Annotated in this window: 49 protein-coding genes, 1 tRNA gene and 1 riboswitch (1 of these 51 only partly in view); of the genes, 13 read left to right on the forward strand and 37 right to left on the reverse strand. The window is 72.3% G+C overall.

All coding sequences use genetic code 11. The features are described from left to right. Window positions 1-184 precede the first annotated feature (184 nt). Entirely contained in the window at window positions 185-1,171 is a 987-nt protein-coding gene (locus ACFVDM_RS32715; protein ID WP_383649164.1) for an RNA polymerase sigma factor SigF, read from the forward strand. Window positions 1,172-1,236: 65 nt separating this feature from the next. On the opposite strand, the gene hutI is transcribed toward ACFVDM_RS32715, so the two are convergent. From hutI to hutU, 4 genes are all read right to left on the reverse strand, one after another. Continuing rightward, a complete protein-coding gene (hutI, locus tag ACFVDM_RS32720) occupies window positions 1,237-2,424 on the reverse strand; it encodes an imidazolonepropionase (protein ID WP_383648962.1) in 1,188 nt (395 codons plus the stop codon). A 47-nt stretch (window positions 2,425-2,471) separates the two neighbouring features. Continuing rightward, window positions 2,472-3,857, reverse strand: coding sequence for a formimidoylglutamate deiminase (locus tag ACFVDM_RS32725; RefSeq protein ID WP_383648964.1), 1,386 nt, complete (start codon window positions 3,855-3,857; stop codon window positions 2,472-2,474). Further along, entirely contained in the window at window positions 3,848-5,062 is a 1,215-nt protein-coding gene (locus tag ACFVDM_RS32730) for an allantoate amidohydrolase (protein WP_383649168.1), read from the reverse strand. The genes ACFVDM_RS32725 and ACFVDM_RS32730 overlap by 10 nt, the downstream gene beginning before the upstream one ends. A 65-nt stretch (window positions 5,063-5,127) precedes the next feature. Continuing rightward, entirely contained in the window at window positions 5,128-6,810 is a 1,683-nt protein-coding gene (gene hutU, locus ACFVDM_RS32735) for a urocanate hydratase (protein WP_383648966.1), read from the reverse strand. A gap of 231 nt (window positions 6,811-7,041) precedes the next feature. Between hutU and ACFVDM_RS32740 the strand changes: the two genes are divergently transcribed. The 4 genes from ACFVDM_RS32740 to ACFVDM_RS32755 all read left to right on the forward strand — a co-directional run bounded on the left by ACFVDM_RS32740 (window position 7,042) and on the right by ACFVDM_RS32755 (window position 9,240). Continuing rightward, window positions 7,042-7,488: a hypothetical protein gene (locus tag ACFVDM_RS32740; protein WP_383648968.1), complete on the forward strand. Its 447-nt coding sequence runs from the start codon at window positions 7,042-7,044 to the stop codon at window positions 7,486-7,488. A 38-nt stretch (window positions 7,489-7,526) separates the two neighbouring features. Then, a complete protein-coding gene (locus tag ACFVDM_RS32745) occupies window positions 7,527-8,264 on the forward strand; it encodes a transcriptional regulator (RefSeq protein WP_383649172.1) in 738 nt (245 codons plus the stop codon). 38 nt (window positions 8,265-8,302) lie between these two features. Beyond that, entirely contained in the window at window positions 8,303-8,779 is a 477-nt protein-coding gene (locus ACFVDM_RS32750) for a roadblock/LC7 domain-containing protein (protein ID WP_383648971.1), read from the forward strand. Window positions 8,780-8,865: 86 nt separating this feature from the next. Continuing rightward, window positions 8,866-9,240, forward strand: coding sequence for a hypothetical protein (locus ACFVDM_RS32755; protein ID WP_383648974.1), 375 nt, complete (start codon window positions 8,866-8,868; stop codon window positions 9,238-9,240). Between the two features lie 7 nt (window positions 9,241-9,247). On the opposite strand, the gene ACFVDM_RS32760 is transcribed toward ACFVDM_RS32755, so the two are convergent. Then, window positions 9,248-9,784: a hypothetical protein gene (locus ACFVDM_RS32760; protein WP_383649175.1), complete on the reverse strand. Its 537-nt coding sequence runs from the start codon at window positions 9,782-9,784 to the stop codon at window positions 9,248-9,250. 140 nt (window positions 9,785-9,924) lie between these two features. Then, window positions 9,925-10,779, reverse strand: coding sequence for a MurR/RpiR family transcriptional regulator (locus tag ACFVDM_RS32765; RefSeq protein WP_383648977.1), 855 nt, complete (start codon window positions 10,777-10,779; stop codon window positions 9,925-9,927). A 183-nt stretch (window positions 10,780-10,962) separates the two neighbouring features. On the opposite strand from ACFVDM_RS32765, the gene ACFVDM_RS32770 reads away from it, so the two are divergent. Then, entirely contained in the window at window positions 10,963-11,388 is a 426-nt protein-coding gene (locus tag ACFVDM_RS32770) for a hypothetical protein (protein WP_383648980.1), read from the forward strand. Window positions 11,389-11,846: 458 nt separating this feature from the next. Here the strand turns inward: ACFVDM_RS32770 and ACFVDM_RS32775 are convergent, their stop codons facing one another. After that, complete coding sequence (locus ACFVDM_RS32775) at window positions 11,847-13,253, reverse strand: cystathionine beta-synthase (RefSeq protein WP_383648983.1); 1,407 nt, start codon at window positions 13,251-13,253, stop codon at window positions 11,847-11,849. A 156-nt stretch (window positions 13,254-13,409) separates the two neighbouring features. On the opposite strand from ACFVDM_RS32775, the gene ACFVDM_RS32780 reads away from it, so the two are divergent. From ACFVDM_RS32780 to ACFVDM_RS32790, 3 genes are all read left to right on the forward strand, one after another. Further along, window positions 13,410-14,471, forward strand: a complete 1,062-nt coding sequence (locus ACFVDM_RS32780; protein ID WP_383649178.1) for an SGNH/GDSL hydrolase family protein — start codon at window positions 13,410-13,412, stop codon at window positions 14,469-14,471. Between the two features lie 198 nt (window positions 14,472-14,669). Beyond that, the gene (locus tag ACFVDM_RS32785) at window positions 14,670-15,890 is read left to right on the forward strand and encodes an acetyl-CoA C-acetyltransferase (RefSeq protein WP_383648985.1); all 1,221 of its coding nucleotides are present in this window, start codon (window positions 14,670-14,672) and stop codon (window positions 15,888-15,890) included. Window positions 15,891-16,144: 254 nt separating this feature from the next. Next, the gene (locus ACFVDM_RS32790) at window positions 16,145-17,020 is read left to right on the forward strand and encodes a hypothetical protein (protein ID WP_383648987.1); all 876 of its coding nucleotides are present in this window, start codon (window positions 16,145-16,147) and stop codon (window positions 17,018-17,020) included. A gap of 150 nt (window positions 17,021-17,170) precedes the next feature. Here ACFVDM_RS32790 and ACFVDM_RS32795 read toward each other — a convergent pair whose 3' ends face one another. From ACFVDM_RS32795 to ACFVDM_RS32840, 10 genes are all read right to left on the reverse strand, one after another. Beyond that, a complete protein-coding gene (locus ACFVDM_RS32795) occupies window positions 17,171-17,488 on the reverse strand; it encodes a hypothetical protein (RefSeq protein WP_383648990.1) in 318 nt (105 codons plus the stop codon). 147 nt (window positions 17,489-17,635) lie between these two features. Further along, window positions 17,636-18,508: a Bax inhibitor-1/YccA family protein gene (locus tag ACFVDM_RS32800; protein ID WP_383648993.1), complete on the reverse strand. Its 873-nt coding sequence runs from the start codon at window positions 18,506-18,508 to the stop codon at window positions 17,636-17,638. 87 nt (window positions 18,509-18,595) lie between these two features. After that, window positions 18,596-18,964: a DUF4259 domain-containing protein gene (locus ACFVDM_RS32805; RefSeq protein WP_383648996.1), complete on the reverse strand. Its 369-nt coding sequence runs from the start codon at window positions 18,962-18,964 to the stop codon at window positions 18,596-18,598. Window positions 18,965-19,048: 84 nt separating this feature from the next. Further along, complete coding sequence (locus ACFVDM_RS32810; protein WP_383648998.1) at window positions 19,049-19,462, reverse strand: DUF3592 domain-containing protein; 414 nt, start codon at window positions 19,460-19,462, stop codon at window positions 19,049-19,051. Between the two features lie 10 nt (window positions 19,463-19,472). Then, window positions 19,473-19,931 (reverse strand): hypothetical protein, encoded by a 459-nt coding sequence (locus tag ACFVDM_RS32815; protein ID WP_383649000.1) that lies wholly within the window; start codon window positions 19,929-19,931, stop codon window positions 19,473-19,475. Window positions 19,932-19,967: 36 nt separating this feature from the next. Next, a complete protein-coding gene (locus ACFVDM_RS32820) occupies window positions 19,968-20,558 on the reverse strand; it encodes a hypothetical protein (protein WP_383649002.1) in 591 nt (196 codons plus the stop codon). A gap of 25 nt (window positions 20,559-20,583) precedes the next feature. Further along, window positions 20,584-22,143 carry a Flp family type IVb pilin gene (locus tag ACFVDM_RS32825; RefSeq protein WP_383649004.1) on the reverse strand — a complete coding sequence of 520 codons (1,560 nt, stop codon included), beginning with the start codon at window positions 22,141-22,143 and terminating at the stop codon, window positions 20,584-20,586. Window positions 22,144-22,343: 200 nt separating this feature from the next. Continuing rightward, window positions 22,344-23,477 carry a PP2C family protein-serine/threonine phosphatase gene (locus ACFVDM_RS32830; RefSeq protein WP_383649006.1) on the reverse strand — a complete coding sequence of 378 codons (1,134 nt, stop codon included), beginning with the start codon at window positions 23,475-23,477 and terminating at the stop codon, window positions 22,344-22,346. Between the two features lie 202 nt (window positions 23,478-23,679). Then, a complete protein-coding gene (locus tag ACFVDM_RS32835; protein ID WP_383649008.1) occupies window positions 23,680-27,069 on the reverse strand; it encodes a S8 family serine peptidase in 3,390 nt (1,129 codons plus the stop codon). 256 nt (window positions 27,070-27,325) lie between these two features. After that, a complete protein-coding gene (locus tag ACFVDM_RS32840) occupies window positions 27,326-28,351 on the reverse strand; it encodes a helix-turn-helix domain-containing protein (RefSeq protein ID WP_383649010.1) in 1,026 nt (341 codons plus the stop codon). A 320-nt stretch (window positions 28,352-28,671) separates the two neighbouring features. Here ACFVDM_RS32840 and ACFVDM_RS32845 point away from each other — a divergent pair, with 320 nt between their 5' ends. Next, window positions 28,672-29,151 (forward strand): hypothetical protein, encoded by a 480-nt coding sequence (locus ACFVDM_RS32845; protein WP_383649012.1) that lies wholly within the window; start codon window positions 28,672-28,674, stop codon window positions 29,149-29,151. A 288-nt stretch (window positions 29,152-29,439) separates the two neighbouring features. On the opposite strand, the gene ACFVDM_RS32850 is transcribed toward ACFVDM_RS32845, so the two are convergent. From ACFVDM_RS32850 to ACFVDM_RS32880, 7 genes are all read right to left on the reverse strand, one after another. Beyond that, window positions 29,440-29,525, reverse strand: a tRNA-Leu gene (locus ACFVDM_RS32850). Window positions 29,526-29,782: 257 nt separating this feature from the next. Continuing rightward, window positions 29,783-32,200: a glycoside hydrolase family 2 protein gene (locus ACFVDM_RS32855; protein ID WP_383649014.1), complete on the reverse strand. Its 2,418-nt coding sequence runs from the start codon at window positions 32,198-32,200 to the stop codon at window positions 29,783-29,785. Next, window positions 32,197-33,105 carry an ATP-binding cassette domain-containing protein gene (locus ACFVDM_RS32860; protein ID WP_383649016.1) on the reverse strand — a complete coding sequence of 303 codons (909 nt, stop codon included), beginning with the start codon at window positions 33,103-33,105 and terminating at the stop codon, window positions 32,197-32,199. The genes ACFVDM_RS32855 and ACFVDM_RS32860 overlap by 4 nt, the downstream gene beginning before the upstream one ends. Further along, window positions 33,090-34,031, reverse strand: coding sequence for an ABC transporter ATP-binding protein (locus ACFVDM_RS32865; protein WP_383649018.1), 942 nt, complete (start codon window positions 34,029-34,031; stop codon window positions 33,090-33,092). Before ACFVDM_RS32865 ends, ACFVDM_RS32860 begins: the two co-directional genes overlap by 16 nt. 80 nt (window positions 34,032-34,111) lie before the next feature. Next, window positions 34,112-35,017: an ABC transporter permease gene (locus tag ACFVDM_RS32870; RefSeq protein WP_383649020.1), complete on the reverse strand. Its 906-nt coding sequence runs from the start codon at window positions 35,015-35,017 to the stop codon at window positions 34,112-34,114. Beyond that, window positions 35,014-36,009: an ABC transporter permease gene (locus ACFVDM_RS32875; RefSeq protein ID WP_383649022.1), complete on the reverse strand. Its 996-nt coding sequence runs from the start codon at window positions 36,007-36,009 to the stop codon at window positions 35,014-35,016. The genes ACFVDM_RS32870 and ACFVDM_RS32875 overlap by 4 nt, the downstream gene beginning before the upstream one ends. A 204-nt stretch (window positions 36,010-36,213) precedes the next feature. Beyond that, window positions 36,214-37,950, reverse strand: coding sequence for an ABC transporter substrate-binding protein (locus ACFVDM_RS32880; RefSeq protein ID WP_383649024.1), 1,737 nt, complete (start codon window positions 37,948-37,950; stop codon window positions 36,214-36,216). A gap of 222 nt (window positions 37,951-38,172) precedes the next feature. Here ACFVDM_RS32880 and ACFVDM_RS32885 point away from each other — a divergent pair, with 222 nt between their 5' ends. From ACFVDM_RS32885 to ACFVDM_RS32895, 3 genes are all read left to right on the forward strand, one after another. Further along, window positions 38,173-39,192 (forward strand): LacI family DNA-binding transcriptional regulator, encoded by a 1,020-nt coding sequence (locus ACFVDM_RS32885; protein ID WP_383649026.1) that lies wholly within the window; start codon window positions 38,173-38,175, stop codon window positions 39,190-39,192. A 277-nt stretch (window positions 39,193-39,469) separates the two neighbouring features. Then, a complete protein-coding gene (locus ACFVDM_RS32890) occupies window positions 39,470-40,240 on the forward strand; it encodes an ABC transporter ATP-binding protein (protein ID WP_383649028.1) in 771 nt (256 codons plus the stop codon). Between the two features lie 95 nt (window positions 40,241-40,335). After that, window positions 40,336-42,867, forward strand: coding sequence for an ABC transporter permease (locus tag ACFVDM_RS32895; RefSeq protein ID WP_383649030.1), 2,532 nt, complete (start codon window positions 40,336-40,338; stop codon window positions 42,865-42,867). Window positions 42,868-42,932: 65 nt separating this feature from the next. On the opposite strand, the gene ACFVDM_RS32900 is transcribed toward ACFVDM_RS32895, so the two are convergent. From ACFVDM_RS32900 to ACFVDM_RS32960, 13 genes are all read right to left on the reverse strand, one after another. Then, window positions 42,933-44,237, reverse strand: a complete 1,305-nt coding sequence (locus ACFVDM_RS32900; protein WP_383649032.1) for a class I SAM-dependent methyltransferase — start codon at window positions 44,235-44,237, stop codon at window positions 42,933-42,935. 318 nt (window positions 44,238-44,555) lie between these two features. After that, window positions 44,556-45,941: an NAD(P)/FAD-dependent oxidoreductase gene (locus ACFVDM_RS32905; RefSeq protein WP_383649034.1), complete on the reverse strand. Its 1,386-nt coding sequence runs from the start codon at window positions 45,939-45,941 to the stop codon at window positions 44,556-44,558. 493 nt (window positions 45,942-46,434) lie between these two features. Continuing rightward, window positions 46,435-47,379 carry an exopolyphosphatase gene (locus ACFVDM_RS32910; protein WP_383649036.1) on the reverse strand — a complete coding sequence of 315 codons (945 nt, stop codon included), beginning with the start codon at window positions 47,377-47,379 and terminating at the stop codon, window positions 46,435-46,437. Window positions 47,380-47,414: 35 nt separating this feature from the next. Beyond that, entirely contained in the window at window positions 47,415-47,960 is a 546-nt protein-coding gene (locus ACFVDM_RS32915; protein WP_383649038.1) for a DUF501 domain-containing protein, read from the reverse strand. Between the two features lie 66 nt (window positions 47,961-48,026). Next, on the reverse strand, window positions 48,027-48,497 hold the full coding sequence (locus tag ACFVDM_RS32920) for a septum formation initiator family protein (RefSeq protein ID WP_383649040.1): 471 nt from the start codon (window positions 48,495-48,497) through the stop codon (window positions 48,027-48,029). A 95-nt stretch (window positions 48,498-48,592) separates the two neighbouring features. Continuing rightward, the gene (eno, locus tag ACFVDM_RS32925) at window positions 48,593-49,873 is read right to left on the reverse strand and encodes a phosphopyruvate hydratase (RefSeq protein ID WP_266418369.1); all 1,281 of its coding nucleotides are present in this window, start codon (window positions 49,871-49,873) and stop codon (window positions 48,593-48,595) included. A gap of 287 nt (window positions 49,874-50,160) precedes the next feature. Beyond that, on the reverse strand, window positions 50,161-50,904 hold the full coding sequence (locus ACFVDM_RS32930) for a transglycosylase family protein (RefSeq protein WP_383649042.1): 744 nt from the start codon (window positions 50,902-50,904) through the stop codon (window positions 50,161-50,163). Window positions 50,905-50,908: 4 nt separating this feature from the next. Continuing rightward, window positions 50,909-51,078: riboswitch (cyclic di-AMP (ydaO/yuaA leader) on the reverse strand. Window positions 51,079-51,379: 301 nt separating this feature from the next. After that, entirely contained in the window at window positions 51,380-52,375 is a 996-nt protein-coding gene (locus ACFVDM_RS32935) for a transglycosylase family protein (protein ID WP_383649044.1), read from the reverse strand. Between the two features lie 113 nt (window positions 52,376-52,488). Further along, window positions 52,489-53,799 (reverse strand): cytochrome P450, encoded by a 1,311-nt coding sequence (locus ACFVDM_RS32940; protein ID WP_383649046.1) that lies wholly within the window; start codon window positions 53,797-53,799, stop codon window positions 52,489-52,491. Window positions 53,800-53,851: 52 nt separating this feature from the next. After that, window positions 53,852-54,868: a nucleoside triphosphate pyrophosphohydrolase gene (locus ACFVDM_RS32945; protein ID WP_383649048.1), complete on the reverse strand. Its 1,017-nt coding sequence runs from the start codon at window positions 54,866-54,868 to the stop codon at window positions 53,852-53,854. Between the two features lie 33 nt (window positions 54,869-54,901). Beyond that, a complete protein-coding gene (locus tag ACFVDM_RS32950) occupies window positions 54,902-55,558 on the reverse strand; it encodes a SurA N-terminal domain-containing protein (protein ID WP_383649050.1) in 657 nt (218 codons plus the stop codon). Window positions 55,559-55,694: 136 nt separating this feature from the next. Next, on the reverse strand, window positions 55,695-56,099 hold the full coding sequence (locus ACFVDM_RS32955) for a GtrA family protein (protein WP_383649052.1): 405 nt from the start codon (window positions 56,097-56,099) through the stop codon (window positions 55,695-55,697). Then, a protein-coding gene (locus ACFVDM_RS32960) for a glycosyltransferase family 2 protein (protein WP_383649054.1) crosses the window boundary here: on the reverse strand, window positions 56,096-56,614 show its 3' portion. It continues 450 nt past the right edge of the window; 519 of the gene's 969 nt are visible here — the last part of the coding sequence; the start codon falls outside the window, past its right edge; it ends in the stop codon at window positions 56,096-56,098. The genes ACFVDM_RS32955 and ACFVDM_RS32960 overlap by 4 nt, the downstream gene beginning before the upstream one ends.

Consider the following 56,614-nt stretch of genomic DNA (forward strand, 5'->3'; position numbering starts at 1 on the left):
CCACGCGGTAGCGGAAGACCTCAACAAACCGGACATTTAGCGTCAATTGGTGGTTGTGAGGGGCCGCAAGGACCGGGTAAGGGTAGAGGGACACCCACAACACGGCCGGCTTCGGAGGCGCCGCTTCACCGCAGGAACACGTATGGGCATCGGCAGCCATATGCCGAGAACGATGGAGGAGACCATGTCACCCCGGCTCGACGGACCGCGTACCCACGACGCGACGTCGGCATGTCCTCAGGGACTGACCGCATCAGACTCCCCTGCCGCGACCGTCCAGGACGCCGCGCGCACCCGCACCACCCGTCACGACCGTGACGCCGACCACGCCGGCACCCCCCACGACGCCGGCACCGCGACCGACGGTCTCGAAGGACTTCCCGAGATACCGCCCTACACCGAGGTGGGGCCGCTGGACGCCAGGGCGTTGTCGAAGACGCTCTTCGCCCGGCTCGAATCCCTCGAAGAGGGCACGCACGAGTACTCGTACGTACGCAACACGCTCGTCGAACTGAACCTCGCGCTGGTCAAGTTCGCCGCCTCCCGGTTCCGCTCGCGCAGCGAGCCGATGGAGGACATCATCCAGGTCGGCACGATCGGCCTGATCAAGGCGATCGACCGCTTCGAGCTGAGCCGGGGCGTCGAGTTCCCGACCTTCGCGATGCCGACCATCATCGGCGAGATCAAGCGCTTCTTCCGCGACACCAGCTGGTCCGTGCGCGTCCCGCGCCGCCTGCAGGAGCTGCGGCTGGACCTGGCCAAGGCGGGCGACGAGCTCGCCCAGCAGCTGGACCGCTCGCCCACCGTGGGCGAGCTCGCCGACCGCCTCGGCCTCACCCACGACGAGGTCGTCGAGGGCATGGCCGCGAGCAACGCGTACACCGCGAGTTCGCTGGACGCCAAGCCCGAGGAGGACGAGACCGAGGGCGCGCTGGCCGACCGGCTCGGCTACGAGGACCACGGACTCGAAGGCATCGAGTACGTCGAGTCCCTGAAGCCGCTGATCGCCTCGCTGCCCGGCCGCGACCGCCGGATCCTCTCGCTCCGCTTCGTCGCCAACATGACGCAGTCGGAGATCGGCGAGGAGCTCGGCATCTCGCAGATGCATGTGTCACGGCTGCTCTCCCGCACGCTGGTCAGGCTCCGCAAGGGGCTGACCCTGGAGGAGTGAGCGCGCTCCCCCGACGGACCGAGGACCTGCCCCGCCGGGCGGGTCCTCGCCGCGTTTCCGGCTCCTCAGCCCCCGTACGGCGCGACCACGCGCTTCCCGCCGCGCCAGACCTCGTGGACGAGCGGCACCCCCGGCCGGTAGGCGAGGTGGACGGGGCTCGGCGCGTCGAGCACCACCAGGTCGGCGCGGGCGCCGGGGGCGATCCGCCCGATGTCCTCGCGGCGCAGCGCCGCCGCGCCGCCCGCGGTGGCGGACCAGAGCGCCTCGTCGGGGGTCATGCCCATGTCGCGGACGGCGAGGGCGATGCAGAAGGGCAGCGAGGAGGTGAACGAGGAGCCGGGGTTGCAGTCGGTGGAGAGCGCGACGGTGGCCCCGGCGTCCAGCAGCCGGCGGGCGTCGGGCCAGGCGGCCCGGGTGGAGAACTCGGCCCCCGGCAGCAGCGTGGCGACGGTCGACGACTGGGCGAGGGCGTCCACGTCGGCGTCCGTGAGGTGCGTGCAGTGGTCGGCGGATGCGGCGTCGAGCTCCACGGCGAGCTGCACGCCGGGCCCGTGGCCGAGCTGGTTGGCGTGCACCCGGGGGTGGAGCCCCCGGGCCCGGCCCGCGGTCAGGATCTCCCGGGCCTGGTCGCCGTCGAACGCGCCCCTCTCGCAGAAGACGTCGATCCACCGGGCGTACGGGGCGCAGGCGTCGAGCATCGGGCCGGTGACCAGGGCGACGTACCCGGCCGGGTCGTCCGCGTGGTCCGGGGGCACGATGTGCGCGCCGAGGAAGGTGACCTCGTCGGTGTGGCGGGCCGCGATGCGCAGCGCGCGGGCCTCGTCCTCGACGGTGAGCCCGTAGCCGGACTTGGTCTCGAACGTGGTGGTGCCCTGGCGCAGCGCCTCGGCGAGATAGCGGGTGACGTTGGCGTCGAGCGCCTCGTCGGTGGCGGCGCGGGTGGCGGCGACGGTGGTCCTGATCCCGCCCGCGCTGTAGGGGCGGCCGGACATCCGGGCGTGGAACTCCTGGGTCCGGTCGCCCGCGAAGACCAGGTGGGAGTGGGAGTCGACGAAGCCGGGGATCACGGCCCGGCCGCCCGCGTCGACGGCGTTGTCGGTGGCGGGTGCTTTGCTTGACTCACCGGTCCAGACGACGCGGTCGCCCTCGATGACGACGGCCGCGTCCCGGATCGGTGCCAGGGGGGAATCACCGCCGAGGGAGGGGTCGTTGGTGATGAGTTCGGAGATGTGGGTGAAGGCGGTCGTCGTCATCGGGGTGCTGCTCTCCTTGCTGACGGTCGGCGGGGCCGGGCGGCTGCTCAGCGGTGCAGGGCCGCGACGGCCTCCGCGAGTGCGCGGGGGACGTCCGGGACCAGCGTGTGCCGTCCGTCGCGCACGAGGTGGCGCCCTGCGACCACGGTGTGGCGCACATCGGCCGCGGAGGCGGCGAATACGGCCGCTTCGGCTGCCAGCCGGGGCACCGGTCCCGCCGTTCTGACGGAGTCCATGGCCACGGTGACCAGATCGGCGGGGGCGCCCGGTTCGAGGACGCCCGCGTCGGGCCGGCCGAGGGCGGCGTGGCCGTCGGCGGTGGCGGCGCGCAGCAGGGCGGCGGCGGTCCAGTGGCCGCGGGCCCGGGTGCGCAGGCGCTCGTTCAGCTCCATCGCGCGGGCCTCCTCGAAGAGGTCGATCACGGCGTGGCTGTCGCTGCCCAGCGAGAGCGGGGAGCCCGCGTCCTGGAGGGCGGCGGCGGGGCCGATGCCGTCGGCGAGGTCCCGTTCGGTCGTGGGGCACATGCAGGTGCCGGTGCCGTGGGAGCCGACGAGCGCGATGTCCTCGGGGGTGAGATGCGTGTTGTGGACGCCGGTGGTGCGCGGTCCGAGAACCCCGTGGTCGGCGAGGAGCCGGGCGGGGGTGCGGCCGTGGACGGCGAGGCAGGCCTCGTTCTCCGCGGTCTGCTCGGAGAGGTGGACGTGGAGCGGGGCCTGCCGTTCCTCCGCCCAGGCGGCGACGGTGGCGAGCTGGTCGGCGGGGACGGCCCGCACGGAGTGCACGGCGGCGCCGATCAGCGTGTGGTCGTCGCCCTTGAGCAGCGAGGCGCGCTCCGCCCAGGCCTCGGCGGTTCCGTCGGAGAAGCGCCGCTGGTGCGGGTCGGGTTCGAGCGGGGCGGAGGGCCGGGGGCCGAAGCCGGCGGAGAGATAGGCGGTGTCGAGCAGGGTGATGCGGATGCCGGCCGCGCGGGCGGCGGCGATCAGCGCCTCGCCCATGGCGTTCGGGTTGTCGTAGGGGGTGCCGCCCGGCGCGTGGTGCAGATAGTGGAATTCGCCGACGGCGGTGATGCCCGCCAGCGCCATCTCCGCGTACACCGCGCGGGCCAGGTCGTAGTACGTGTCGGGGGTGAGCCGGGACGCGATCCGGTACATGGTCTCGCGCCAGGTCCAGAAGGTTCCGGAGCCGACCTGGACGGTGGAGCGCAGGGCGCGGTGGAAGGCGTGCGAGTGGGTGTTGGCGAGGCCCGGCAGGGTGAGGCCGCGCAGCGCGGTGGCGCCGGGCGGCGGTGTGGTGACCCCGGTGCGCACGCCGGCGATCCGTCCGCCGGCCACCTCCAGGAGGACGTCCGGTTCGGCGTGGGTGCCGAGCCAGGCCTGGGAGAGCCAGTACGTCTCGGTGACGGGTCCTGCCGTCGGGTGGGTCGTCAGCGGCACGCGAGACCTTCCAGTACGTCGGCGAGTGCGGTGACCCCGGCGGCGCAGTCGTCCTCGTCGGCGTGCTCGGCCGGCGAGTGCGAGATTCCGGTGGGGTTCCGTACGAACAGCATGGCGGTGGGGACCGAGGCGGACAAAATACCCGCGTCGTGTCCGGCGCCGGTGCCGAGGACGGGGATGTCGTGCCCGGTGTCCCGGTCGGCGGAGCCCTTGAGGAGGGCGCCGATCTCGTCCCGCAGCGCGTGCCCGAAGGCGATCTCGGGCGTGAAGGACTCGCGTACGACGTCGAGGTCGACGCCGGTCCGCGCGGCGTGCTCCCGGGCGGCCTGCTCGATCCCGGCGACGACGGTGTCCAAGGTGTCCCGGTCGGCGGCGCGGGAGTCGAGCCAGCCGCGCACGAGGGAGGGGATGGCGTTGACGCCGTTGGGTTCGACGGCGACCTTGCCGAAGGTGGCGACGGCCCCGGCCAGCTCGGCCTCCCGGCGGGCGGCGAGCACGGTCTCGGCGTACGTGAGCATGGGGTCGCGGCGGTCGGCCAGACGGGTGGTGCCCGCGTGGTTGGCCTCGCCCCGGAAGTCGAACCGCCAGCGTCCGTGGGGCCAGATCGCCGAGGCGATGCCGACCGGGTCGCCGGTGAGGTCGAGGGCGCGCCCCTGCTCGACGTGGAGTTCGACGAACGCGCCGATGCGGGCGAGCCGTTCGGGGTCCGGGCCGAGGGCGCCGGGGTCGTGTCCGGCGGCCTCCATGGCCTGCGGCAGGGTGATGCCGTCGGCGTCGCGCAGCCGGTGGGCGGCCTCGACAGTCAGCTGCCCGGCGGCCAGCCGGGACCCGACGCAGGCGAGACCGAAGCGGGCCCCCTCCTCGTCGCCGAAGTTGGTGATGGCCAGCGGCCGGACGAACTCCGCTCCCCTGCGGCGGAGTTCGTCCAGCGCGGCGAAGGAGGACACCACGCCGAGCGGTCCGTCGAAGGCACCGCCGTCGGGCACGGAGTCCAGATGCGAGCCGGTGACGACGGCGCCGGCGGCCAGCGGGTCGCCGAGCCAGGCCCACTGGTTGCCGTTGCGGTCGGTCTCCACGGCGAGTCCGCGGGCCTCGGCCTGCGCCCGGAACCACGCCCGGCAGTCGGTGTCGGCGGCGGTCCAGGCGTAGCGCCGGTAGCCGCCGCTGTCCTCGTTCCGGCCGAGGGGGGCCAGCTCCCGCCACATCTCCTGGAAGGAGGCGGGGGCGTACGGGGCGGGCGGCGCCCCGCCGTCCGCCCGTTCGGTGCGCGTCACGCCGTGCCCTCCGCCGTCCGGTCCCCGTCCTCCGTCATGGGGACGCGGACGCCCCGGTCGGCGGCGACGGACTCCGCGATGTCGTAGCCGGCGTCGACGTGCCGGATGACGCCCATGCCGGGGTCGTTGGTCAGGACCCGGCGGATCTTCTCGCCGGCGAGCTCGGTGCCGTCGGCGACCGTCACCTGTCCGGCGTGGATCGAGCGGCCCATGCCGACGCCGCCGCCGTGGTGGAGGGAGACCCAGGAGGCGCCGGAGGCGACGTTGACCATGGCGTTGAGCAGCGGCCAGTCGGCGATCGCGTCGGAGCCGTCGAGCATGGCCTCGGTCTCGCGGTACGGGGAGGCGACGGAGCCGCAGTCCAGGTGGTCGCGGCCGATCGCCAGCGGGGCGGCCAGTTCGCCGCTCGCCACCATGTCGTTGAAGCGCTCGCCGGCCCGGTCGCGTTCGCCGTAGCCGAGCCAGCAGATGCGGGCGGGCAGGCCCTGGAAGTGGACGCGCTCGCCGGCCATCCGGATCCAGCGGTGCAGGGACTCGTTCTCCGGGAAGAGGTCGAGGATCGCCTTGTCCGTCCTGTGGATGTCCGAGGCCTCGCCGGACAGGGCGGCCCAGCGGAAGGGGCCCTTGCCCTCGCAGAACAGGGGCCGGATGTAGGCGGGCACGAAGCCGGGGAAGTCGAAGGCGCGCGCGTAGCCGGCGAGCCGCGCCTCGCCGCGGATGGAGTTGCCGTAGTCGAAGACCTCGGCGCCGGCGTCCATGAAGCCGACCATCGCCTCGACGTGCCGGGCCATGGACTCGCGGGCGCGCTGGGTGAAGTCGGCGGGCTTCTCGGCCGCGTAGGAGGCCATGTCGTCGAAGTCGACGCCGACGGGGAGGTAGGCCAGCGGGTCGTGGGCGCTGGTCTGGTCGGTGACGATGTCGACCGGGGCGCCCTCGGCGAGCATCCGGGGCAGCAGATCGGCCGCGTTGCCGAGCAGGCCGATGGAGAGGGGGCGGCGGGCGTCGCGGGCCTCGACGGCGAGCTGGAGGGCGTGTTCGAGGCTGTCGGCCTTCACGTCCAGGTAGCGGTGCTCGATGCGGCGGTCGATGGCGCGCGGGTCGCAGTCGATGCAGAGGGCGACGCCGTCGTTCATCGTCACGGCGAGCGGCTGGGCGCCGCCCATGCCGCCGAGCCCGGCGGTGAGCGTGATGGTGCCGGCCAGGGTGCCGCCGAACTTCTTCGCGGCGACGGCGGCGAAGGTCTCGTAGGTGCCCTGGAGGATGCCCTGGGTCCCGATGTAGATCCAGGAACCGGCGGTCATCTGGCCGTACATGGTGAGGCCGAGCGCCTCCAGGCGGCGGAACTCCTCCCAGTTCGCCCAGTCGCCGACCAGGTTGGAGTTGGCGATGAGCACCCGGGGCGCCCACTCGTGGGTCTGCATGACGCCGACGGGCCGGCCGGACTGCACGAGCATCGTCTCGTCCTGCTTGAGCGTGCGCAGCGTGCGGACCATGGCGTCGAAGGAGCGCCAGTCGCGGGCGGCCTTGCCCGTGCCGCCGTAGACGACGAGCTTGTCGGGGTGTTCGGCGACCTCGGGGTCGAGGTTGTTCTGCAGCATCCGCAGCGCGGCTTCCTGCTGCCATCCCAGGGCGCTCAGTTCCGTACCGCGCGGTGCCCGTACGGGGCGGGGTCCTGACATGGCGGTGCCTCCTCGCGACTGTGAATTCCGTATTCACATCTTGAGTGGATGAATAGATCCAGTCAACAGGGCGGGGCGGACGGTCTCGCGCGCGCTGCCGGCGGCACAGGGTGGGGCATTCTCCCCGAGCTCGCGCATGTACCGATGGAAAATGCCAGAAGCCCCACCAGGAGTGAGCACGTTGCGTAACCTCGGGCTCACAGCCGCACGCAGCGTCGGAGGGGAGTCGGCGTGCCCGGAATCGACGAGTGCCTGCTCGATGTCATGAGACTGCCCGGTGCCCGTGGCGCCGCCGTGGTCGACTGGACGAGCGGTCTCGCCCTCGGCACCATCGGTGAGGCGCCCAACGGCGATCACGAGGCCACCGCCGCGGAGACCGCGGAGGTGGCGCGGATGGCGGCCGAGCAGCCCGCCTTCGCCCTCGGCTCGTCCGACACGGCGGACCGCGGTTCATCCGGCACGGCGGACGCCCCGCAGGACACGGCGGCCCCGCACGCGGCCCCTCCCGTCGAGGACGTCATCGTCACCGCCCGGTCCGGCTACCACATCCTCCGTTTCGTCGAGACGGACTTCGACAGCAGCGTCTTCCTCCACCTCTGGCTGGACCGCGCGGAAGGCAATCTGGCCCTCGCCCGCATCCGGCTCGGCGAGATGGCCGAGCGGCTGGTCCTGGCGTGAGAGCGACCTCCCCCGCCCCGGCCGGTGTCCTCTCGCCGATGCTCCAGCGCCTCGCCGCCGAACGCGCCACCGGCGCCCTGATGCGCGACCGCGGCACCCTCTATCTGGCCGAGGGCCAGGTCGTGCACGCCGAGTCCCCGGCCACCCCCGGCATCGACGTCCTGCTCACCCGCGGCGGCGCGCTGCGCCGCGAGGGCTGGTGGGACGCGGTCGCCGAGGCCGGTGCCGGACAGCGGGTCGGCCGCCATCTCGTGGACAGCGGCCGGGTGCCGGGCGGCGCGCTGGAACTGTGCCATCTGGGCGCGCTGTACGACGCGGCGTTCTTCGCCCTCGCCCCGACCAGGACCCCGGCCCGCTTCCGCTACGGGGTCGCCCACTGGATCGGGCCGGTGCGCCCCGTCCCCGTGGAGGCCGTGCAGCGCGAGACGCTCCGGCGGCGGGAGCTGCTGGAGCGCATCTGGCCGGAGGCGGTCACCGACAGCGCCCCGCTGACCCGGACGGGGCTGCCGGCCGACGCCCCCGTGCCGCCCCGTCAGCGCCGGGTCCTGGAGCGCGTGGACGGCGTGCGCACGGCGACGGACATCGCCCAGGAGCTGGGCAGGTCCGCGTTCCACATCCTGGTGGACCTGCGCCGGCTCGCGGCGGCCGGGCTCGTCGCCGCCGTACCGGAGCCCGCCGGCCCGTACGCCTCCGGCCGGGTCGCGCTCCCCGAGGTCACGGCCGACCCCGACATCGCTCTGCTGCGCCGGCTCCGAGACGCATTGGAGGCCCTGTGATACGCGCGCTCAGACAGCGTGCCGGGAGGAGACAGCTGATGGTGCCCGAGGCCGAAGTGCAGGACGTACTGGCCGAACTCCAGCGGTTACGGGCCCGCGTCCCGCTCCTCTCCGGCGCCCTGGCGGCCAGTGCCGACGGTCTCGTGCTGGCGCACGACACCCCGGGCGTGGAGGCGGAGGGCGTCGCCGCGCTCACCGCGGCCGCGCTCGGCGTCGCGGTCCGGATGACGGACGCGACCGGCCGCGGCGGCTTCCGCGAACTGCTCGTCCGCGGCGAGTCCGGCTACATCGCGACGTACGCGGCGGGTTCCCAGGCCGTCCTGACCCTGCTCGCCGAGGACCGCATCAACGTCGGCCGGCTCCATCTGGAGGGCCGCAGATCGGGTGTCCGGATCGGCGCCCTCGTCGACGCCGCGCTGGACGGCCCCCCGCGGCCCGCCGCCGGGCCGCGCGCCCCGCTGCCGCCCCGTACCGCCCCCCAGCAGCCCGGCGTCCTGCCGCACCGGCCGACATGACCCCCGCACACCCCCCGCAGCCCTCCGGCACGCCCCAGAAACGGAACCGGTCCTCCCGACCGGTCAGGGAAAGGAAACGAGCAAGCATGGCGAACACCGAAGCGTCATTGAAGGAAGCGATGTCGTCCATCGAGGGCACCACCGGTGTCGCCCTCGTCGACTACACGAGCGGCATGGCGCTGGGCACCCTCGGCGGCGGCAAGGACTTCAACCTGGAGGTCGCCGCCGCCGGCAACACCGATGTCGTCCGGGCCAAGCTGCGCACCATGGAGCATCTGGGCATCAAGGACGAAATCGAGGACATCCTGATCACCCTGGGCACCCAGTACCACCTGATCCGGCTCCTCAAGTCCCGCGGCAACAACGGCCTGTTCCTCTACCTGGTGCTGGACGGCAGCCGGGCCAACCTGGCCATGGCCCGCCACCAGCTGAAGAAGATCGAGGCGGATCTGGAGGTCTGAGCCCCGGTCAGCGGGAACGCCGCGCCCCGCCCGGCGCGGCGTCCCCCGCCACCGGCCCGGTCGTCCGGTAGCCGCCGACCTGCTTCCCGGCGGGGCGGCCGCGCCGCACCCAGTCCGTGCGGACCCAGTACAGGACGTCCTCGCGGTGCTCCAGGCGGCCGATCCGCACGGCCTTGACCCAGAGGCCGGCACCGGCCCCGGCGAGCAGCATCCCGGCCGCCGCCGGTACCGCGAAGGAACTGGCCACCGCCGCGAGGAAGGCCCCGAGCAGCCACCAGCGGTGGCCCCGGCGCCAGAACCGTACGGTCACGGCCCGGTCCTGGAGGACGTCGTTGCGGCCGGCCCGGGTCGCGCCCCGGACGAGTCCGGCGTACCGCCCGCCGCGCGCGAAGGCGACGACGGCGAGCGCGATCAGGAACAGCGCCGCCCCGGACAGCAGTCCGATGCGCCGTCCGGTGACCCCGGGCACCAGGGCCCCGATGCCCGCGGCGACCAGGCCCGGCCACCACAGGGGCGCCGCCCCGGCCCTCACGACCACGGCCACTCTCGCCAACGACTGCGCTCCGCGCCCCACGTCCGTACCCCTCTCCCGCCGGGATGTCCGCTCGATCCGTGCGCGCAGGGTAGGGGCCGTACATGAGCGGCGTCTGAGAATCCGCCGGACGGGAGGGGCCGCCGGGCGGGTCACTCGACGAACAGCCCCCGCGCCGCCGCCGTCGCGTCGAACTCCTCCAGCCGCGCCTGCGCGTCCGGCAGGTCGTCGCACATGGCCTCCAGGAGCACCCGCCCGAGCAGCATCGGCGCGCAGGCGGTGTCGAAGGCGAGGCCCGTGCCGACGGCGGCCGGGATCAGCAGATCGCTGTGGGCGGCCACGGGGGCGAACGCCGAATCGGCCACGGAGACCGTGGTGAGCCCCTGTCCGCGTGCGTGGGCGAGGGCGTCGACGACCTCGCGCGGGTGGCGGGGCAGGGCGAAGCAGATCAGGGCGGTGGCCCCGGCCCGCCGGGCCGCGTCGATCCGGTCGTGCAGCATGCTGCCGCCCTCGTCGAGCACCCGGACGTCGGGGTGCACCTTGGCCGCGAAGTAGCCGAAGCCGCGGGCCTGCGAGGAGGCGGCGCGCAGTCCGAGGACGAGGAGCGGGCGGGAGGCGGCGAGCAGCCGGCCGGCCCGTTCGACGGGTCCGGGGTCGGCGAGCAGATCGGCGAGATGACGCAGGTTCTCGATCTCGCCGAGCACGGCCTGCTGGTACTCGTTGACGGCGTCGGCGCCGTCCTGGCCCGGGTCCTCGGCCGGACCGGCCGGGGCGTACTCGCGCAGGTGTCGGCGGAGCGCCGGGTAGCCGTCGAAGCCGAGGGCGACGGCGAAGCGGGTGACGGAGGGCTGGCTGACCCCGGCCAGCTCGGCCAGCTCGACGCTGGACAGGAAGGGGGCGTCCCCGGCCCGGCGCACCATGGAGTGGGCGATGCGCCGCTGGGTGGGCGTGAGCCGGCGCCCCTCGAACAGCTGCTGCAACCGCGCTCCCGCGCTGCTCGCGCTCATCCTGTCCCCTCGCTGGATCCCGGGGCCGAGGACCGGCACCGCCGGATCCATTCAGCCAGCCGGCCGTCTGCATGTCCATATGCAGCCGGGCGGACCCGGGCCCCGCGTACGCCTCCAGGCCCCCCGGAAACCGGGGGGTTAGCCCCACTGACGCGGCCTCCCCCGCTTCGTACCGTGGTCGGTATGGACGCACCCGACACCGAGCTCAAGAAGGAGCTCAACGCCACCCTCCGGGCCCGCGGGGAGCTGGGGGACGAGTACGAGTCCGCGCTCGTCGACTCCTTCCTGGAGAAGGTCGAGCAGCGGCTCGACACCACGCTCGACCGCCGGGTCCGGCGCCATCTCGCGGAGCAGCGGGTCGCCGTGGCCCGTGGGGCGCGCGCCCCGGAACCGCCGCTGGGCCACTTCGGCGAGCGCTACGGGCTGGCGATCATCTCGCTGGTCCTGGCCATCCCGCTGACCGCCATCGCCGTGGTGAACGCGGGGATCGGCGGGCTGCTCGTCGTCTGGTTCGGCATCGTCGGCGTGAACGCCTTCCAGGCGGCCGGCCACGGCGGGCTGTTCCGGAACCGGGAGCGGCGGCGGCCGACGTCCGACTGGGAGGACTGAGCCCCAAAGGCCCGGGAGGCGGCACGGCCTAGGGCCTGCCGGGTCGGCAGGACGGCCAGTTGGCGCGGGTTGATGGGGCGGGCCCGGCCGGTGGTACCCGGACGGGGGCTCCGGCCGGGAGGGCGGCGAGGGCAGCGCCGGGGGTTCGCGCGCGTAGAGGTGGCGCGGGGACCGCCGCACCCCCGGTTTCCCAGGGGGCGGGACGACGGCGGTCCCCGCGAGGGACGCGGTCCGGGTCAGGGCCGGTCGCGCGTCCGGGCGACGGTGGAGGTCCGGGAGCCGCTCCGTAGTCCGGTGTCGCCGTATCGGTGCCGGCGGTTTCTCCCCCGCCGACATCCACCACAGTGCCCGAGCCGTGTTAAGCGGGTGCTGCGCGGACGTGTCGCGCTCGTACCGTTTCCGGAAAGACCGCCGTCACGGGGACGGGACGGCCCCGCCCCCGTGACGCCGGACGGCTCCTACGCGCCCTCCTTGGCCGTGTCCTTGGCGAGGAAGGCCAGCAGGTCCTGGCGGCTGACGACGCCCTTGGGCCTGCCCTCGACCAGGACGATCGCCGCGTCGGCCGCGCCCGTGCCGCCGAGGACCGCCATCAGGTCCTCGACCGGTTCGCCGGAGCCGACCTGCGGCAGCGGCGGGGACATGTGCTTCTCCAGGGGGTCGGAGAGCGAGGCGCGCTGGGCGAAGAGCGCGTTGAGCAGTTCGCGTTCGACGACGGAGCCGATGACCTCGGCGGCCATCACGTCCGGGTGGCCCGCGCCGGGCTTCACGATCGGCATCTGGGAGACGCCGTACTCGCGCAGCACGTCGATGGCCTCGCCGACGGTCTCCTCCGGGTGCATGTGGACCAGGGTGGGGATGGGCCCCTCCTTGTGGTTCAGCACGTCCGCGACCCGGGCCGAGGGGCCGGTGTCCTCCAGGAAGCCGTAGTCGGCCATCCACTCGTCGTTGAAGATCTTCGAGAGGTAGCCGCGCCCGCTGTCCGGGAGGAGGACGACGACCACGTCGTCGGGCCCGAGCCTCTTGGCGACCTCCAGGGCGCCCACGACCGCCATGCCGCAGGAGCCGCCGACGAGCAGGCCCTCCTCCTTGGCGAGGCGCCGGGTCATCTGGAAGGAGTCCTTGTCGGACACGGCGACGATCTCGTCGGTGACCGTGCGGTCGTACGCCGTCGGCCAGAAGTCCTCGCCGACGCCCTCGACCAGATACGGGCGGCCGGAGCCGCCGGAGTAGACGGAGCCCTCCGGGTCGGCGCCGATCACCTGGACCGCGCCGTCGCTGACGTCCTTCAGATAGCGGCCGGTGCCGCTGATGGTGCCGCCGGTGCCGACGCCCGCGACGAAGTGGGTGATCCGCCCCTCCGTCTGCTCCCACAGCTCCGGACCGGTGGTCTCGTAGTGGGAGCGGGGGTTGTTCGGGTTCGAGTACTGGTCGGGCTTCCAGGCGCCGGGCGTCTCACGGACCAGCCGGTCGGAGACGTTGTAGTACGAGTCCGGGTGCTCCGGGTCGACCGCCGTGGGGCAGACGACGACCTCGGCGCCGTAGGCGCGCAGCACGTTGATCTTGTCCGTGGACACCTTGTCCGGGCAGACGAAGATGCACTTGTAGCCCTTCTGCTGCGCGACGATCGCCAGGCCGACGCCCGTGTTGCCGCTGGTGGGCTCGACGATCGTGCCGCCGGGCTTCAGCTCGCCGCTCTGCTCGGCGGCCTCGATCATGCGCAGGGCGATGCGGTCCTTGACCGATCCGCCGGGGTTGAAGTACTCGACCTTGGCCAGGACCGTCGCCTGGATGCCGGCCGTGACGCTGCGCAGCCTCACCAGCGGGGTATTGCCTACGAGACTGATCATCGAATCGTGGTATCGCACCGTGTCACTCCGGGGTCTCCGAGATGGTCCGGCCAGCGTATGCGCACCGGCACCGGATTGGGCGACGCGATTGAACGACGGTCGGTTGGGGGCAGGTAGCACTGTGTACGGCGGTACGGCGACGAGGAGGTGGACCGGACTGTGTCGAGAGCACGTGTGGCACGGCGGATCGCGGCGGGCGCGGCCTACGGCGGTGGCAGCATCGGGCTGCTGGGCGCCGCGGCGGCAGGCGTCCTGCTGGCGGAGGTCCAGCTGGCGAAGCGGCAGGTGGGCGGCGGTATCGCCCCGGTCCCGCCGAGCGCGGACGGGCGGTACGGGGTGGCGTTCGCCGGACCCGCGGAGCCGCTGCGCTTCGGACTCCTCGGGGACTCCACGGCGGCCGGGCAGGGGGTGCGGCGGGCCGGGCAGACCCCGGGGGCGCTGCTCGCCTCGGGGCTGGCGGCGGTGTCCGAGCGCCCGGTGGACCTGCGCAACGTGGCGCAGCCGGGGGCCCGCTCGGACGATCTGGAGCGGCAGGTCTCGCTGCTGCTGGCGGACCCGGCCCGCACCCCGGACGTCTGCGTGATCATGATCGGGGCGAACGATGTGACGCACCGGATGCCCGCGACCCAGTCGGTGCGCTGTCTGACGACGGCGGTGCGGCGGCTGCGCACGGCGGGCGCCGAGGTCGTCGTGGGCACCTGCCCGGACCTGGGCACGATCGAGCCGGTCTACCAGCCGCTGCGCTGGCTGGCCCGCCGGGCGAGCCGGCAGCTGGCGGCGGCGCAGACGATCGGTTCGGTGGAGCAGGGCGGCCGGACGGTGTCGCTGGGCGATCTGCTGGGCCCGGAGTTCGAGGCGAACCCCCGGGAGCTGTTCGGCCCGGACAACTACCACCCGTCGGCGGAGGGGTACGCGACCGCGTCGATGGCGGTGCTGCCGACGCTGTGCGCGGCGCTCGGGCTGTGGCCGGAGTCCGATCATCTGGACGGGGCACGGCGCGAGGACATGCTCCCGGTGGCCAAGGCGGCCTCGCAGGCGGCCGTGGAGGCCGGTACGGAGGTCACCGGGGCGCGGGCGCCGTGGGCGCTGCTCAAGCACCGCAGACGGCGGCGGCTGCCCACCGCCACGGAGCCGCACCCGCACCCGCACGAGGAGCCGCGGGAGGCGGAGGGCGGTTCGACGCGGGTGGAGCCGCGCCCGGGTCCCGGCAAGGACGCCTCGCCCCGGCACGCGTGAGGGGCCGGGGCCCGGCGGCCGACCGGGCCCCCGGGGCGAGGCGGACGGCCGGGGCCCGGGGCGTCCGGCACCGAACTGAGCGGTTGCTTAGAAAAGAGTCGGGCATCACATGCCGCGTCGGGTGACCTCGGCAGTACGTCCGGGTAACTTCCAGAGCAGTCCTGCCTGACAGCCTTCCAGCCCTCATGGAGCCGCGTGATGCCCGAAGCCGTGATCGTCTCTGCTGCCCGTTCGCCCATCGGCCGGGCCTTCAAGGGTTCGCTGAAGGACCTGCGGGCGGACGACCTGACCGCCACGATCATCCGGACCGCCCTGGACAAGGTCCCGGAGCTGGACCCCACGGACATCGACGACCTGATGCTCGGCTGCGGTCTGCCCGGCGGCGAGCAGGGCAACAACCTGGGCCGCATCATCGCCGTGCAGATGGGGATGGACCACCTGCCCGGCTGCACGGTCACCCGCTACTGCTCCTCGTCCCTCCAGACGAGCCGCATGGCGCTGCACGCGATCAAGGCGGGCGAGGGCGACGTCTTCATCTCGGCCGGTGTCGAGATGGTGTCCCGCTTCGTGAAGGGCAACTCCGACAGCCTGCCGGACACGCACAACCCGCTCTTCGCCGAGGCCGAGGCCCGTACCGCCGCCCGCGCCGAGGAGTCCGGCGCGAGCTGGCACGACCCGCGCGAGGACGGGCTGGTCCCGGACGCGTACATCGCGATGGGCCAGACCGCGGAGAACCTGGCGCGGCTCAAGGGCGTGACCCGCCAGGACATGGACGAGTTCGGCGTACGGTCGCAGAACCTCGCCGAGGAGGCCCTGAAGAACGGCTTCTGGGAGCGGGAGATCACCCCCGTCACGACCCCCGACGGCACGGTCGTCTCCAAGGACGACGGCCCGCGCGCGGGCGTGACGCTGGAGGGCGTGCAGGGCCTGAAGCCGGTCTTCCGCCCGGACGGCCTGGTCACCGCGGGCAACTGCTGCCCGCTCAACGACGGCGCCGCGGCCCTCGTGATCATGTCCGACACCAAGGCGCGCGAGCTGGGCCTGACCCCGCTGGCCCGGATCGTCTCCACCGGCGTCTCGGGCCTCTCCCCCGAGATCATGGGGTACGGACCGGTCGAGGCGAGCAAGCAGGCTCTGAAGCGGGCCGGGCTGACGATCGGCGACATCGACCTGGCCGAGATCAACGAGGCGTTCGCCGCCCAGGTCATCCCCTCCTACCGTGACCTCGGTCTGCCGCTGGAGAAGGTCAACGTCAACGGCGGCGCGATCGCCGTCGGCCACCCCTTCGGCATGACGGGCGCCCGGATCACCGGCACGCTGATCAACAGCCTCCAGTTCCACGACAAGCAGTTCGGCCTGGAGACCATGTGCGTCGGCGGCGGCCAGGGCATGGCGATGGTCATCGAGCGCCTGAGCTGAGCGAACGCCGCACGGAACGGGCCGGGGCCGCGCACCCGGCCGGCGTGGCCGGTTCCGAGCCCCGTCCGTGACCGAATCTCCCCCAGGATGTGACCTATCTCCTGGGGGAGAGCCATTTCCGCAGGTCACACCAGGAACAGGGGTAAACCCCAGGCACAAAGACCTGTCCAATTCGTGACGTAATGCACTGACACATGGTGCCGGTAGGGGACAAGCTGATGTAGGAAGTCGGGGGATCGATTGAAACCGGGAGTATGTCAGTGAGCGCCATGCCTCTTGCCCTGTTGCTGACCACCGCCGCTGCCACGGCCGTGGGCGCTGCCGCGCTGCACGCCGCTCACGGGCTGCGCCGCCAGGTGACCGCCCTCCGCCGGGAGCTGGCCGACGGCCGCGCCCGTACCGCTGCCGTACCCGCCCAGAACCGTCATGACACCACCGCGGCCTCCGCCGCCGAGATCCGCGCGGCCGTCGCCGAGGCGCTGGCCGAGGAGCGGGAGCGCGAGCTGGCCGAGGCCCGCGCGTTCTGGGCGACGCAGGAGGCGCGCGACGCGGCCGACGCCCCGTCCCTGCTGGGCGGGCTGGCCGGTCTCGGCGAGGACGCCCCGTTCTTCATGCCGCGCCAGAGCGATCTGGCCGGGCTGGACTCCCTGGACCTGGACGCCACCGAGGCGCTGGAGGAGCTGACGGAGCTGGCCGGGCTGACGGACCTGCCCGACATGGCCGATCTCCCGGAGACCGCCGAGTTCGCCGAGGACTCCCCCGAGCTGGCCGCCGCCCGCCGCCGCCACCCCTCGCACCCCGACTTCGTCCCGGTGCAGACGCCCGTCGTCACCGACCACGAGCGCACCGTGAACCGTCTGGAGGAGCTGGCCGACAGCCGGACCGAGCTGTCCGACGTCCGCCCCGGCCCGCTGGGCACGCTCGACGTGTACGTGTTCGCCGACGGCACCACGCTCTGTATGACCCCCGGCCACCGCGAGACGGCCGAGCAGTTGGCCGCGTCGCTGCGCGCCGGCGAGCACCCGGTGCTGCTGGGCGGCTCCGGCGTCTCCGGCGCCTACGCGCTGACCTTCTCCTGCGGCAAGGAGAACGTCTACATACTGGCCGACCGCGTCATAGCGAGCTTCTAGCCCGCGACGACCGGTCTCCGGCCCCTCCGGGGCACAGCGGCCCTCGCCGGCCGCCGCCGGGACACCGCGCGGCGCACCTGCGGACCGGCACCACGACCGCACCCGGACCCCCACACCAGCACCGGCACCGGCCCCGGCACCCGCCCCGGCTCAGGCGAACGCCCGCCCGGCCGCCTCCTCCACGTAGCGCACGGCCTCGTCCAGTTCCTCGGACGGGGCCGTTTCCAGTGCCACGGCCAGATCGCGTCCGGCGACGGCGAGCTGGTCGCCGACGGCGAAGATCCCGGCGTCCGGCATGATCCGGGGCTCCCGGCCGGGCTCCTCGGCCCGCTGGGCCCGCGCCGCCAGCTCCCGGGCCGCGGCCAGCCCCTCGGCGGCCGCTCCCCGCTGGAGCCTGCTCTGCGGGGCGGCGCGCAGCCGGTCGGCGAATCGGTCCACGGCGATGATCAGGGGCGTCGTATCGAGCACCCCGCGACCCTACGCGCCCGCACGCGCCCCGGGCCAACGCCCGCCGCCCCCGCCCGCACCTCCTCCGCGCACGACGACGGCCCGCGGGCTCCTGACGGAGCCCACGGGCCGTATGCGTCATGTCACGCGCCCGTGCGGCGCGCGGCCTCAGTCGTCGCCGCTGAGGATGGAGAGCAGGCGCAGCATCTCCAGGTAGATCCACACCAGGGTCATGGTGAGGCCGAAGGCCGCCAGCCAGGACTCCTCGCGCGGAGCGCCGTACGCGATGCCGTCCTCGACCTGCTTGAAGTCCATCGCCAGGAAGCAGGCGCCGAGGATGATGCCGATGACACCGAAGAGGATGCCGAGACCGCCGCTGCGGAAGCCCAGGCCGTCACCGCCGCCGAACACGGCGAACAGCAGGTTGACCACCATGAGGAGCATGAAGCCCATGGCGGCGGCCATCACGAAGCCGTAGAACCGGCGGGTGACGCGGATCCAGCGCATCTTGTACGCGAGCAGGACACCGGCGAAGACACACATGGTGCCCATCACCGCCTGCATCACGACGCCCGGTCCGATGTACGTGCTGACCGCGCTGGAGATGACGCCGAGGAAGACGCCCTCGAACGCCGCGTACGCCACGATCAGCGCCGGGACCGGGGTCCGCTTGAAGGACTGGACGAGCGACAGCACGAAGGCGATCAGCGCGGCGCCGATGGCGATGCCGTACGACTTGCCGAGGTTCGCCTCGTCGACGGGCAGCAGCGCCCACGCCAGGGCGGCACCGAGCACGACCGTGCCCAGCGTGATCGCCGTGCGCGTCACCACGTCGTCGATCGTCATCGCGCCGGTACGGGCCGGTGCGGGGGCGCCCGTCTGCGCGTACGGGTTGGTGGCGTACGGGTTCGGGGCGGTGCCCTGCGCGTACGGGTTGGCACCCGCTGCGGGGGCCCCGGCCTGCGGCGCCGTGTTGAAGCCCGCGTAACTGTTGTCGCGGCTGAAGCCCCGTCGCGAGAAGACCGGGTTGCTGCTCCTCATCTCACTCCTCCATGGCCACCCAGCGTGGCCTTCCCACAAGAGTAATGGGTAGGCAAAGCATTCTCCCTAGTGCCAGAGGAGGATCTTTCACGAACCCTCGGACGCCTCGGCCAGCCGCTCGAAGGTCTCGGTGAGCACCGCGCGGCGCTCCTCCTTGTACGCGGGGTCCGGGTCCAGGTCGTCGATGGTGCGCTCCCAGACGTCCAGGAAGGTCTTCTGCCAGGACCTGATCAGGGCGGGCGGCGGGAGGGTGACCCCGGCCCAGCCCTGCCGGTGCAGGAGGAGGAGCAGCTCCAGGTCGCAGGGGACGCCCACCCCGCCGTACTCGTCCGGTTCCAGCTCGACCGGGTCGCCGTTCATCGCCTCGGTGACCCCGGCCACCAGCCGGGAGACGAGTTCCCCGAGACGGTCGGCCGCCGTGTCGCTGTCGAAGTTGCCCGCGCCCCAGGTGCCCACTGTCCGCCTCCGTGTCCGTGTGCCGTCGTCCCGCCCATCACAGCAGGCGGCACTGACAACGGCGGGTCCGGACGGCCGCCGGGCTCAGTGGAACAGGTTCTGCGGGAAGTCCGTGAGGAAGACGAGCAGCACCACGCCCATGAGCAGCACCGAGACCGCCCCCTCCAGCAGGGCGGCGCGGGGGCTGCCCGCGAGGGTGGCCGTGCGGTGGGGGTCGGCGGGGTCGTAGCGGACGGTGACCCGGGCGCCCTCGACGTACCGCTTGTTCCCGCCGTCCTGGAACTCGACCCACTGGCCGTCCCGCGCGGTGAACGCGAAGACGTGCCAGGCCCGCCGGTCGCCCGAGGAGCCCGTGGCGGTCGTCCGCTCCTGCACCCGCACGCAGCGGGCCGGCGCGGTCACGCCGGAGCGTGCGCCGCGGACCTGCCGGACGGTCCGGCCCAGGGACCGGACCGCCACCGCGGCGACGACCCCGGCGATGACGAGCGAGGAGTCCATGGAGCACCTTCTAACCGTTGCGCAGCCTGTCGACGAGGAATCCCACCGCACACCCAACCACCAGGACGACCATCTGCACCAGGAAGGTGAGGACGGTGAGGTCCGCGCCCTGGGAGAGGAAGACCAGCAGCTGGAGCGCGACGGCCGGGGTGAAGGCCGCGAACCAGTGCCGCACCCGCGACTCCCGGGAGGCCCCCTGGTGGAGGGCGGCGGCGGCCCAGACGCCCAGCGCCACACAGGCCGCGGTCGGCAGGTGGAGGAGCAGGACGGTACGGACCGGGGAGTCCATCGTGGAGACGTCGTCGCCCGTGATGACGTCCCAGACGAGCACCGCGAGGGCGACCTCGGTCACCAGCGTCACCACGATGCCGCCGGCCCACGGCAGCATGAGGTTGAGGAACCGCGGCCGGTCGTCGCCGGTGGCGGACGCGGGGCCGTATCCGCGGTGGTGTACGTCGTATCGGGACATGGGGCCGCCTCTTCGTCGTCGCCCGGTGCGCGGGAGCTACTTGACCTGGATGCTGTCGACGATCTTCGTCCGGTCCGCCTCGGTGAGCTTGCCCTGCTGGGCGTCGATGCGGACGGAGTAGATCTTTCCTTGGGAGTCGACGCCCGTGATGACCACACCGTCGACCTCGGCGCCCTTCGGGGGGAGCTGCGGCAGCCCCGTACCGGTGTAGGTGAAGTCGATGCGCTTGGCGCCGTCGGCCCCCTCGATGCCGGCGTCCTTCGTCGCCTTCACCTCGGTGGACGCCATCAGCAGCGCCCGGCCGACCGAGGCCGCGTCGTCGCCGGTGGTGGCGTCGGCGAAGCCGCTCTGGATGGTCACCTTCACCGTCGCGCGGCCGTCCTCGGTGCGCAGGGCCGCGGCGTCGTTGAGCTTGCCGCGCTCGGCCGCGGACTGCTCGGTGAGGTCGGCCGGATAGGCCAGGGACACCGTCGGGCCGGTGAGCTTCTTCCAGTCGTCGGGCACGGCCGGGGCGGCCGCGTCCGAGGACTTCTCGCCACCGCAGCCGGCCAGCACGAGCCCGGCGCCGAGGACGGCGGTCGTGACGGCGACGGCCCGTACCGCCCGCCGGACGGAAAGCTTGGTCATGATCACGTCTCCTTGTACCGGTGGATCACTTGGCACAGTAGCTGTACGGGAAGAAGGAGCGCTGACCGTTGGAGGGGGCTCCCAGGAACTCGGCCTTCGTCAGGCTCTTCTGGGACTCGGAGCTGGTGTAGGCGCCGTTGATGCCCGCTATCTCCAGGTTGATGTCGAGCCCGATCTCCTCGGAGGAGGAGGAACCGTCGTACTCCTGCTTGCTGACCTGGCCGTGGTTGAACGCGTAGTGGCCGAAGGGGTCGCCCGGACCGGGGTCCTTGGTGGGGACGGGGGTGCCGGTGAACAGGTAGTTGAAGGCGCTGTTCATGCCCTGGCCGGAGAAGAGCTGCTGCTTGATGGCGTCGGACTCGGCCTGGCTCATGTTCTTGTCGTCCAGCGGGACGGTGGTGGTGACGACCTGGGTGGTCGTGCCGCCGCCCTTCTCGTTGCCGTTGATGTCGCCCTTGAGACCGGCGTTGGCCTCGGCCTTGCCCTCCAGGGTGCGGGTCATCGTGATGCTTTTGACCTTGCCGGTCTTGCTGTCGACCGTGACGGTGATGGCACCGGCCGCCGAACCCGCGGCCTCGGCGCCCGCCTTGACGGGGCCGGCCTCGCCCTTCGCGTAGGCACCGCCGCTGACCTTGGCCTGGTAGGTGTACGCGTCGGTGTTGTTGATGTGGTTCTGCGTCAGCGTGACTTCGGAGGACTGGGAGAACTTGACGCCGACCTCGGCGGTGGCGCCGGGCTTGGGGGCCGGGGTGGTCGTGCCGTCGGGGTTGACCGTGTCCGGGGTGTTCATGCCCTTGCCGAACTGGAGACCGGCCTGACCGGCGGCTTCGAGGCTGATCTTCTGGGTGGTGATGTGCTTGTTGCCCAGCTTGTCCTCGATGTTCTGCTTGAGGCGGCTCTCCTTGGCCTTGGGCCCCTTGCCGAACCAGCTGGCGACCTCGGTGGAACCGCCGATGATCGGGCTGAGGTTGGAGAGCTTGTTGAGCCGGCTGAGCTTCTTGTACTCCTCCAGGTCCTTGCGGAACTGGTCCGCCTCCTCCTGGGAGTCGAAGATCCAGGTGTCGCCCGTGGTGACCGTGAGGCCGGCGGCCAGCTCGACCTTGTCCTTGCCCACGTTGCCGATCTTGATGCCGCCCTTGGGCTTCTCGGTGCCCTTGACCGAGCCGGCGTCCGTGAAGGTGAGCGAGACCTGCTCGTCGTTGTCGTCGACCTTGCCGTCCTTGTTGACGTCGGTCTTCGCCTTGAGGGTCGTCTCCTCGAAGCCGAACTCGCCGCCGAACTCGATGCCGAGCGTCTCGAAGGACACCCCGAACTTGCCGCCCTGGGTCCCCGCCTTGGTCACCGTGGCGCAGGTCAGCGGCTCGAACGCGGCGTTGGGATCGCCGCCGGCGTCGTCCCCGGTGCCGCTGGAGCAGCCTCCGCCGCCGCCCCACACGGACGAGATCGCGCAGGAGAACTTCGAGCTGATCCGCCCGCCGAGATCGGTCACCAGGAGGGCGCCCACGATGGCCACGGCCACCAGGACCATGCCCACGTACTCCAGGGCCGTGCCGCCCCTGTCGTCCCATGCTCCGCGCGAGGACATGAGCCCCCGACACCTCGTCCGTGGCATGTTGTCCGTCCTCCCCGATGGCCTTAGGGCTCGGAGGTTACGAGAGGAACAGCCGTGCGGACACGGGCCCGTGGGCCCAAATGCGGGACCTCATTCCGGACGTACCACCGGGAAGCGGTGGGCCCAGTGGGTCCAGGGGTCCCGGTGCGGTCACGACGGGGCCGCGACATGGCCTACGGGGCCCGGCGTACCGCGAGGACCGCGAGGTCGTCCTGCTGCTCGCCCCGGGTGAACGCGCGCATGTCGTCGACGAGCGAGCCGACCAGTCGGCCGGCGGTGATGTCGTCCCGTCCGCCGAGCCGCTCCTCCAGCGGGTAGAAGTCCCCGGCGGGCGAGCGGGCCTCGGTCAGCCCGTCGGTGCACAGCAGCAGCGTGGCCCCGGCGGGGAAGTCGAACCACGCGACCGTACGCGGTTCGTCGACCAGGGACGCCAGGCCCAGCGGTACGTGCTCCTCGCCCTCGCCGACGGCCGTGACGGTGCCCTCGTGCAGCAGGTAGGGCGCGATGTGCCCGCAGCCGACGACCTGCGTCCCGATCTCCTCCCCCACCCCCAGGACCAGCGCGGTGACGAACCGTTCGGGCTCTCCCCGCTGTCCGGCGTACGCGTTGTGCCGCACGACCGCCGCCTCCAGCGCGTCGACGAGCGCGGTCACGGTCGCCTCGCGGTGCGCGGCCTCCCGGAAGGCCCCCACCACGTCGATCGCCATGCCGATGGCGGCCAGCCCCTTGCCCTGGACGTCCCCGATGAGGACCCGGCTGCCCCACGGGGTGGCCACCACGTCGTAGATGTCGCCCCCGACGAGCTTGTCCTCCTGGAGGGGCTCGTACACCCCGTCCACCAGCACCTCGTCCGTCAGCACCGGCAGCGGCCGCAGAATCTGCCGCTGCATCGCCGCCGCGGTCGACCGCAACCGCACCAGGGCGCTCTCCCGCGCGATGCGCACCCGGGCCCCGTAGACCGCCAGCACACCGAAACCGACCGCGAACAGCGTCAGGATCACCCGGTCCAGCACCGGTTCCTCGGGCTGGAGGACCACCGGCGCGATGACGACGAGACTCACCCACGCCGACACCATCGCCGTCTGCCCCGGACTGCACAGCGCCGCCGCGAACGCCGGCAGGAACACCAGCAGCCCCAGCAGCAGCACCGCCGTGCCGGTCAGCAGTCCGAGGACGACCACCACGGCCGTCGCCGCCAGGGTCGCCAGGACCACGGTGCGGGTGGCGGGGGTGCGGATGGCGTTGAGGTCGTCGTTGTCCGTCGAACCGCGCGGCCGGGACATCGCTGCACGCAGCGGACGGAACATGCGGGCATCCTCCAGCGGCGATCTGGTCGCGTGCGTGTGCCGGACGTGGCGGCGGACCGGGAGGCGTCGATCATCCTCGCCCCCCGGGAAGCTGCGGGGAGGCTGGCCGCCTCCCCGCGGAAATGCCGCCGTCCGGGTGGCGCGGGACGGCCCCTGCCGGGGGACCGTCCGGCAGGGGCCGCCCGGCCCGGGCGGGGTGCGGCTACCGCACGTCGTAGGCGCGGGTGACGGTCTGGGTGACCGCGTTGTGGTGGGAGTCGGTGAGGGCGACCTTCAGCATGACCTGCTCACCGGTGGCACCGGTGTGGTCGACGACGGCCGTCCACCTGCCGTCCCGCCGCTCGGTCGGCGCCTCGGTCCAGGTGGTGCCGCCGTCGTAGGAGTAGGACAGCGAGGCCTCGGTGATCGTGCCCGCGGTGTACCCGGCGTGCCCCTCGGCCGACAGGCCGATCCTGATGCCGCCGCGCGCGGGCAGGGTGTTCATGCCGTCCACCGGGAGGTCGTACGCCGGGTGGAGGATCGGCAGGCCGCGGGAGTAGACGTCCGGCTCCCGGTGGGAGCGGAAGCTCCAGGTGGTGACGGCGGCGGTGGAGCGCTGCCAGTTGGGGTCGCCGCTGGAGATCTTCCCCAGGGTCTGGGTGAGCTCGTACGCGGAGTCCTCGTCCGGCACCGTGAACACGCCGTACGGATCGACGCGCCTGCCGATCTCCTCGCCGTCGCGCTTCAGCGACAGCTTGCCGAGGTCGCCGAAGGAACCGCCGTAGCTCCAGTGGTCGCCGGAGCCGTCGACCCAGAGCGCGTTCTGGAAGCCCATCAGATCGCCCTGCCGCTCGGCGGCGAGCATCAGCCCGCCGTCGGCGTCGCGTGCCGGGCCCGGCCGCAGGGGGCCTGCGTACCACTCCTCGGTGCTCCGCTGCCCGGCCTTGTAGGTGCGGTCCCGGTCGCCCATGAACGCGGCGAACGGGAAGCTGGTCATCGCGCCGTGGTACCAGGCCTCGTCGCCGGTCGTGTAGTAGGCGGTGCGGGTGACGGGCACGTGGACCGTCTGGAACAGGCTCACCGGAATCTGGGTGTCGCCGCTCCCGGAGGGCATGAGGAACAGCGCGTCGGTGTAGTCGGCCTCCTTGCCCATGGCGTGCCACGTCTCGGTGACCCGGGCCAGCCGGGAGTCGTTCGGCCGGTAGGTCCGGTCGGAGCGCAGCGGGCCCCCGGTCGGGAACGACAGGTTGTAGACGTAGGAGGAGCCGTCCTCGGAACCGGTCGCGCGCCAGGTGGGCCTGAACTCGAAGGTGCCCTTCCGGGCGCGCCCGTCGATCTCCGCGTAGAACCGCTGCACGGCGCCGTCGGCCGTGAGTGTTCCGCTGAGCCGCCAGGTGTCGTCCCACCCGCGGGTGTAGTTCAACGTGGTGCCCCGCAGCTTCGAGGGGCGGTCGGTGCGCACGCTCAGCCGGTGGGCCCTGCGGGCGTCGAGGACGACGGTGGTGTCCTTGGTGATCCGCGTCTGCGGGCGGGCGAGGTAGCTGACCGATTCGGCCGCGCCGCTCGCGTCGGACGTCGCCACGAAGCTGCTGATGGCGTAGTCGCCGGGACGCAGGCGGTAGGTCTGCTCGGGCGCGCCCGCGTTGCTGCGGCGCTCGCCGTCGTCCGTGTCGAGGCCGGCCAGGTCCAGCGACGAGGCACCGGCCGCGGGCTTTCCGTTGCGGTCGATGACCTTGACGCGCAGGGTGACGGTCTCCGGCTGGACGTAGAGCGTGACCGGCACGGAGACGTGGGCGCCGCCGCCGGACGCCGTGATCCGGCCCGTGACGGCACCGTACTGGGCGGCCGTGAGGCGGGCGAGGGGGTCGATGCGCACCGGCACCCGGACCGTGACGCCCGCGGGAACGGTCACCTTGTCGTGCGCCGGCCTGATGACGGCGGAAGTGACCTCGCTGCCGTCGTTGCCGTGCACTCCGCCGGCCTTCAGCCGCAGCGTCAGGTCGCGGCCTCCGGTGTTGGTGAAGGGCACCTGCACGGTGGTGCGGTCCGAGGCGTCCTGCGGCCAGTTGTAGCTGCCGCCCTGGACGGCGGGCGCGGAGAGCACCTGCTGGTGCACGGCCGCGTGCACGTCGAGGACGCCGGCGCCGGTCTGATCGGCACCCGCGACCTTGCCGCCGGTGCGGGCGGAGGAGACCAGGGCCGCCTTGACCTGCTGTGCGGTCCAGTCGGGGTGGGCCTGGCGGACGACGGCGGCCGCGCCGGCGACATGCGGGGTCGCCATGGAGGTACCCGACATGGACCGGTAGGCGTAGACGCCGCGGCCGCCCGCGGCAGCCGCCGAGATGTCGACGCCGGGTGCGGCGATCTCGGGCTTGAGGGTGTGGGTGACGGCCACCGGACCGCGGCTGGAGAACGGCGCGGTGGTGTCGTCGCGGTCGACGGCGCCCACGGTGAGCACACCGGGCGCGCAGCCGGGTGAGGAGACCGTCTCGGTGTGCGGGCCGCTGTTGCCCGCGGCGACGACGAACAGGCTGTGCGTGTTCTTCGAGAGCTCCTCCGCGGCCTGGGCGAGCGGATCGGCGCAGTCGCCGATCACGGAGTTGCCCAGGCTCATGGAGACGACGTCGGCCCGCTGGTCGACGGCCCACTGCATGCCGGCGATGATCCAGGAGGTCAGACCGGAGCCGCTGTCGTCGAGGACCTTGCCGATGAGGAGGTCGGTTCCGGGCGCGACGCCCTTCCTGCGGCCGTCGTCGGCCGCTCCGGAACCGCCGACGGTGGAGGCGGTGTGGGTGCCGTGGCCCTGGCGGTCGGCGGTGTCCGCCGAGTCCGTGAAGTTCTCGGCCGCCTTCACCCGGTCGACCAGGTCGGGGTGTTCGGCGTCCACGCCGGTGTCCAGCACGGCGACCTCGGTGCCCTTGCCGTCGTACCCCTCGGCCCAGGCCTCCGGCGCGTGCACCTGCCTGGTGGAACGGTCCAGCGTGCCCGTGACCTTGCTGTCCAGCCACAGCTTCTTCAGCGGGGCGGCGGCCCGCGAGCGGGAGCCGCTGATGTCCTGCCAGAAGTCGGCGGCACGGTCCTTGCCGGCCTTGAGCGCGACGCCGTTGACCGCCGGGAGGCTCGGGCCCCGCTCGGCGCCGCGGGGGGTCGCGGGTGCCGCCGCGGCGACGTCGACCCGGTTCTCGTACGTGGCGATGAGGGGCAGCTCGTCGGCGTGGGTGTCGTCGTAGCCCTGGCGGACGAGCCCGCTGACGTTGAACAGCTGCTCGTCGACCCTGCCCTCGGCGAGCGCCTGCGCGGCGCTCTCCGGGTAGACGTAGAGGTCCTTGCCCCGCTGGTAGGTCTGCACCAGCGGCTGCGATCCGTCCCCGCGCGGCAGAACGGCCGCCGAACTGCGGCCCGACGGGTCCGTGGTCACCAGCACCCGGTCGCCTGTGACGAGGGTGACCGTCACCTGCTTGCCGCCGGAAGCCGTGCTTCCGCTGCCGGTGAGGGGCCGGTTCGCCGAGGCGCCGTCGGTGGGTGTACCCGCCGCCCCGGAAGGCGTGACCGAGGTCATGGCCAGGACGGCGGCGGTCGCCGCGCCCAAGGCTATTCGCCCTATTGAATGCATGATTCTCCCTGCTCGAAGCCATGAACATGCCGTGCTGCGGCTGCATCCTGGCAGGGATGCGGAGCGTTCAGGGGGGCCGAGCCTGGCGGGTTCCCCACGTGACGGAAGTCCGACATGCGGGCACCGTCGGAGTGGCGGACGTTCACATTCCGTACGCCGGGGAGGCGTCGGCCGCCCTCGGGAGTTGCGTCACGTCCCGGCCGTCGCCCCGGGCCCGTCGGGGACCAGGGGCTCCCGGACGGGTGGACCGGATGGTTCAGACCCAGCCGACGCGCGCCGCGTGCCAGCCCAGCTGAAGGCGCGACTCCACTCCCGAGAGATCCATCAGACGGCGCACCCTGCGCTCCACCGTGCGGATGGACAGACCCAGTTCGGACGCGGCCCGCCGGTCGGACATCCCCGCCAGCAGGAGGGCCAGGACCTCCAGCTCCTCCTCGGTCGGCCGCTGGTCGCCCGCCGGCTCCCCGTGCGCGCCCGCGCCGGTGGTGAACAGGGGCCGCCCCTGGTCCCACTCCCTCTCGAAGAGGTGGACCAGGGCCGTCAGCAGACCGCTGGGATGAACGACGATCGCGCTCGGCTCGCCCCCGGAGTCCGTCATGTCCAGGGGCACCATGGCACGTTCACGGTCGGATACGACCATCTTCAGCGGGAGGGAGTCGGCCGTTCGGAGCTCCAGGCCCGCCGCCACGGCCTCCCGTACGTCCCGCACCACCTCGTGGCCGGAGAGGTAGTCCTTGGCGGCCACCACCCGGAAGTCGACGCCCCGGCCCAGCGCGGAGTTCTCCGACGAGTCGGTGTCCTCACGGGGTACGGCCGTGGGCTCACCGACGAGGAACACCAGCAACTCCCGCTGGGCCCCGAGCTGGAGCTGGAGGAACCGGTGGGCCACCTGCTCCACGCCCACGACCACCTCCACGACACCGCCGGCCGTGCGCGCGGCGGTCGTGCGGTACTGCTCGTCCAGCCTGGAGAAAGCGGTCTCGGCGAGGTGCAGGGCGTTGCGCTGCTCGGCGAGGAGGGGCGCCAGGGCCACCGAGGGCGGCGTGAGCCGGTAGCGGACGGGCCGCGGCACCCGCACGGCGGCGGGGTCCGGGGCGGCGTTCGCGGCCTCCCGGACGGCGGCGACCAGGCCGCGTGCGGCGAGCGCGAGCAGGATCCGCTCGCTCTCGCCCTCCCCGAGCCCGGCCTGCCCGGCGAGCTCCCGGGCGGAGGCGGTCGGGCGGGCCAGCAGTGCCGTGTAGACGGCTTCCTCGGACGGGCTCAGCCCCAGCGCCTGCAGCATGCGGCTCCCCCCGGGCAACGGACCCGTGCCCGGCCCCGGCGCAGCGCGTGCCCACGGACCGGACCCCTCTCGCCCGGAACCCTATCCCCCCTTTCCCGGACGTTCACGGCGACGATGCGCGGTCCCGCCGGAGCCGCCCGCCGGCCACCGGTCGCGCATCCCCCAAGACCGCTGCCGCGAGACCGAGTTGGCGACATCCCGACGGCAGAACAGGGCACGGCCGGGAGCGGGATCAGCGCCTTCCCGGGCGATCGGCCGCGCGTGTAGCTTGTCCCCGGCCCGTTCAGGCCGCGAAAGTCGTTGCGATACGGGGGTGGCCGGTGGGCGGGACCAGCGACGGGCTGACAGCGAGTCAGCTTCGCGTCTATCTGAGCATCGGTGCGTCGATTGTCGCGCTGCTCACCTTCTTCGGAATCCGCAACTTCGACGACCTGCGCGAGGCCGTCGGACACGGGCCGGCCGGCGACTCGGGCTTCTCCGACGCGTGCCATGCCGCGTACGAGGCCGAACACAGCCAGGAGAACGACAGCCGGGCAGCCCCTCCGACAGGTGCCAGTGGCCAGACCGAGGCCATGGCGCGCGCGTACCGCACCTACGCGCTGAGGTTGAGGCAGGCAGCGGACCTGACCAGCGATGCCACGCTCAGGACCGATCTCGTCAACGGCGCCGACGACGCGCAGCACACCGGCGACTGGTGGGAGAGCCCCGACCACTCCATGGAAAATCTTCCGGCGGGTTCGCGGGTGTTCGAACCGTGGGAGACCGACTGCCTCCGTCGCGGGATCCACAAGCCCTTGTAGGACGTCGGGGCGCGAGCGCTCCTGCCGGTTCCGATACGAGGCGGCGCACGTCATCGCCCGCACCGGCCGGGAGGTGGCCCGCCCGCTCCAGGACGACACCGCCGACTGCGACCCCCGGACGGCAGGTCCGGGCCGCCGCCCTCCTCGTCACGGCCGGGGCCCCCTCGTCGCTCTGAACGGCTCCGGCCGGATCGCGGGCCCGGGACGCCGCGCCCGGGGAAGTGCCGCCGTACGGGTGGTTCGGGAGTGGTGCCGTGGGAGGGGGCGCGTCGGCGGGGGCGAGCGCGGTGGTGCCCGGAGCCGGACTTGAACCGGCACGCCCCCGAGGGGCAGCGAGGTTTAAGCTCGCCGTGTCTGCGTTCCACCATCCGGGCCTGGCGCGCGGCTCCGCGTTGGCACATGACCCTATCCGGGGGCACTCCTCCGGCAGGCGAACACTGGCGCGATGTTGTCTTATTTTATTGATCGCTTGAGGGTCCGTCAGCACACGCGGAAGGCATAGTCACACGCCTGGGCGGGGTGGCGGGTGCGGGAGGCCCGTCTCCGAATTGACGGAAAGTCGCCGCACCCGCACAGCGGTTTCGCCAGGGGCGCGCCACCGATCGCCAGGGGCGCGCCACCCCCGGGCCGGCTACTCCTTCGCGACGGTGTCGTTGACGCAGCGCAGGACGGGGCGCGCGCCGAGGGCGTCGGGGTCCGGGAGGCGGGCTCCTGTGATCATGAACACGGTGGTCTCGCCGGGGAGCAGGGTGACGAGCATGCGGTCGGCGACGGCCGCCGGGTCGAGGCGGTCGGGGAAGAGGGACACGTCCTTCAGGAGGGTGCGGGCGGTCACCTCGACGCGGTAGGCGGGCGGTCCGGCGCCGTCGGGGTGCTCGGTGACGGTGACGTCGTAGCGGGGCGGTTCGAGGGCGAGGCGGGTGTCCTCGTCGAAGAAGCCCGTGGTGCGGGTGGTGCCGAGGCGGGCGGTCAGGAGTTCGGCGGCGGGGTCCGCCGGGGCGGCCACGGACGGCGGGAGGGGGACGCGGGTGACGCCCCTGGGGGCGACGGTGACGGTCTCGGTGTGCGTGGCCAGGGCCGTGCCGTCCAGGGCGTGGCGGGTCAGCCGCAGGGGGCCGGTCCAGGGCTCCGGGGCGTCGTTCACCAGGTGCGCGGCGTCGTCGCGGATCACGATCAGGCGGTCCGCGTACGCCTCCCGCAGGGCGTACCAGAGCGGTTTGCGGCGGCCGTCACCGTCCACGGCGGCCCAGGAGACGACGGGCCAGCAGTCGTTGAGCTGCCAGACGATCGTGCCCATGCAGTACGGGGTGTGGGAGCGGAAGTGGCGGATGCCGAAGGCGACGGCGCGGGCCTGGTTGAGCTGGGTGAGCCAGTGCCAGTCGTCGAAGTCGTCGCCCGGCAGCGGCAGGTGGTCGCCCACTCCGCGCAGCAGTTTGGCGTTGCCGTCCTCGGCCTTCTGGTGGTGGGCGAGCAGCGGGGCGTCGGGGGTGAGCGGGCCACTGACGGCGCGGCGCAGCGTGGCGTACGCGGGCGGGCCCTGGAAGCCGAACTCGGCGACGAAGCGCGGCACCCGGTCCGCGTACGCCCGGTAGTCGGCGCGGTTCCACACGTCCCAGACGTGGATCGTGCCGTGGGCCGGGTCCTGGGGGTGGAGGTCCTCCGTGCCGGAGTAGGGCGAGCCGGGCCAGTACGGGCGGGTGGGGTCGGCCTCGGAGACGATGGAGGGCAGCAGCTCGTGGTAGTAGCCGTGGCCCCAGGTGCGCTCGCCCAGCTCCTCGCGCCAGCCCCAGTCGGCGTGCCCCTCCAGGTTCTCGTTGTTGCCGCACCACAGCACCAGGGAGGGGTGCGGGGCGAGGCGGACGACGTTCTCCCGGGCCTCGGCCGCCACCTCGTCCCACAGCGGCTGCTCCTCGGGGTAGGCCGCGCAGGCGAACGGGAAGTCCTGCCAGACCAGGAGGCCCTTCTCGTCGCAGAGGGCGTAGAAGTCGTCGCTCTCGTAGAGGCCGCCGCCCCAGACCCGGACCAGGTTGACTCCGGCGGCGACCGCCTGGTCGAGGCGGGCGGAGAGCCGTTCGCGGGTGACCCGGGTGGGGAAGCAGTCCTCGGGGATCCAGTTCACCCCGCGTACGAAGACGTCCTCGCCGTTCACCGCGATGCGGAACGCATCCTCCTCCAGGGCGACGGAGCGGAAGCCCGTACGGAGCGTCCGGACGTCGTCGCCGACTCGGACCGTCACCTCGTACAGCGGCTGGGCCCCGTGGCTGTGCGGCCACCAGACCTCGGCCCGGGGGACGGAGAGGGTGACCGTGACGCGGTGCTCGTCGCCGGTGGTGGTGAAGGCGGCCGCCTCACCTGCCACCGCGACCTCGCCCGACAGCGGTGCGAGGCCGTCGTGGTCGAGCTCCAGCTCGGCGGTCAGCCTCGGCACCCCGGCCCCGTCGAGATCGGGCAGCAGCTTCACGGACGCGATCCTCGGGCCGCTCCAGGTCTCCAGCGCGACCGGGCGCCAGATGCCCGAGGTGACCAGGGTCGGGCCCCAGTCCCAGCCGAAGTTGCACGCCATCTTGCGGATGAAGGCGTACGGCTCCGCGTACGCCCCGGGGCGGTCGCCGAGCCGTTCGCGCAGTTCCTCGGCGTAGCTGTACGGGGCGGTGAAGCGGACGACGAGGGTGTTGGCGCCCTCGCGCAGCAGCGGGCGGACGGGGAAGCGGTAGGAGCGGTGCTGGTTGGCGGTGCGGCCCACCTCGGTGCCGTTGAGCAGGACGGTGGCGACGGTGTCGAGGCCGTCGAAGCACAGGGCGGCGTGGTCGTGCCCGTCCGGGGTCCAGTCGAAGGTGGTGCGGTATGTCCAGTCGGTGCGGCCGGTCCAGCCGAGCCGGGTCTCGTTGTCGTCCAGGTACGGATCGTCGATGAGCCCGGCCGCGAGCAGATCGGTGTGGACGCAGCCGGGCACGGTGGCGGGGAGCCCCCCGGCGGGCAGGTCCACGGGCACGGGGCCGTCGGCGGTCAGCGTCCAGCCGTCGTGCAGGGGGAGGTGGCGAGGGGTCACGCGGCGGTCCTTCCGCAGTCGGGGAGCTGGGCGCAGGCGACGAAGTGGTCCGGCTCGGTCTCGTGGAGCCCGTCCCCGGGGGCGCCGCCCTCGTGGAAGGCGCACGCGGTCACCGGCTCGGGCGGGTCCCACGGGGTGTTGAGGCGCGGGACGGCGGCGAGCAGGGAGCGGGTGTAGGGGTGGACGGGGTTGCCGAACACCTTCCGGGTGTCGCCGCGTTCGACGACCCGGCCGCGCCGCAGCACGACGGTCTTCTCGGCGAGGTAGGTGCCGAGCGCGAGGTCGTGGGTGATGTAGAGGACGCCGAGGCCGCGTTCCTTGAGGACGGCGAGCAGGTTGAGCACGTCGATGCGCGTGGAGGCGTCGAGCATGCTGGTGATCTCGTCCGCGACGAGGAAGCTCAGGTCGAGCAGCAGGGCGCGGGCGATGAGGAGCCGTTGCAGCTGGCCGCCGCTGAGCTGGTGCGGGTAGCGGCCGAGGACCTGGCCGGGGTCCAGCCGTACGTCCCGGACGGCCTTCTCGACCCGGTCGGCCCACTCCTTGTCGGGGACGCCCGGATGGTAGGCGCGGCGGATCAGGTCGAAGACCCGGTCGGCGCGGAAGACCGGGTTGTAGCAGGAGAAGGGGTCCTGGAAGACGCCCTGGACGCGGCGGTAGAAGTCCTTGCCGGGGCGGACCGGCCGGCCGTCCAGGGTGAGGGTGCCGGAGGTGACCCCGGTCAGTCCGAGGATCATCCGGCCGATGGTGGACTTCCCGCTGCCGCTCTCGCCGATGAGGGAGACGACCTCGCCGGGGGCGGCGGTGAAGGACACCCGGTCCACGGCGGTGACGGAGCCGCCGCCGAACGCCCCGGCGCGGTAGGTCTTGGTGACGTGGTCGAGGCTCAGCATCAGGCCTTCCAGCATGCGACGGAGTGGCGGGGGGCGATCTCCACGACCGGGGGCTCCTCGGCGCACCGCTCGTCGGCGAGCGGGCAGCGGTCGCGGAAGCGGCAGCCGGGCGGCGGGTCCAGCAGGGAGGGCGGGGCGCCGGCGATGCCCTTGAGGGGCTTGTCGGCGTACCGGGCGCCGACCTCGGGCAGCGAGCCGAGCAGCAGCTTGGTGTACGGGTGGCGGGGCGCGGTCGTCAGGGTCTTCGTGGGCGCCTTCTCGGCCAGCCTGCCCGCGTACATGACCATGATGGAGTCCGCGATGTGCGAGGTCAGCCCGAGGTCGTGGGTCACGAAGATCATGCTGGTGACCAGGCCCTTGTCGCGCAGTCCGGTGAGGGCGCCGACGACGGCCCGCTGGGTGGAGACGTCGAGCGCGGAGGTCACCTCGTCCGCGACGAGGACGGACGGGTCGAGGAGCGTGGAGATCACCATGACGGTGCGCTGCTTCATGCCGCCGGACAGCTCGATCGGGTAGCGGTCCAGGACGTCGTGGTCCAGGCCCACCAGGTCGAGCCTGCGGTGCAGTTCGGCGGTGTCGACGGAGGCGCCGCGCGAGGCGAGCAGTTCGCGGATCATCCGGCCGATGCGGCGGGTCGGGTTGAGCGCGCTCATGGAGTACTGCGGGACGAGCGATATCCGGTGGAAGCGGAAGGCGTTCATGGCGCGGTCGTCGGACACGGGCACGTCGTCGCCGTCCAGGGTGACGGTGCCGCCCGCGTGCCGCATCCGGCCGTCGAGCCGGATCAGCGACTTGCCCAGCGTGCTCTTGCCGCAGCCGGACTCGCCGGCCAGGCCCAGGATCTCGCCGTCGGCCAGGTCGAAGGAGACGCCGTCCAGGGCCCGGACCTCGCCGCGCAGGGTGCGGTAGTGGACCCGGAGGTCGGTCACGTTCAGGGTCATGGGGTCCGGCCTTCCGGGACGCGGTGGTGCGCAGGGGCCATGGCTCGGGCCTCCGGGGGAACAGTCGGGTTCATGGGGGCTCAGGCCTCCCGCAGTTTCGGGTTGAAGACCTCGTCGAGGCCGACGTTGGCGATGTACAGCGCGCCGACGATCGCGGTGATCCCTGCGCCGGGCGGGACGAACCACCACCACATGCCGAGCTGGAGCGCGCTCCACTGCTGGGCGCTCTGGAGCATCATCCCCAGCGAGACGCCCTCGGTGGGGCCGAGCCCGATGAAGTCGAGCGAGGAGGCGATCAGCACCGAGCCGCCGAAGAGCAGGATGAACATCATGAAGAGGTAGGAGCTCATGTTCGGCGCGATCTCGCGGAAGACGATGCGCCAGGTGCCGCTGCCGCTGAGCCGGGCCAGGTCCACGAACTCCCGGGTGCGCAGCGAGAAGGTCTGGGCGCGGATCGCGCGCGCCGCCCAGGGCCAGGAGGTGAGCCCGATGAACAGGCCCTGCACGGCGACCGAGCGGACGCCCAGATAGGCGTTGATGATCAGCAGGACGGCGAGGGCGGGCAGGACGAGCACCACGTTGGTGAGCATGTTCAGGATCTCGTCGACGGCTCCGCCCCGGTAGCCGGCCAGGAAGCCGACGAGCATGGCGATGACGGCGGCGATGGCCCCGCCGACGACGCCGACGAGGAACGTGGCGCGCAGTCCGTGCACGAACTGGGCGTAGACGTCCTGGCCGAAGGTGGTGGTGCCCATCCAGTACGTGCCGTCGGGCGGTGCGGCCTGCGGGCCCACGTATTCGTTCGGGTCGGCGTTGTCGAGCAGCGGCGGGCCGATGATGCCGATGAGCAGGAGCAGCACGACGACGGTGAACCCGATGAGCAGCTTGGGGTTGCGGACCGCGTAGTGCAGTGTCTCCCGGCCGGGGCGGGCGGCTGAGCCCGCCCCGGCGGACGGCTCGGTGGCCGGTTCGGGCGCGGTGCTCATGACTGGCCTCCTGCCATGCCCGTACGCGTACGGGGGTCGACGACGACGTACACGATGTCGATGAGGAAGTTGGCGATCAGGACGCCGATGACGATGAACAGGAAGGCGCCCTGGAGCAGGAAGAAGTCCTGGTTCTGGATGGCGGCCAGGATCAGCGAGCCGAGCCCCGGATAGGCGAAGACGATCTCGGTGACCAGCGCTCCGGCCACCAGGACGCCCAGCTGGAGGGCGAGTCCGGTGATCTGGGGCAGGACGGCGTTGCGGAAGGCGTAGCGGCGGATGAGCCGCTGGGGGGCGCCGAGGGCCGAGAGGTAGGAGGAGTAGTCGGACTCCAGCTCGTAGATGATCATGTTGCGCATGCCGATGGCCCAGCCGCCGAGCGCGACCAGGAAGAGCGAGAGGAACGGCAGCACCCAGTGCTGGAAGAGGTCGGTGGCGAAGGCGAAGGACCAGCTGGGCTGGATGTCGAGGCTGTAGCCGCCGGAGAGCGGGAACCAGCCCGCCTTGGAGCCGAGCGCCCAGGCGAGGATGACCGCGATCCACATGTAGGGCATGGCGGTGAGCAGATAGCCGGCCGGGAGCACGGTGTTGTCGAGCACCTTGCGGCGGGCGGCCAGCGCCCCGGCCCAGTTGCCGACGAACCAGCTCAGCAGCACGGCCGGGACCATCAGCCCCAGCGTGTAGGGCAGGGCGTCGAGCAGCACCTCGGAGACGGGCTTGGGGAACACCCAGATGGACAGCCCGAAGTCGCCCTGGAGCAGGGAGCCCCAGAAGTGCAGGTACTGCTGCCAGACGGGCTCGTCGAAGCCGAAGAGGTTGTTGTAGTAGGAGCGCATGGCCTCGACGGCCTCGGGCTGCGAGACCCGGGCACGGGCCACCATCGCGGCGACCGGGTCGCCGGGCATGAAGCGCGGGATCATCCAGTTGACGGTGACGGCGACGACGAAGGTCAGCGCGTAGATCAGAAGTTTGCGGGCGAAGTAGCGGCGCAAGGGGGCTCCCCGGGGAGAGCCCCGCCGGGCGGTCGGCGGGGCGTGGCCGCCGGCCGCCCGGCGGGGCGGGCGTGGACGCGGAGCGGGCGGCACGGACCGGCCGCTCCCGGAACGGGCGGCGTACGGCATGCGCGTACGCCTCGCGGTCCGGTTCCGGGCGGCGCGCGGTGGCCCGTGCGCCGCCCGGGTCTCAGAACGGCCGGATCACTTGGCGGGCTTGAGCTGGGTCAGCGCTTCAAAGCCGCCCATCTCCAGCCAGTTGCGCCACAGGGCGGGCGCGTACTTGGGCGCGCCCGGGGCGTCCGAGGGCCAGTTCGTCCAGGTCCCGGTGGTGGACTGGGCCCAGAGGCCGTTGTACCAGAGGGGGATGACCGGCATCTCCTTCAGCTGGATGGCCTGGAGCCGGGAGATGACCTTCTTCATGCCCTCGGTGTCGTCGGTCTTCACCCCGCCGAGCTCCTGGACGAGCTTCCAGGCCTCGGGGTTCTCGTAGCGGCCGAAGTTGACGGTGTTCTGCTGCTTCTGCACGGGCAGCTGGAACATGTACTCGTAGTACGTCCACGGAGTGCTGGAGAGCTGGCGTTCGTTGTTCACGACCAGGTCGAAGTCGCCCTTGCCGCGCTGCTCGTTGAGGGCGTTGGCGTCCGGGAACTCCGTGGTGATCTTGATTCCGGCGGCCTTGGCGGAGGAGGCGATGACCTTGGCGGCCTCCATCCAGTCGGTCCAGCCGGTGGGCACGGCGAGCTTCAGGCTGATCTTCGAGCCGTCCGTGTTCTCCACGAAGCCGTCGCCGTCGGTGTCCTTGTAGCCGCCGTCGAAGAGGATCCGCTTGGCCTCGTCGGTGTCGAAGGAGAAGCCCTCGCGGGCCACCAGGTCCCGGTCGACGAAGGCGTCCCACTGCGGGAGCAGACCGGTCGGGTTCGCGGCCTTGACCAGTTCCCCGTAGACGCCCTTGACGATCTTGCCGGTGTCGACGGAGGCGGCGAGCGCCTTGCGGAAGACCGCGTCGTTCATCGGCTTCCTGGTGGTGTTGGGCACCAGCCAGGCGGTGTTGGCGGAGAGCATGTAGGGCGGCTTGTCGTAGTACGAGACGACCTTCTTGCTCTTGATCAGCGAGGAGGCGCCGGGCAGGAAGTTGTTGCTGAGGTCGAGCTGGTTCTGGCCGAGCTGGCCGATGACGACCTCGTTGCTCGGGTTGGAGACGTCGACGATGTAGCGGGGCGCGGGCTTCATGGAGAGCGCCTTGACGCCCCACCAGTCGTCGCGCCGCTGCCACACGACCCGGTCCTGGGTGTGGCTCTTGAGCGTGTACGCGCCGGTGCCGACGGGCTTGTCGTTGACCCCGTCGAGGACCTCCTTCTCCGCGCGCTTGCCCCAGATGTGCTCGGGGACGATCGGCTGCCCGTAGAGGGTGAAGTCCCACTCCTGGTAGCGGGCCTCCTTGAAGGTGAAGCGGACGGTCGTGGCGTCCACCGCCTCGGCGCCCGAGAGCCAGCTCCACAGGGTGTGGAAGGACGACGCCTCGATCTTGCCGATGCCGTAGGAGTACGCCACGTCCTGGGCGGTCAGCGGCTTGCCGTCGGACCAGGTGATGCCGGGGCGCAGCTTCACCTCGTACGTCTTGTCCCCGGTCCAGGAGCCCGACTCGGCGAGCCAGGGCGTGAGCTTGCCCGCGTTGGGGTCGAAGTGGAACAGCGTCTCGTAGACCAGGCCCTTGGTGCCGGTGGCGTGGTCCCAGTTGTGCAGCGGGTTGTAGTTGGCCGGCGGTCCCCACTGCGTACCGGTGGTGTAGAGCGTCTCGTTGCGCGGGAGCGCACCGCCCCCGCCGCCCCCCGTGCCGCCGGAGCCGCCCCCGGAGGAGCCGCCTCCCGTGCACGCGGTGGCGGCGAGTCCGATCACGGCGAACGCGACGGCGATCCGTCCGCGGAAGCCCGTGCCCATGGTCCCTCCTTCTCCCCGCCGTCCCTGCCGAGCGGAGCTGCTGAACCGGGTAAGTGCCGTGAAGCTAAGGCCGTGGGGAAGGGCTGTCAAGATGGCGGGAGCGCTCCCATTTCTTTGGTTCCAGGGGAAGTTGGACGATCACTCTTCGCCGACTCCCCCTCCTGGCCCGGAGGACCGCTGGCTAGGATGCGCATGGATCACGAACCGGTTAAGCGAGGTCGCATGCCCAGACACCGCCCCACGATCGCCGACATAGCGCGCCGCGCCGGGGTCTCCAAGGTCGCGGTGTCCTACGCCCTCAACGACCGGCCGGGGGTCTCCCCCGCGACCCGCGCCGCGATCAAGGCCATCGCCCAGGAGATCGGCTGGCAGCCCAACAGTGCGGCCCGCGCCCTGACCGGCGCACGTGCCGACGCGGTAGGCCTCGCGCTCTGCCGGCCCGCCCGGCTGCTCGGCGTGGAGCCGTTCTTCATGGAGCTGATCAGCGGGATCGAGAGCGAACTGGCCCCGCGCGGGCGCGCGCTGCTCCTCCAGGTCGTCGACGGTCCGGAACAGGAGCTGGAGGTCTACCGCCGCTGGTGGGGCGAGGGCCGGGTGGACGGGGTGTTCCTCGCCGATCTGCGCGCGGCGGACCCCCGCGTCGCGGGCGTGGCCGGGCTGGGCCTGCCGGCCGTGGTGATCGGGCACCCCTCGGCGGCCGGCCCGCTGCCCGCCGTCTGGTCCGACGACCACACGGCGGTCCGGGACACCGTCACGTACCTGGCCGCGATGGGCCACCGCTCGGTCGCCCGGGTCGCGGGTCTTCCGGGGCTCAACCACACGGAGCTGCGCGACCGGGCCCAGCGCGAGATCTGCGCCGAACTCGGCCTCGGCGAACCGGTGATCGTCCACACGGACTACTCCGGCGAGGAGGGCGCGCACGCCACCCGGCGGCTGATCACCTCGGCGCGGCGGCCGACCGCCGTCGTCTACGACAACGACATCATGGCCGTGGCCGGGCTGTCCGTCGCCCAGGAGATGGGCCTCGACGTCCCCCGCGACCTCTCCCTCGTCGCCTGGGACGACTCCCAGCTCTCCCGGGTCGTCAGGCCGCCGCTGACCGCGCTCGGCCGCGACATCCCGGCGTACGGCGGCCACGCCGCGCGCACCCTGCTGACGCTGATCGACGAGGGCGCGGCGGCGGGCTACGAGGACGCGGCGGCCCGACTCGTGCCGCGCGGGTCGACGGCGCCGCCGCGGTAGGGCCTGCCGGGCCGCCCCCGTCGCCGGACAGGCCCCGGCGGACCCCCGGAGCGCGGAGCCGTCCGCCCGTACGGGGACGGCCGGTGTCATACCGCAGACGTACGCCGGGCCCCGGCGGTGCGACTCAGGGCTGTCCCGGGAACGGGCATCGGGAGTGACGACCGGCGGCCGGACGGCGGAGACGATGGTGAGGTGCCCCTGCCCCGGGCCCCCGCCGCCCGGCGGGTCCGGCGGGCGGGCCCCGTCCCGTACACCCCACCCGACCCTGGAGTCTCCCGTGACCACCCTGTCCACCGCTCACCGCGCCACCGCGGTGGCCGCCCGCGCCACGGAACTGTCGAAGGTCTACGGAGAGGGCGAGACCAAGGTCACCGCCCTGGACCGGGTCACCGTCGACTTCCCCCAGGGCGAGTTCACCGCCATCATGGGCCCCTCCGGCTCCGGCAAGTCCACGCTGATGCACTGCGTGGCGGGTCTCGACACCTTCAGCAGCGGTTCGGTGCGCATCGGTGACACGGAACTGGGCTCCCTCAAGGACAAGCAGCTCACGCAGTTGCGCCGGGACAAGATCGGCTTCATCTTCCAGGCGTTCAACCTGCTGCCGACGCTCTCGGCGCTGGAGAACATCACGCTGCCGATGGACATCGCGGGCCGCAAGCCCGACCAGGAGTGGCTGCGCGGGGTCATCGACATGGTGGGCCTCGCCGACCGGCTGAAGCACCGGCCGACCGAGCTGTCCGGCGGACAGCAGCAGCGCGTCGCGGTCGCCCGCGCCCTGGCCTCCCGGCCCGAGATCATCTTCGGCGACGAGCCGACCGGGAACCTGGACTCCCGCTCCGGCGCCGAGGTCCTCGGCTTCCTGCGCAACTCGGTGCGCGAACTGGGCCAGACCGTGGTGATGGTGACCCACGACCCGGCCGCCGCCTCCTACGCGGACCGGGTCGTCTTCCTCGCCGACGGGGCGATCGTCGACCAGATGCTGCACCCCACCGCCGACAAGGTGCTGGACCGGATGAAGGCGTTCGACACCAAGGGCCGCACCAGCTGAGCCCCGGGGCCCACCGGGTCCGGACGCCACGACCGGACCCCGGCCCCCGCCGACCGCCCACCCCCACCGGCCCACTCCTCCCGGGACTGACAGAGATGCTCCGTACCGCCCTGCGCAATGTGCTCGCGCACAAGGCCAGGCTGCTGATGACGATCCTCGCCGTGATGCTCGGCGTCGCCTTCGTGTCCGGCACCCTGGTCTTCACCGACACCCTCGGCCACGCCTTCCGCAACCAGTCGGCCAAGAGCTACGACGACGTCGCCGTGGCCGTCACCACGCACGCCGACCGGCGCGACCCCAAGTCCACCGGCATCGACGCCGCCACCCTGAAGCGGATCCAGGACCTGGACGGCGTGAAGAACGCCGCCGGCCGGGTCGACGGCTTCGCCGGGGTCGCCGACCCCCAGGGCAAGCTGATCGGCAACGGCTGGTCCAACACCGGGGCCAACTTCGCCCCCGGCACGGACGGCAAGGACACCCAGTACACCTTCACCGACGGCACCGGCCCCACCGCCGCCGGCCGGATCGCGCTCGACGAGGACACCGCGAAGAAGGGCGAGTACGAGGTCGGGGACACCGTCCGGGTCGCCACCAACGGGCCGGTGAAGGAGTACACCCTGTCCGGGGTCTTCACCACCGAGGACGGCGCGGTCAACGCCGGCGGCAGCCTGGTCCTCTTCGACACCGCGACCGCCCAGAAGCTGTTCCTGCGCCCCGGCGAGTTCCAGGACGTCGCCGTCTCCGCCACGCCCGGCACCTCCGACCAGCGCCTCCTGGCCGCCGTGAAGCCGCTGCTGCCGAAGGACGCCGAGGCGAGGACCGGCAAGGCCCTCGCCGACGAGCAGGCCGAGCAGATCGAGTCCGGGCTGAGCAACCTCAACAAGCTGCTGCTGGCCTTCGCCGGTATCGCGCTCTTCGTCGGCGTCTTCCTGATCGCCAACACCTTCACCATGCTGGTCGCCCAGCGCACCAAGGAACTCGCCCTGATGCGCGCCGTCGGCGCCTCGCGCCGCCAGGTCAAGCGCTCGGTGCTCCTGGAGGCCGCCGTGGTCGGCCTGATCGCCTCCGTCGTCGGCTTCGCCCTGGGCCTGGGCCTCGCCACCGCGCTGCGCTCGGCGATGAGCCTGATCGGCGGGAAAATCCCGGCCGGACCGCTCGTGGTCGCCCCGGTCACCGTCCTCGCCGCCTTCGCCGTCGGCGTCGTGATCACCGTGCTCGCCGCCTGGCTGCCCGCCCGCCGGGCCGCGAAGATCCCCCCGGTCGCGGCGATGAACAGCCTGCACGCGGTGGCCACGGTCAAGTCCCTCGTCCTGCGGAACTCCATCGGCGCCCTCCTCACCCTGGCCGGCGGCGCGGCGGTCGTCGGCGGCGCGGCGCAGTCCGGTTCGAACGGGCAGCTCCTCATCGCGGGCGGCGCCTTCCTCGCCCTGATCGGCGTCATCGTCCTGATCCCGCTGCTCTCCCGCCCGGTGATCGCCCTGGTGCGCCCCGCCCTGCGCCGGCTGTTCGGCGTCTCCGGCAAGCTGGCCGCGCAGAACGCGGTCCGCAACCCCCGGCGCACCGGCGCCACCGCCTCCGCCCTGGCGATCGGCCTCACCCTCGTCACCGGCATCTCGGTGCTCGGCGTCACCCTCGGCCGGGCGGTCGACAACGTGACCACGGACAACATCCGCGCCGACTACATGATCTCGATGGCGAGCGGCGACGCGCTCGACGAGTCGGCGCTCACCGCCCTGGAGAAGGCCGACGGCGTCACCGCGGTCTCCCCGCAGCAGGCCCTGTGGCTGACGGTCGACGGCGACCGGGGCGTCTCCGCCTCCGGCGTCACCCCGGGCGCGGTGGAGAAGGTCCTCACCGTGGACACCGTGGCGGGCTCCCTGGACGCCCTCGGCCGGGGCGAGATCGCCGTCTCCGACAAGACCGCCGCCTCGCACGGCTGGAAGACCGGGGACACCGTCACGGTCACCTACCAGGACGACAGGAAGGGCCGTCTGAAGGTCGGCGCGCTCTTCACGGACAACGAGTTCCTGTCGCCGGTCCTGGTCCCCCGCGACGTCGTGGCCCCGCACGAGGGCCGGCCGGACATCCGCGAGATCTGGGTGAAGACGGAGGGCGGCGCGAGCGCGGCCCACGAGCAGGCGCTGGTGGACGCGCTGGGCGACAACCCGGGCATGAGCGTCATGGACCGCCAGGACATCCGCGACATGTTCGGCGGCGGCATCAACCTCGCGATGAACATCATGTACGGCCTGCTGGCGATGGCCCTGATCATCGCGGTGCTCGGGGTCGTCAACACCCTGGCCATGTCGGTGTTCGAACGGCAGCAGGAGATCGGCATGCTGCGGGCGATCGGCCTGGACCGGCGCCGGGTGAAGCGGATGATCCGGCTGGAGGCGGTGGTCATCTCGCTGTTCGGCGCGGTGGTCGGCATCGGGCTGGGGCTCTTCCTCGGCTGGGCGATCGGGCAGACCGTCGCCAAGGAGATCCCCGAGTACGTCCTGGTCGTGCCGTGGGGCCGGATCGCGGTCTTCCTGCTCCTGGCCGGTCTGGTCGGGGTGCTGGCCGCGCTCTGGCCGGCCCGCAGCGCCGCGAAGCTGAACATGCTGACGGCCATCAAGACCGAGTAGCCGTGCCCGTACGCGAAGGGGCCGGTGTCCGCGGTGGACACCGGCCCCTTCGCCGTACGGTGCGCTCAGGCGCCCGCGTCGGCCGTCCACTCCCGGGCGCGCGGCGGCATCCGGGAGGCGCCGTCCTCCTCCGGGCGGACCGCCAGGATCTGGTTCACCCCGATCTTGTTGTGCTCGAAGGAGAGCGCGGAGGCGGCCATGTAGAGCCGCCAGACCCGGGCCCGGCCGGGCGAGGTCATCCGCACCGCGCCCGGCCAGTCCGCCTCCAGGTTCGCCACCCACCGGCGGAGGGTCAGGGCGTAGTGCTCGCGCAGCGCTTCGACGTCCCGCGCCTCGAAACCGGCCTCCTCCAGGGTGGCGAGGGTCCGGCCGAGCGGGGCGAGTTCCCCGTCGGGGAAGACGTAGGCGTCGATGAACTCGTCCACGTGGTAGGCGGATTCGTCCTTCTCGGGGCGACGGGCGATCTGGTGGTTGAGCAGCCGTCCGCCGGGCCTGAGGAGGGCGTACAGATCGTCGGCGTACTCGCGGTAGCGGACCGCTCCGACGTGTTCGGCCATGCCGATCGAGGAGATCGCGTCGTACGGGCCGTCGCGCACGTCCCGGTAGTCCTGGACGCGGATCTCGATGCGGTCGGTCAGGCCCTCCTCCGCGATGCGCTTGCGGGCGAAGGCGGCCTGCTCGACGGAGAGGGTGACCCCGGTGACCCGGGCGCCGTACTCCCGGGCGGCGTGGATCGCCATGGAGCCCCAGCCGCAGCCGACGTCCAGGAGCCGGTCGCCCTCCTTGAGGGCGAGCTTGCGGCAGACCAGGTCCAGCTTGTCGCGCTGGGCGTCCTCCAGCGTTCCGCTGTCCTCCCAGTAGGCGCAGGAGTAGACCATGGACGGGCCGAGGACCAGGGCGTAGAAGTCGTTGCCCACGTCGTAGTGGTGGCTGATGGCGGCCTTGTCGCGGCGCTTGCTGTGCCGGGTGCCGGCGCGTCCGCGGACCTCCTCGGGCGGCGGCGGGGGCGGCGGCCAGGGCCCGGCCAGCCGCAGCAGCCCCCGAGCGGCGGCGCGCAGCTTCGGATCGCGTACGGGGTGGACGCGCTCCCCCGTGCCGTCGCCGCGTTCCCAGATCAGACCGGCCATCAGGTCCAGGGCCTCGTACAGATCGCCCTCGATGTCGAGTTCACCGGCCACCCAGGCGCGGGCCAGGCCCAGCTCCCCCGGCTTCCAGAGCAGCCGGCGCAGCGCGCGGCGGTGCTTGACGACGAGGACGGGGGCTCCGGGCGGTCCCGATTCGCTGCCGTCCCAGGCCCGGACGCGGACCGGCAGGGGGGCGCCCAGCAGTTCCTGGGCGAGAGAGGTCAGCCGCAACGCGGCGTCGGCCATGGCGCACACCTCCGTGATGGTGTTTCCCTACGTGCGGGCACGCCCGCGCATGCCCGCACCCCGCCCCGGCACCCGCTGCGCCACGACGAGGTACACCCCCCTCAACAGTCTCCGGCGGCCGGGCCATCCCGCTACCGCGCAAGGGAACGGCAAAATCCTTGTACGGGGCACACATCCCGGGGCGGCGGGGCTCCGCGGTCCCGCGGTGCCCCGGGTCCGGATACGCCGAAGGGGCCGTCCGCACCACGGATGGCGGACGGCCCCTTCGGGCGTCGTGCGACGTGCGGCCGGGGATCCGGGGATCCGCCGGTCAGGGCGTCAGGAGGCCTTGGCCTTCTCGCCGGCCGGCTGCGCGGCGGCGGGGGCCGGGGCGGGCTTGGCGGCCTCGTAGAACTCCTCGCGGGGAGTCTCCATGGCGCCGAGCGAGACGACCTCGCGCTTGAGGAACATCGCCAGCGTCCAGTCGGCGAAGATCCGGATCTTGCGGTTCCAGGTCGGCATGGCCAGACCGTGGTAGCCGCGGTGCATGTACCAGGCGAGACGGCCCTTGAGCTTGATCTTCATCTTGCCCATGACGATCATCGCGACGCCCTTGTGCAGCCCCAGACCGGCCACCGCACCCTTGTTGGCGTGGCTGTAGGGGGCCTGCGGGAAGCCGCGCATCCCGGAGATCACGTTGTCGCCGAGGACCTTGGCCTGACGCAGCGCGTGCTGGGCGTTGGGCGGGCACCAGGCGTTGGGGTTGCCGGCCTTGCGGCCGATCATGTCCGGAACCTGGGCGTTGTCGCCCGCGGCCCAGATGTAGTCGGTGCCCTGCACCTGGAGCTTCTCGCTGGTGTCCACGTGGCCGCGGGGGCCGAGCGGCAGACCGAAGCGGGCGAGCGCCGGGTTCGGCTTCACACCGGCGGTCCACACGATGGTGTTGGAGTCGACCTCCAGGCCGTTCTTCAGCACCACGTGACCGTCGACGCAGGAGTCCATGGAGGTCGAGAGGAAGACCTCGACGCCACGGGACTCCAGGTGCTCCCGGCCCCAGGTGCCCAGCTTCGGGCCGACCTCGGGAAGGATCTTGTCGGCGGCGTCGACGAGGATGAAGCGCATGTCCTCGCGCTTCACGTTCGTGTAGTACTTCGCCGCGTCGCGGGCCATGTCCTCGACCTCGCCGATGGTCTCCGCGCCCGCGAAGCCGCCACCGACGAAGACGAAGGTCAGCGCCCTGCGGCGGACGTCCTCGTCCGTCGTCGAGTCGGCCTTGTCCAGCTGTTCGAGGACGTGGTTGCGCAGGCCGATGGCCTCCTCGATGCCCTTCATGCCGATGCCCTGCTCGGCGAGGCCGGGGATCGGGAAGGTGCGGGAGACGGCGCCGAGCGCGATGACCAGGTAGTCGAAGGGCAGCTCGTAGGACTCGCCGACGAGCGGCGCGACCGTGGCGACCTTGCGGTCCTGGTCAATGGTCGTGACGCGGCCGGTGAGTACCTCGGCCTTGGGCAGGACGCGTCGCAGCGGGACGACGACATGCCGGGGCGAGATGCTGCCGGCGGCAGCTTCGGGGAGGAAGGGCTGGTAGGTCATGTACGACCGGGGGTCGACGACCGTGACGGTCGCCTCTCCGTAGCGCATCTTCTTGAGGATGCGCCGAGCTGCGTACAGGCCTACGTACCCACCGCCTACTACGAGGATCCTGGGACGCTCCGTGGTGCTCATGCCATCGAGTATCCACCCCCCTCGGGGGGCATGCTCGTGAGCCCCTTCACAAGGATGTGGCCCCTGTCTGCTACACTCCGCGGCCCACGTGACCCAGGTCATGACCGTACGGGGGAACCACCGCATCCCGGTGAACGTTGTTCACCGCCTGTGAGCTGGCCCTTGATTCGCCGCCCCGGCTGGACCACACCCCCCGGCGGCCCGCCCCCGGACCCGCCGGAATCCCGCCGCGCACGGCCGGAGTGACCCGGCCCACTCCCCTCGGACCCCGTTCGGAGCCCAAGTGCGCCCCGAGCACCCGCATTCCTTGTGAAGAACTTCACGAAGTTCGTCGCGCGCTGCCTCCGAAGAACCCCCGCGCATGCCTCGGAAGTCTCAAAGGTGCAGGCCAAAGTGCGTATGAGCAGGGGCCGCCGGGCCCCTCGGAAGGCCGCTGCGCGGGCCGTTCCGAGGGGTGCCGCCCGACCGGGCCCGGGAAGGGCCCCGGAGGGGCTCAGCGGGCCGCGTAGAAGGCGATGCCGTCCAGGATGTCGTGCTCGCTGACGACGACCTCCCGGGCGCCCGTCCGCTCCATGACGGCGAGCAGGATCAGCGCGCCGGAGATGATCACGTCGACCCGGCCCGGGTGCATGGCACCGATCGCCGCCCGCTCGGCGTGGGTGGAGGCGAGCAGCCGCGCGGCGATCTCGCGGACCCGCTCCACGGGGACGCGGGAGTGGTGGATGGCCTCGGAGTCGTACTCCTCCAGGCCCAGCGCGATCGCCGCGACGGTGGTGACCGTGCCGGCCAGGCCCACGAGCGTGCCGGCCGAGGCGATCGGCACCGTCTCGGCCGCCAGGTCCAGCGCCGCCGCGACGTCCGCCCGGATCGCGTCGGCCTGCGCGGCCGTCGGCGGGTCGGTGACCACGCCGTCGCGGACCAGATGGCGCTCGGTCATCCGGACGCAGCCGATGTCCACGGACCGGGCCGCGCGCACCCGGTCGTCGCCGACGACGAACTCGGTGGAGCCGCCGCCGATGTCCACGACCAGATACGGCTTCGCCAGGTCGTCGCGCCCGGTCAGCTCCCTGGTGGCCCCGTCGAAGGAGAACGCGGCCTCCTGGTCGCCGCTGATCACCTCGGGCTCGACGCCGAGGATCGCGTGGATCCCCCGGACGAACTCGTCCCGGTTCTCCGCGTCCCGGGAGGCGGAGGTCGCGACGAAGCGGATCCGCTCCACGCCGTGCTCCTTGATCACGTCCGCGTACCGGCGGCAGGCCGCGAAGGTGCGCTCCAGGGCCTCCGGCGCCAGCCGGCCGGTCCGGTCGACCCCTTGGCCGAGCCGGACGATCTCCATCCGGCGGTCCAGCTCGACGAGCCCGCCGGTGGCGGGGTCGGCGTCGGCGACCAGCAGGCGGATCGAGTTGGTCCCGCAGTCGATGGCGGCTACACGCGTCATGAACTCAAGCCTCTCCGGCGCATCGTGTGGTGTTCTCAGGCCTCGTCCGACGCCTCGTCCGGCGTCCCGCAGGGCGTCACGCACGGCCCCTTGCGCCACCACTCCGGCAGCATGGCGATCGCCTCGTCGCCGAGCGGGTTCACCCCGGGCCCGGCCGCGAGCGAGTGCCCCACGAGCACGTGCAGGCACTTCACGCGGTCCGGCATGCCGCCGGCGCTCGGGAAGCCCTCCAGGACCTCGATGGCGTCGCGGCGGGCGAGGTAGTCCTCGTGCGCGGCGCGGTAGGCGGCGGCCAGCTCGGGGTCGGTGGCGAGACGCTCGGTCATCTCCTTCATGACCCCGTTCGCCTCCAGCGTGCCGATCGCGGAGGCCGCGCGCGGGCAGGTGAGGTAGTACGTCGTCGGGAACGGCGTACCGTCCTCCAGCCGGGGCTGGGTCTCCACCACGTCCGGGTTGCCGCACGGGCACCGGTGCGCGATGGCGCGCAGCCCGCGCGGCGGGCGCCCCAGCTGCTGCTGGAAGGCGGCGATGTCCGCCTCGGTGGGCGGGGTGGACTCGGTCTGCGGAGGGGGGGTTTCCATGCCTGCCTAGGGTTCTGATCGGACTGCTCGAACTGCGGGGTTCCGCAGCGGTACAAGGGGGGCGGCTCAACCGCGGTCGGCGCTGTCCACGCCGTCCCACAGGTTGGAGTGCCACGGCCGGCCGGAGTCCTCCGGCGCACCGTCGCGCTCCCTGGCCGCGTCCGGGTCGACCACGGTGTAGCCGGTCTCCCCGGGAAGAAGGTAGTGCAGGTGCTCGCGGGCCAGCCGCCTGATGTAGGCGTCGTCCTGGAGCCGGGCCTTCTCGTCGCGCAGCTGCTCGGTCCGCGTCTCGGCCTCCTGCGCCAGCCGCTCCTGTTCGGCGATCTCGTCGCGCTGCGACACGTACTGCCGCATCGGATAGGCGAGGGCGACGATCAGCGAGCAGACCACCAGGGCCAGGAAGGCGGCCCGGCCGGTGAGCCGGGAGCGGCGGGCCTGACGGCGGTTCTGGGAGCGGTAGACGCGGGCCGCGGTCTGCTCGCCGAGCAACCGCAGCCGGGTCGCGGTGGAGAACCGGTCCCGGTCCTTCGCGGCCATGTCTCCGCCTCCCCATTACGCACGTCCGTCCCCGCACACGGTACGGGACCGAGTGCGGGGACGGACGGAGGCCGGGTCGGTTGCCCCGGGCCGGATCAGCCCTTGAAGCGCGGGAACGCCGAGCGGCCGGCGTACACCGCGGCGTCGTCGAGGATCTCCTCGATGCGCAGCAGCTGGTTGTACTTGGCGACGCGGTCCGAGCGGGCCGGGGCGCCGGTCTTGATCTGGCCGCAGTTCACGGCGACCGCGAGGTCGGCGATGGTGACGTCCTCGGTCTCGCCGGAGCGGTGCGACATCATGCACTTGAAGCCGTTGCGCTGGGCCAGCTCGACGGCGTCCAGGGTCTCGGTCAGCGAACCGATCTGGTTGACCTTGACGAGCAGGGCGTTGGCGGAGCCCTCCTCGATGCCGCGGGCCAGGCGCTCCGGGTTGGTGACGAAGAGGTCGTCGCCGACGATCTGGACCTTGGCGCCGAGCTTGTCGGTGATGACCTTCCAGCCGGCCCAGTCGTCCTCGTACAGCGGGTCCTCGATGGAGACCAGCGGGTACGCGGAGACGAGCTCCTCGTAGTACTCGGTCATCTCGGCGGCCGAGCGGGACTTGCCCTCGAACTCGTACTTTCCGTCCTTGTAGAACTCCGAGGCGGCGACGTCGAGCGCGAGAGCGATGTCCTTGCCCGGGGCGTAGCCGGCCTCCTTGATGGCCTCGACGATGAGGTCCAGGGCGGCGCGGTTCGACTCCAGGTTCGGCGCGAAGCCGCCCTCGTCGCCGAGACCGGTGGAGAGGCCCTTGGTCTTCAGGACCTTCTTCAGGGTGTGGTAGACCTCGGCACCCCAGCGCAGGGCCTCGGAGAAGGACTCCGCGCCGATCGGGGCGATCATGAACTCCTGGATGTCCACGTTGGAGTCCGCGTGCGAACCGCCGTTGAGGATGTTCATCATCGGAACGGGCAGCAGGTGCGCGTTCGGGCCGCCGAGGTAGCGGAAAAGCGGCAGGTCCGAGGCCTCGGAGGCGGCGTGGGCCACGGCGAGCGAGACGCCGAGGATGGCGTTGGCGCCCAGCGAGCCCTTGTTCTCGGTGGCGTCCAGGTCAAACATCGCCTGGTCGATCAGGCGCTGCTCGGTGGCGTCGTAGCCGACCAGCTCCGGGCCGATCTGCTCGATGACGGCGAGGACGGCCTTCTCGACGCCCTTGCCCTGGTAGCGGTTGGGGTCTCCGTCGCGAAGCTCGATGGCCTCGAAGGCACCGGTGGAGGCGCCGGACGGAACGGCAGCACGGCCGGTGCTGCCGTCGTCGAGGCCGACCTCGACCTCGACCGTGGGGTTTCCGCGGGAGTCGAGGATTTCCCGGGCTACGACGACGTCGATGGACGGCACGAGGCATCTCCTTCTGGGATATGACGCTTGGGGTGCGGGGCCACGTGGGCCTTGCGACAAGAGCCTAACCGGCCCGGCGGCCTGCGTCGGCCGACCGCCCGACCCCTGGGACGAAAAAGGACCCAAGGGCATGCACAACGGGACGAAAGGGCAGAAATTTACTGACTGGTAACTACAACAGTTGAACGGTCCCCGGCCCGAACGAGCGGACCCCGGCCCGGCACGCACGGGGGGAGGGTGCGCGCCGGGCCGGGGCGTCCGGAGTCAGCGACGAGGAGGGATCGCGACTACTTGGTCAGGTGGAGCTGCTGGCCCGGGTAGATCAGGTCGGCGTCCTTGACGATGTCCTTGTTCAGCTCGAACAGGGCCTGCCAGCCGCCCTCGACGTCATGGGCGGCGGCGATCTCGCTCAGCGAGTCGCCGGTGACGACCTTGTACTCGCCGTCACCCTTGGCGACCTTCTGGCCGGTCGGGGTGGTGACGGTCTTCGCGGCCTTCTTCGGCTCGCTCTTCGCCGGGGCGGGGGTGCGGTCCGAGCGGTTGGTGGCCGGGGCCTCGGTGCGCTCGGCCTGCTTCTGGGGCGCGGCCTCCTGCTTGGGGGCCTGCTCGGTCTTGGCGGCGGAGGAGCCGGTGTCGACGCCCGGGTCGACACCGTCGTTGGTCAGGTTGCCGGCACCGGCGCAGGCCCAGGCGCCCGGACCCTGGAGGGCGAGGAGCTTCTCGGCGGTGGCGATCTGCTGGGCCTTGGTGGCCAGGTCGGCACGGGGCGCGTACTGGGTACCGCCGGCGGCGGCCCAGCTGGACTGGGAGAACTGCAGGCCGCCGTAGTAGCCGTTGCCGGTGTTGATGGACCAGTTGCCACCGGACTCGCACTGGGCGACGGCGTCCCAGGTGGCCACCGAGGCGGCGGAGGCACCGGTCGCGCCCATCAGCGGGACGGCGACGGCGGCACCGGCGACACCGGCGAGCGTGGCGATCCGGACGGCCTTGGAGGGGCGGCGGTGCTTGTTGGCCTTGCGGTTGAGCAGCATCGAGTCTTCTCCTCACCGACGCCTGCGAGGTGAGCTGTCGGGTTCGGGCCTAGTGAGTTGCCCGGTCGCACGTCCTAGCGTGCGACTTCACCCCAAGCCGGTCCCGGCGTCCTGCGACGTCCGGCTCCGGCGCCTACCTGGGTCCCCCGCTCCTGCCTACGGCGCTTTCGCGTCTGTTCCCTCCGACCGACGGCAGGATTCGGCGTGACGGTCGACGGGGCCCGCGGTGCGAGCGGTTCAGACCGTAAACACACCCAACCCCGACATTCAAAGACGGACATACCGGAAAAACATCCCTTACTTGCATCTGACAAACCTACATTTGCGCAGGTCGGAACGGATGCGACGGGACCTCCCGGACACAACACGCCAGTTCACGCAAAGAGACCTATGTCTCACTTGGTCGAAAGTGGGACATAGGCCTCTGAACTACCCCGGAATCCGGGGCTTTTTCAGCCGGTGGACCGGGCCGGACTCACTCGGCCGGTGCACCGAGGTCGAGGCTCTGGCCAGGCAGGATCAGGTCGGGGTCGGAGCCGATCTCGTCCTTGTTGGTCTCGTAGAGCGCCGTCCAGCCGCCGGGCAGCTCGTGCTCCTGCGCGATCGCCCAGAGGTTGTCGCCGGTCCGGACGGTGTACGTGCCGTCGGCCGTCGCGACCCCGGCGTCGCGGGCACCGGTCGTGCCGCGCGAGGTGTGCCGCCCCGTGTCGCGGTCCCCGTCGGTGCCGGTCCGCCGGGTCTCCTCGGGTGCGGGCGCGCCGCGGTGCTTGCCGCCCTGCCCGCTGTTCCCGGCCTGCTCCCCGTCGCCCCGCGCCGCGCCGGAGGCGTCCGCCCCCGAGGCGTCCCGCGCGTCCCCGGCCCCGGCCGACGGCGTCGCCGACGGGGAGGCGGAGGCGTCCGGCTTGGCGTGCTTGCCGCGCGAGGCGTCCGCGCCCTCGCCCTTGCCGCCGTTGCCGCCCTGGTCGCCCTTGCCGTCCGCGGAGGCGTCGCCCGTGGCCCCGGCCTCCGCCGAGGGGTCGGCGCTCGCGCTGCCGGACGGGTCGGCGGAGGGCTGGTCGGACGGGAGGCCGCCCGGGTCCACCCCCGGCAGGCCGGTGTCCGTGGCGAGCCCGGAGACGACCGCGCAACTGGGCCACGCCTTCGGGCCCCGGTCCGCCAGCACCTTCTCGGCGACGGCGATCTGCTGCGAGCGGCTGGCGAGGTCGGCGCGCTCGGCGTAGGACTCGCCGCCGTACGCCTTCCAGAGCTCCGGGGAGAACTGGAGGCCGCCGTAGGAGCCGTTGCCGAGGTCGGCGCTCCACATCCCGCCGCTCTCGCACTCGGCCACCCGGTCCCAGGTCGAGGCGTCCGCCGCGTGGGCGCCCGCGGCGCCGAGCAGCGGGATGGCGATGGCCGAGCCGGTCACGCCTGCGGCGACGACGATGGCGGGAGCCTGTCGGGGACGACGGTGCCTGCCGTTCGCGGAGCCCATGGGGATGCCTTCCGTGTGACGGGTGGGTCGAACGGTGAACCTAGCGGGACTCGAACGGATGTCACAAGTCGATGCAGCGCAGATCACGCCGACATCACAGAGTTGACAGAAAGTCACCTTCCGCCCGTGCCCGCTTCCGGACCGAACTCGACCGGAAGTGTGCGCAGTCCGCGCATGATCAGCCCGCCACGCCAGCGCAAATCGGCTGATTCCCCGGCAAGCCGGAGGTCCGGCAGGCGTTTCAGCAGCGTGGCGAGGGCCGTCTGGCCCTCCAGCCGGGCGAGCGGGGCCCCGAGGCAGTAGTGGATGCCGTGCCCGTACCCCAGGTGCGGGTTGTCACGCCGCGCGAGGTCCAGCGTGTCCGGCCCCTCGAAGCGCGCCGGGTCCCGGTCGGCGGCGGCCAGCACCACGAGCACCGGATCGCCCTCGGCCACCCGCTGCCCGCCGATGGTCAGCGCCTCGGTGGCGTACCGCCAGGTCGCCAGCTCCACCGGCCCGTCGTACCGCAGCAGTTCCTCGATCCCGGTCGCCAGCAGCTCCGTCTCCCCCGCGGCCAGCGAACGCTGGAGCCGGGCGCGCTGCTCCGGATGGCCGAGCAGGGTGTGGACCCCGTTCCCGATCAGGTTCACGGTCGTCTCGAACCCCGCGAACAACAGGATGAAGGCCATCGCGGCGGCCTCGTTCTCCGTCAGGTGCTCGCCGTGGTCGCTCGCCCGGATGAGCCCCGAGATCAGGTCGTCGCCCGGGTCCTCGCGCTTGCGGTGGATCAGTTCCAGGAGGTAGTTCCGCATCTTCTTCACGGAACGCGCCACCCCGCCGCGCGGCCCACCGCCGTGGCGGATCATCATGCCCGCCCAGTCCCGGAAGTCGTCCTGGTCCTCGGGCGGCACGCCCAGCAGGTCGCAGATCGCGTAGATGGGGAGCGGGAAGGCGAACTCGTGGATCAGGTCCGCCTCCCCCTTCGCGGCGAAGCCGTCGATCAGCCGGTCCGTCAGCTCCTGGACGCGGGGCGCGAACGCGGCGACCCGGCGCGGGGTGAACGCCTTGGAGACGAGCCGGCGCAGCCGGGTGTGGTCGGGCGGGTCGATGTTCAGCAGATGCGTCATCAGCTCCGCCTTGCGCTCCCCCGGGATGCCCGTCTTCCCCTTGGCCTGGGCGGACCCGGCGTGGTGGGCCGGGTTCTTGGAGAGCCGGGCGTCGGCGAGCGCCTGCCGGGCGTCCGCGTACCGCGTCACCAGCCAGGCCTCGACGCCGCTGGGCAGCGTGGTGCGGTGCACGGGGCTGTGCGTACGCAGCCAGGCGTACGCGGGGTACGGATCGGTCGCGAACTCCCAGGTGAAGAGTTCGGGCGCGGGCGGGACGGTGGTGTCGGACCCGCCGTGGGCGGGGCATCCGGGCGGGGCGTCGGCGGGGTGGTCGTTCACCCCCCGACGTTATCCGCTGCCCGGGACGAGGCCTCCGGGCCCTCCGCGGCCCCTACTCCGCGCCGTCCGCGCTCTCCTCACCGTCCGCGCCGTCCACGCCCTCCGCGGCGCGGATGGCGTCCCGGTAGGCGCGGCCCGCGGCGCGCAGGGCGGCCTCCGGGTCGACACCCTCCTCCTGGGCCCGGACGGCGAGGGCGAGCAGCCGGTGGCCGAGGGCGTCGGCGCCGCTCCCCCCGGCCGCTCCGGGCAGCGGGACATCGAGTCCGGCGGTACGGGCCCGGCTCGCGAGCTTCGCGGCGAGCGCCAGGCCGGGCTGGCCGAGCGGCACCCCGTCGGTGACGGACGCGCGCTGCTTCTCGACGGCCTTGGTGCGCAGCCAGTGGGCGTGGACGTCCTCGGGGGTCTCGGCGGTGGCGTCGCCGAAGACGTGCGGGTGGCGGTGGATCAGCTTCTCGATGAGCGTGCCGGCGACGTCGTCCACGGAGAACGGCTCCTGCGCGTCCTCCTCCGCGATGCGGGCGTGGAAGACGACCTGGAGGAGGACGTCGCCCAGTTCCTCGCGCAGTTCCTCGCGGGTGCCGTCCTCGATCGCCTCGACGAGTTCGTACGCCTCCTCGATGGCGTACTTGGCGAGGCCCCGGTGGGTCTTCTGCGAGGTCCAGGGGCACTCACGGCGGATCCGGTCCATGACCCGGACGAGATCGAGGAGCCGGGCGCCCGGCAGGTCGTACGAACCGGGCAGCAGCTCCAGCTCCGGCATCCGCACCCGCCCCGAGCCGGCCAGCCGGGCCAGTCCGTCGGTCAGCGGCCCGTCGCCCTGTCCGCCGGTGAGGACGACGACGGTGTGCCCGCCCGCACACGCGTCCACCAGCTCCTGGGCGCCGGGAACGCCGGGGGTGACGGCGACCCCGGCCTCGCGCAGATACGGCAGCTGCTCGCGGGCGTCCTCCGCGCAGTGCACCCGGCCGGCCGCGTGCAGGGCCTGCCAGGCGGGCCAGGACAACAGTCCGGGGGCCACGCGGTGGCTGGCGGTGAGCAGGACGATGCGGCCGGGGTCTTCAGCGTTCACAGGGCGGAATCTACCTCGGCCGCCGAACGGGCCTCAGGCCCCGGCCTGCGCGGCCGGCTTCTCCGCCTCGGTGACCTGCTTGATCCACGGGGCCTTGTAGTCGGCGAGCTGGATCTGCTGGTTGTTCCAGGTGCCGAAGCGCGGGTTGATGTCGACCTTCAGCGCCTTCGACGCCTCGCTCAGCGCCTCGCCGAGGATCTTGGTCCCCTCGGGCGTCGTCGGGTCGGCGCCGAGCGACTGGCCGAGCTTGGTCAGCTGGATCTGCTCCCGCAGGAAGGCGTCGATCTGGTCGGGCGCGATCCAGCGCTCCTGGAGCACCGCGGCCCGCAGCCCGTCCTCGCCCTGGTACTGGGCGGCGGCCGAGGCGCGCATCTGCTGGACCTCGGCCCGCGTCACCGTCACCCCCGCGTCGGCGGAGGCCTTGTCCAGGATCCGGTCCAGGATCAGCCCGTGCAGTTTGGCGCGGGCGAGCTGTCCCGACTGGTCGGTGATCTGCTCCGCCTGCTTCGACTCCCCCTGCGCCTTGCGCACGTCGGCCACCTGACCCTGCACGGTGGCCACCGTGATGCGGTCCCCGCCGACGACGGCCGCGGCACCTGGGTGGGCCTGACTGCCGCAGGCGGTGAGGACCGGCGCTGCGGCGAGCAGGGCGGCGGAGACGGAGAGCGCGGTGCGACGACGGCGGTGCAAAGGAGCCTCCCGAGGAGATTGTGCGGCGGTGCACAAAGCCTTGCGGTGATCGATGTTAGGCAGTGGAACTGGTCCGGGCCACTGATTCGACCAACGATTCGGGAGGAGTTGGGGATGTGGCCCGGAGCCGCCCGTCTCAGCCCACCGGTTCCGGCCGTTTCCGGGGCGGGGTGTCCGGTCGCAGCATGATCGTGCGCGAGACGACGAACGTGAGGGGGATGGCCGCGGCGGCGGCCACCAGCGGGGCGTAGCGGTCGCTGAATCCGGCCAGGTCGACCAGGAGGTAGACGCCGCCGGTGGTGATGACGAAGTTGGCCGCGTTGGTGAGGGGGAAGAGGAGGAACTTCCGCCAGGTGGGCCGGGTTCGGTAGGTGAAGTACGAGTTCAGGAAGAACGAGCCGACCATGCTGAGCGCGAAGGCGAGCACATGTGCGGCGATGTACGGCAGCCCGCGCAGCAGGAGCAGGTAGCAGCCGTAGTACGTGCCGGTGTTCACGACCCCCACGAGGGCGAACCGGGCGATCTGTGCCGTGACGCTCATCGGCGGGCGAACTCCCGGGGTTCCGGCTCCCGGTCGGGCCGGTGCTCGGGGGCGTTGGTGGCCTTCACGAGGAAGTGCGGGCGGCGCTTCACCTCGTAGTAGATGCGCCCGACGTACTCGCCGACCACGCCGACCATCACCATCTGGACGCCGGCGAGGGCGGTGACGACGACGAGGAGGGTGACGTACCCCGGGGTGTCGATGCCCTTCACGAGGGCGACGCCCACGATCCAGGCGGCGTAGGCGAAGGCCAGCGACACCAGCAGCAGGCCGAGATAGAGCGCGGCGCGCAGCGGCTTGTTGTTGAAGGAGAGCAGCCCGTCGAGTCCGTAGTTCAGCAGTTTGCCGAAGGTCCAGGCCGAGCGGCCCTGTTCCCGTACGGCGTTCTCGTAGCTGAACGTCGTCGTCGGGAAACCGACCCAGGCGAACAGTCCCTTCGAGAAGCGGTTGTACTCGGTCAGCTCCAGCACCGCGTCCGCCGCCCTGCGCGACAGCAGCCGGAAGTCGCCGACCCC

It is taken from the genome of Streptomyces sp. NPDC057682 (assembly GCF_042799575.1).
Classification (GTDB): Bacteria; Actinomycetota; Actinomycetes; order Streptomycetales; family Streptomycetaceae; genus Streptomyces.

What these genes read in the sequence shown, in the direction of transcription:
- ACFVDM_RS32820 (WP_383649002.1), bottom strand. Translation starts at nt 20,558, where the DNA reads ATGACCAAGCTTTCCGTCCGGCGGGCGGTACGGGCCGTCGCCGTCACG.
- ACFVDM_RS32800 (WP_383648993.1), bottom strand. Translation starts at nt 18,508, where the DNA reads ATGAGGAGCAGCAACCCGGTCTTCTCGCGACGGGGCTTCAGCCGCGAC.
- ACFVDM_RS32930 (WP_383649042.1), bottom strand. Translation starts at nt 50,904, where the DNA reads ATGCTGCTCAACCGCAAGGCCAACAAGCACCGCCGCCCCTCCAAGGCC.
- ACFVDM_RS32955 (WP_383649052.1), bottom strand. Translation starts at nt 56,099, where the DNA reads ATGAGCGTCACGGCACAGATCGCCCGGTTCGCCCTCGTGGGGGTCGTG.
- ACFVDM_RS32815 (WP_383649000.1), bottom strand. Translation starts at nt 19,931, where the DNA reads ATGTCCCGATACGACGTACACCACCGCGGATACGGCCCCGCGTCCGCC.
- ACFVDM_RS32770 (WP_383648980.1), top strand. Translation starts at nt 10,963, where the DNA reads ATGGACGCACCCGACACCGAGCTCAAGAAGGAGCTCAACGCCACCCTC.
- ACFVDM_RS32865 (WP_383649018.1), bottom strand. Translation starts at nt 34,031, where the DNA reads ATGACCCTGAACGTGACCGACCTCCGGGTCCACTACCGCACCCTGCGC.
- ACFVDM_RS32885 (WP_383649026.1), top strand. Translation starts at nt 38,173, where the DNA reads ATGCCCAGACACCGCCCCACGATCGCCGACATAGCGCGCCGCGCCGGG.
- ACFVDM_RS32750 (WP_383648971.1), top strand. Translation starts at nt 8,303, where the DNA reads ATGGTGCCCGAGGCCGAAGTGCAGGACGTACTGGCCGAACTCCAGCGG.
- ACFVDM_RS32860 (WP_383649016.1), bottom strand. Translation starts at nt 33,105, where the DNA reads ATGCTGGAAGGCCTGATGCTGAGCCTCGACCACGTCACCAAGACCTAC.
- ACFVDM_RS32905 (WP_383649034.1), bottom strand. Translation starts at nt 45,941, where the DNA reads ATGAGCACCACGGAGCGTCCCAGGATCCTCGTAGTAGGCGGTGGGTAC.
- ACFVDM_RS32870 (WP_383649020.1), bottom strand. Translation starts at nt 35,017, where the DNA reads ATGAGCACCGCGCCCGAACCGGCCACCGAGCCGTCCGCCGGGGCGGGC.
- ACFVDM_RS32825 (WP_383649004.1), bottom strand. Translation starts at nt 22,143, where the DNA reads ATGTCCTCGCGCGGAGCATGGGACGACAGGGGCGGCACGGCCCTGGAG.
- ACFVDM_RS32790 (WP_383648987.1), top strand. Translation starts at nt 16,145, where the DNA reads ATGTCAGTGAGCGCCATGCCTCTTGCCCTGTTGCTGACCACCGCCGCT.
- ACFVDM_RS32830 (WP_383649006.1), bottom strand. Translation starts at nt 23,477, where the DNA reads ATGTTCCGTCCGCTGCGTGCAGCGATGTCCCGGCCGCGCGGTTCGACG.
- ACFVDM_RS32935 (WP_383649044.1), bottom strand. Translation starts at nt 52,375, where the DNA reads ATGGGCTCCGCGAACGGCAGGCACCGTCGTCCCCGACAGGCTCCCGCC.
- ACFVDM_RS32785 (WP_383648985.1), top strand. Translation starts at nt 14,670, where the DNA reads ATGCCCGAAGCCGTGATCGTCTCTGCTGCCCGTTCGCCCATCGGCCGG.
- ACFVDM_RS32810 (WP_383648998.1), bottom strand. Translation starts at nt 19,462, where the DNA reads ATGGACTCCTCGCTCGTCATCGCCGGGGTCGTCGCCGCGGTGGCGGTC.
- ACFVDM_RS32715 (WP_383649164.1), top strand. Translation starts at nt 185, where the DNA reads ATGTCACCCCGGCTCGACGGACCGCGTACCCACGACGCGACGTCGGCA.
- ACFVDM_RS32745 (WP_383649172.1), top strand. Translation starts at nt 7,527, where the DNA reads ATGCTCCAGCGCCTCGCCGCCGAACGCGCCACCGGCGCCCTGATGCGC.
- ACFVDM_RS32910 (WP_383649036.1), bottom strand. Translation starts at nt 47,379, where the DNA reads ATGACGCGTGTAGCCGCCATCGACTGCGGGACCAACTCGATCCGCCTG.
- ACFVDM_RS32835 (WP_383649008.1), bottom strand. Translation starts at nt 27,069, where the DNA reads ATGCATTCAATAGGGCGAATAGCCTTGGGCGCGGCGACCGCCGCCGTC.
- ACFVDM_RS32755 (WP_383648974.1), top strand. Translation starts at nt 8,866, where the DNA reads ATGGCGAACACCGAAGCGTCATTGAAGGAAGCGATGTCGTCCATCGAG.
- ACFVDM_RS32765 (WP_383648977.1), bottom strand. Translation starts at nt 10,779, where the DNA reads ATGAGCGCGAGCAGCGCGGGAGCGCGGTTGCAGCAGCTGTTCGAGGGG.
- ACFVDM_RS32730 (WP_383649168.1), bottom strand. Translation starts at nt 5,062, where the DNA reads ATGTGGCGGGAGCTGGCCCCCCTCGGCCGGAACGAGGACAGCGGCGGC.
- ACFVDM_RS32895 (WP_383649030.1), top strand. Translation starts at nt 40,336, where the DNA reads ATGCTCCGTACCGCCCTGCGCAATGTGCTCGCGCACAAGGCCAGGCTG.
- hutI (WP_383648962.1), bottom strand. Translation starts at nt 2,424, where the DNA reads ATGACGACGACCGCCTTCACCCACATCTCCGAACTCATCACCAACGAC.
- ACFVDM_RS32840 (WP_383649010.1), bottom strand. Translation starts at nt 28,351, where the DNA reads ATGCTGCAGGCGCTGGGGCTGAGCCCGTCCGAGGAAGCCGTCTACACG.
- hutU (WP_383648966.1), bottom strand. Translation starts at nt 6,810, where the DNA reads ATGTCAGGACCCCGCCCCGTACGGGCACCGCGCGGTACGGAACTGAGC.
- ACFVDM_RS32900 (WP_383649032.1), bottom strand. Translation starts at nt 44,237, where the DNA reads ATGGCCGACGCCGCGTTGCGGCTGACCTCTCTCGCCCAGGAACTGCTG.
- ACFVDM_RS32920 (WP_383649040.1), bottom strand. Translation starts at nt 48,497, where the DNA reads ATGGCCGCGAAGGACCGGGACCGGTTCTCCACCGCGACCCGGCTGCGG.
- ACFVDM_RS32880 (WP_383649024.1), bottom strand. Translation starts at nt 37,950, where the DNA reads ATGGGCACGGGCTTCCGCGGACGGATCGCCGTCGCGTTCGCCGTGATC.
- ACFVDM_RS32915 (WP_383649038.1), bottom strand. Translation starts at nt 47,960, where the DNA reads ATGGAAACCCCCCCTCCGCAGACCGAGTCCACCCCGCCCACCGAGGCG.